Genomic DNA, 55,540 nt, shown 5'->3' on the forward strand with positions numbered 1-55,540 from the left:
GTTGTTGAGGCGATTGTGTGCGGATTACCCATTTGGGCACAGGTATTCCTGATGCCGGATAGATGTAAGCAACAACCTAAAACCTGATTCAGTGCTTGCAAAACGGAGGTAGTCCATAGATGTAAAACGTGGCATCGGAAATGGCGTGCTTGCGGCAGAGTTCACGGGCGGATACCCCGGCTTCAGCCTCGCGGAGAATACTGATGATCTGTTGGTCGGAAAAACGCTTCTTCATGGGGATGTCCTCATGTGGCTTATGAAGACATTACTAACATCGGGGTGTACTAATCAACTGGGAGCAGGTCACTCCAAACTGACCCCTTATTGTAGTGAAACGGCTGCGTTGAGGCGGCTCTTCCTTATTCTGCAACACAGCCATACCAGGTTGACTTTCTCTCTGGCCGAACTACTAGGGATCAGTTTGGGGAAAGTACAATAGTTTCCGATATCCAAGCTGACCCCTACACAATCGACCTGGCCATCCTTGCCCCGGATGGCCAGGCGCTCCCGTTCGCCCCACACATTGGTTGGTGTGTTGCTTCACTGACTTCTCTCATGTGCATTTTTGCACAAAAATCGGCATTAAATTGTGGTTTTCATTAGACCCAAAATACTCAATGGATGCTAATGTGATATTAAGAAAATAATAATTTTTGGTGAGGAAGTATCAATTTGGAAGAGTTTAAAGTGAATACGTTAGAAGAACTCGAAACACAAATTGCAAAATACGGAGACGATGTTCTCTTTCGTGGCCAGACTTCTTACTATGGCTTACCTGGTAAGCCATCAGTCATAACATCCTTTGAACGGAATGTTTGTATACCTAGCAAAATGCTCAAATGGAGTCAGTATGCAAAGAATGTCCTCGACGTCTTTGTGAATGGGCGAACCGATTCTTTCGAGTATCAACAGGCACTTTTACAACACTACGGTTGGAGATCATTCTTTGTTGATTGCTCCTCTAACGCTGCTGTAAGTGCATGGTTTGCTAGCCACAGCTTCTCACTTCTAGAACCTTATTTTGAAATAAGTGAAGACTACCAGGAAAGGTCGGTATTCCTCGTTAAACAAAAAGCCGAATACATTTTCAGCGAGGGTTTGGGGCATCTGTTTATTCTGGACAGAACGGCGTGTCGTAAAGTCGGGTTAGTTGACTTAGCAGACCTTTCAATAACCGGCTTTCGGCCCCGCACTATTGCTCAATCTGCATGGATGGTTGGACCTTTGCAAAGCGGCCCGCTTCCAGATGATTGTTTTGTAGCTCACATAACCGTGGATCGTTCTCTTTTGCGTGATTACGCGGCAAAAAATCAATTATCGAGCACTGAAGATTTGTTCCCTTCGGTTAAAGATGACCCAATACTAAAAGCATTATTGGGGTTGCCGTGGAGACAGATAAAATACCCGGATAATAAATGCGAATTTAAAGTATTTCGTCGGTCCTTAGATGTTCCGGAGTATCACGATAGTTTCGTTAAAATATTTTGGCCTCACACAGCATTTTACTGTGGGGATAAGATATCTGATAAATTTAGCGAAATTGCAGGGGACACAGTAGGAGGTACCATTATTTCCGCTCCGGACACAATTTTATTTGGAACTGCACCAAAAAGCATGCCTCTAAAATTTCCTCACATTGAAAATCTTGTTGATAAATATGGATCAGTGTTTTTTGAGATTGACGATTTGATTCAACATGCAAGTACTGGAAACCTTACTGTTTATCAAAAGGGAATTGGCATTATTCCAAGGGGAAAGGACTTATATGAACTCTGTGAGTTGGGGGTCGATCATCCTGGTCTTGATATGACGCGAGTTGGAGTAAGCAGCGGTTGGTACTATCGCAAAGGCTCGGATGGGCTTTGGGTTCGCGAGTACAATGAAAATGAATGTCCCTGTGAGTCAGAGTTTGTACATGAACGGCATATATCAGCTTTGCATATTGCTGAGGACTTTGTTAGTTCCCCCAAGAATCTACCAGAAAGCGTTGACCAGAATAACATTTAACGGGATTCTAGGCCAATCGTGCGAAAAACCACGTTAAGGGAATAACAGTTTGAAATATAAATACTTATTGGGCTTCTTATTTAGGCTAAAAATCGTTTATAAATATCGTTTATAAATATCGTTTTTTGTCGTTTGAATACTTGATCGTATCAAAATCGATCTCTGATACCCGTTAGCGTGTTTTTTACATCACTGGACTTCAAACCCCTTCTATGGCTCACCTGGTCAATACGGTGCAAGAACTGGCTGCTAATCAATTAATTCGTTTCGCCGGAGATTTCGGCGGTTCCTGCAAAGAGCCCCATAACCTTAGTCGATGAACGACATTCGTGAAGCCGCCTATCCTGGCGGCAATTTTGTCTCTACTGGTTTCGTGACGCTTTTTTTAATCTAAAAATGAAGATCTTTAGTCAGAGTGAATTTTTCTGTAGCTACATCGCCTTTAATATATCCATATTGTTCCAACCAGGAATGTAAAGTTCTAACATCCTCAACAAGGCTAATACATACATTTTCATCTTTAAATACAGGGGTGTATAAGTTATGCATGCCAATGAAAACCGGCTCATTTGCTTCCTTTATTTCTAAACGCCCATTAACGGCGCGACCATATGTACCGTCGGAGAATGAAAGATTGATAGCGTCTATTGCGCTGAATGCGACAGGGTAAGGGAAATTTTTACTATAAAAATTTTTAATAATTTCAAATATTTTATTGGTTGTGATTTCCAGTTTCTTTGTACTCTTCATTTTATTTCCTTATTTTACCGATGGTAATGATTTAAATAAATTATTGATATGAGTAAACATTTCATACGAACACTTCCGGTTCTCAAAGAACCTCAACAGTTCACTATCGACAATCTCTGGCTAGGCTTTATCTTTTTATGCGCGTAAGCGCATGAAGGTGACAGCAATTGTTACTTGTGACTCTTACGCCAAGGGTCGCCGGAGACGCGGCGCAGCCGCCCAGGTTTGGTAGATTTTACCGATGCTAATCCCTCGCCCTGCTAGACCATTCCCGCTCACAGCTTTGATACGCTAATGTACGCTGACGGAGTGGCCCTGGCGAAGCCAGGGCGTATCTCCGCGTTAGCGCCTTTGGCGCTTACGAGCGTGTACTTCAGAGCTAAAGCCACACCTCTCAAAGCGATACAGTTTTAATAGTTACAACATTCACTTTTAAAGCCACTCTGTTCCGGGCCTTTGGCCCGGGGCGGGGCGGCTTTTCAGGTGGGCGGAGGGGGTGCGTTTGCGCTCGGTGCTGGGGGTTGATGTGGTTATAGCTTAGTGAATGTTGTAACTAATATAATGGATGTTATGCCCCGGCTTGTCCGGGGAGCTACTTCTTCTTTTGCTCTGGCAAATGATGCCGTTGCTCAGGTGTGGTTGCCCTGAGCAAAGCGAAGGGAGCTACTCCAGATGCCATGCCGTAGGCTGGCTCAGGAGTACTCTTTCTTTAGAAAGCTTGTTTTGTTCAGAAGTAATGTTCGAAATTAATCACATCTGAAGAGGGGTTTTCGAAGTTAATGGGATGCCTCAACCGGGGGAATTATCTCTTCGAATTTAAACGATTATTTCTTAATCCGACGTTGGCCAGCGCCGTATCGTGAGCATGCCCCGACCGTCGCCGGTGCACATTTTGGCGGACAACAGACGTGGGGAAGCCTGCCAGGCATCCGCGAACGGAAAAAATGCCAGCATCTGGCCCGCGAAATCGCAGGAGGGGGAAAGGTTTAGAGAGGAATGTGGTTAAGACAGTGGAACGCCGGCGCGCTCCAGGAGCCGCTGATAAAACGTCTCAGCATCCGTGGACAGCAGCGTTGGGAACTCGGCTTTGAGGGCACTTTCCAGCGACATCTGCGCAACCGTGGTGAGCAGACCACTGGCCGTAAAACGCCGCCAGGCGTTCTCATGCGTGGCCGTGCTATTTTTGGGACGCAGCTGCCGCACTTTACGCGCCTGTTCGTCAAGAACGGCGCCAATATCTGCCTCAGTTCGCGCTTTTTCATCGCGCAGCTCCGGGCTGACAACCCAGCGTTTTATCTGTCTCAGCCGGTTTTTAAGAGAATGGCGGCGGTCAATACTGATGCCCAGACGTGCCATTTTCAGCAGGTGACGCTGGTATTTCTGCTGCATCGACTCCGCCAGTCCGCTGGCTACCGCCCACTGGCGATATTTATGCAACCACTCCCGGATGCTTTCTACGGCGATGCCGCGTGAAGTGAAGCATTTGTCGGTGAGAAAAATTCGCATGGGCTTGTTCTGGCCAGAATCGGCGTCGCGGTCGCGGTGTATCACCACGTAGTCCAGTTGCTCCATCACCCGTAGGGCATGGAGTAGAACGTCATAGGCTTTACGACCGTTCTCATAAACGTGCAGCGCATTCATACGGCGGGCAATCTCTTCCACCGGCAGCATCATTTCGAAAAGGTAATCGCTGTCCGGGCTGTAGTCACAATTTGCGGCCAGAACCAGAGACAGAGAAGTCAGCGCCTCACGGCTCTCAGAGCGTGGGGTAATCCGCATAGGTTTAGGGGTAAAGGAGGGGTCAGACGCACGGGAGTAAGGCGTGTAACCAGTACGGCGAAGCGCGATCAGATCGGCATTTCGCCGCCAGTCATGCTGACGGAAGCAGGCCACCACTTTTGCAGCCATGCCGCGCGGCGTTTTGCCCGTGTAGGCCGGCTGGTTGTTGCGGTGCGTCTTCGACTGGCCTTTGCGCAGGCGGTTAGCCTCACCACGTCGCGAAGGACGATAGACACTGGCAGAAACACTGTTTGCTACCGGTGAGAACGGAAACTGTTGTTCAGACACGGCTCCCAACGCTTATGTTGCGCCGGAGGAGTTGACCTTTAAAAGGCATAAATCTATACTCCCTGCATAGAGCAACAACTCTATACAGTGTTAGTGAGCCCCGATTATCTTCTCCTTAGTCGCCAAACCTAGGAAGATTATCGGGGTTTTTGCTTATATGGGCCTGTAAGTATCTCAATCAGCACCCATTCCCTACCACCTTATGGCGTGGCCAGCCAGAAATTCTCTACTCGATCAGTAATCTCGTACTCAATGTGCCAACCATCAAAAATGTGAAATCTTTACATCTAAAACACTACGTTCAAGCAATTCACGCTCGGGTAAACCTTCAATAAACTGCGCCTGTGTAAGCCCTTCTTCACTCGCAGATTTCAATTAGAGAGCTCCTTTCTTTATGCTTTATGCGTTTTTCACGCTTACGTACAATAGCGCCCAGCTGTCTTTGGCTGGCAGACATTGGTTTACCTTTTCGATATGCGCGTTTTAATCCAATGAGGAAGTTTTTGCATTGTCAGCTTGTGGCATCTCCACCTCCCCATGTTTTATAAGAGAATATGTAGAGAATACTAGAGCTTTTTAACTTTATGTCAGGCATGAGCAACGTTGGCGCGCTGCTCATATTGTTGAAGTGACGAGCTGAGTTTCGTTAATCGTTAATAAGCAGAGTGCCAGTCTTTCCCTAACGCCCAGCGAGACTGCCAGTGAGTTAGATAGGTTTGTGCCAGGTCAGGCACATCGTGCAGTACCAGGGCGTTCTCCGAATTCGACCGCGCGGCAGACAGGGTATAGTTATATGATCCGGTTTCGACCGTCTGTCCATCAACAATAATCACCTTGTCATGCATGATTTTAAACTGGCTGACGGTACGCACCGGGATCCCCGCATTCACCAATAAATTCATCGCGGCCACACTGGCTTTCCCGCGATTGCCGCCCTCATCCAGTACCACCTGGACGTCGACGCCTCGTTTCTTTGCTTCGACCAGCGCACCGGCAATGGCGGGCGAGGTAAACGAGTACCCCATCAGGCGAACGCTTTGCCGCGCATCGTCTAAGGTCTGCAGTACCAGCTGCTGCGCGCTGCCTTCCGGTGAGAATCCCACCTGTACCGACGGGGCCGCGCTGGCGGTGCAAACGCCCACATTCAATAACATGGCCAGTAAGGCCACCCGCAATCTGTTGTTCTTCATCAGTCTGTTTCCTCCTGGTAGGGCAAAGCATAAATCCCTGATGACACACTGGTGGTCAGCAGGCAAAAGGAACCTTCGCCACAGGACGCGTCCCAGGTCAGGTTTTCCGGCACGCACTTGGTCAGACAGGTAATGGCCACCTTCAGTGCCTCATGGTGCAATCCCGGATGCGTTCTGAAACACACCCGCTGATGCTCGATATCATCATCGCTGAACATAAAGCCATGCAGGTCAAAAAAGTGGATCGACAGTGCTTTTTCACCCTTCATCGTTTTTCTCCTGACACCGCGCAAATCCACCTCATACCCGGTGGCCTGCACGACCTCGCTTTATTTCATCGCATTATCGATGGCCTGCTGCATCACCTGAGCGGACACGACGCCCGGAATGACGGTCGTGTTGTCAGCGGTCGCGTTCTCTGCCGGCATCACGATGATCCCCGGCGTCCCGGTTAATCCCAATAGCTCTGCCAGCGCACTGTTACCCGCGATCAGGGCATCTGCCGCTGTGCGGTTCGCGACGTCTTCTTCTCCTGCGCCCACTGCCGTGGCCACTTTTTCAATATCGTCTGACGTCAGTTTCCCTTCGTTATGGCCGGTGCCGTAAATCCCGTTGTGGTAGGCCATATAGGCATCAGCCCCCTTCTGTTTCCAGATGGCCAGACCACGGCGTGACGCCTGCGTAGACTCGGGGTAATGCCCGGCAAAAATCGTCCAGTCACGAAAAGCAAACCGCACATCCGGTTTACTGACCATGACCTGCTCCATCACCGGAGCCATCATGCTGCAGGCGATACATTCGTAATCAAAAAACTCGGTCACAATCACTTTCGATTTTTGCGGGCCTTTCACCGGCACGCCGTCAAGCTGCATCAGCAGCCGGTGCCCCTTCAGCACCGACTGTGCCATCAGCTGTGCCTTGATGGCTGCCTGCTGTGCCTGCAGCTTTTTGCTCACCTCGATGAGCACCTGCGGATGGGCCACCAGGTAGTCGGCGGCAATCTCGCCGATGCGTGACTGCTGTGCCGGTGTGAACTCTTCCGGCTCTGCGGCGCCGGCGTGGATTGAACCGAAAATAAAACTCAGGGCGAGCGAAAGCGCCGCCGCGTTAAAACGGTTTGTCATGATGGTGTCTCTGAAGAGGAATACCGGAGTTGCCGGTAAAGGAATAGGTGTCCGTTGACGGTATGTAAACGGTGCGGATTAACGTTCTTTCTGAATATTCCGGACGGCTTCGTGGGTAATTTCTTCCCGCTCCGGCTCCCGGCCCCGGCTTTCGGGCGGTAACGTCAGTTGCCCCTGTTTTTCCAGTTCACGCGCCGCGCTGGCCAGCGCCCGCTCTGACAGGTCATTTTGCGGGTTTTTAGCGGAGCCGTGCGCTTTATCCTGCTCGGCCTGCACGTAGCGGAGTGCTTCTGCAGACACCAGGCTTGCCTGCGCGTTTTCAGCAGGCAATGCTGCACTGTCAAACTGACCCGCCCCGGCAAGGGTGGCCAGCACAGCCCGAATGGCGCCGTTGTTGTCCTGCAGGGCTTCGTTTTGGGCAAGCAGGCCAGAAGCCTGACGGATAAGCGCGGCGTAGTCCGGCAGCTTCTCACCCGGTAGCACCGGTATTTCCTGCCGCATGTTCTGAACTACACGCTCTACCAATTGTGCTGACAACGCTGGCACATCCTGCCCTTTAGTCTCTGGAAGCTGAATTTCAGACAGGGGATGCCGCGTCTCTTCAATAGCCCGGAGTGCCTGGCGAAGCAGGGCAGACTCATCCGCCGGCCTTTCTTCTGCCGGCAGATACCGCAGGATCTCCTGCAGCTCAGACTGAACCAGCCTGAGCAACGTGGCATCCGGCCTGACAGTCCGGTCAGTCACCCCGCCCGCCACTTTCAGCAGCTGCGCGGACGGCATCTGCCGGCCGGTGAGCAGCAATACGCCTGCCGCCGGGTTGCCTCGCGCCGCCGCCAGCGCCTGCGTCATATCGCTGACCACAATCGTGTCACCGTTGCGGCTTTTTTGCACCACCGCCGCCTGGGCACCCTCGGTCGTCAGTTGGCGTACCGGCCCGGTCTGTATCTGACCGGTGTCTGACTGAAGGGGAAACATCGTCAAACCCGCCGTTTTGCCGTTGCCGTCATAAACCGGTAACGCCAGATGCGGCATCGGATATTTTCTGGTTGGCGGAATAATCCGCGCCGTCACGGGGTTATCTTTTAAGCCCTGTTCCTGCAGGTAGGTTCGCCCGATGGCCGTTTTGCCCACCGGCTGCCCCATCGCCCAGATGCTCCGGGCCTGCGCCCGCTCTGATTCCGGCTTCAGGGCATCATGCGCAGTCGTCGGGCCGTTATCTTTTTGCCGCAGCGTATCCATCCAGTCACGAAGACCATCGGTATAAATCTGCACATGATCGCGCGCACGGGAGGCGTTAATGTAAAAGGCCCGCATACCGCTCATTCGCTTACGCGCACCCTCCGTCCCCTCCAGCGCAATCACATAGTCCGTACTGGCCCCCTGTGCGCCGTAGCCGGTCACCGCCCAGGCATAATCGATGTGCTGGTCTGCCCGCGTAATGCCCGGCGTAATGACCTTTTCGCCGCCGGCGTTTTTAAGCACCACCTCGCCGTTGTCACGTAGCGTTTCTACCCGGTACTGTTCATGGGCATCATGGCCCGCCTGCTTCTGTGTTTTGCTCATGCGTACGCTGTCACCTTCCCGCAGCTCAATCTCACGCCGTTCAAACACCTCAATTTCGGTGGCGTTTAGCTCTTTCGGGGAGTAATAGTGCATGCGGTCATTTTCATCGCGCAAAAAGACACGCTCCGTTCCCAAATCGATGCCGGTCACGCTCAGATATCGCTCGTTGGCCAGCACCACTTGCCCCGCCTTCCAGTCATTAATGCGGTTGAAATCGTGACGACCGCCGGTAATGCGATCCAGTATCGGGACGGTCACCGCCTTCTCCCCCAACGCCCCTTCTTTTAACATGGCCTGATGAATGTATTTATTGATCATCTGCCGGTCCTCATGCAGCTGCACCACAATCATGGTGCGCTCACGGGCATCCGGTGTCCGGCTCATGTAGTCCACGGTAATACGTGTCCACGGTGATTCGGTTTCGACCACCGAGTAGCCAGGGGCCTCCCAGGACCTCAGCCGGGGCACCGTCTTCGGTGAGACTCTCTCCATTTTCTCGAGGGCAGCACCGGCTTTGTTCTCAATGACGCTGTAAACGGCAGACTTCAGGTCATGATTACGCTGGCGAACGATTTCGTTCATCACGGCCACGTCGAGGGTACTGCGCTCCTGCATCAGCGTGAACGGTGCCCCGCTTTCCGGTGACTGCAGCTGACCGGTATCCCCCACCGCAACGGCCCGGCCCTCTCCGCGCGATATCGCCTGATAGGCGGCAGCGGTGTCCTGATTCCCCAACATCGAGGACTCATCAATCAGAAAAAGTGTCCTGGCATAACGCACGTCTTCGCCCGCCGCCGTGCGCTGTTGCCAGTCCACCACGAAGGATTTAAGGGTCTGCGCCTCGATGCCAACATCACGCATTTCCTTCACCGCGCGGTGCGTCGGGGCAAGCCCAATCACGAGCGGCCGTTCACTTTCCGGCAGGGTGTCAATCGCGGCTTTCACCGCCCGGAACTGGGTGGTTTTCCCCACGCCGGCATAGCCCTGTATGGCAGTAAAGCGATCGGGGCTTTGCAGGATAAGCGTCGTGGCGGCCTTCTGCCCGGCGGTCAGCCCATTAAGCAAGACCGGATCCATCGTGGCCATCAGCGGCGTCTGGGTATTTTTACCCGTATCAATTTCCCGGATGATGGCCTTTTCCATCTCCCAGGTCGCCCGCCCCACAAATCCCCCACCGCCGCCGACTTTCACCGGGATGAGGTCTCCCTCTTTCACCTGCCGGGCCACTTCGCCCCGTAACGCCCCCAGATTATTGAAGAACGTGCCCGCCTGCTCCAGCAGCTTCACCTCTGAGAAAGCGACGTCCTTCATCTGGGCAACCGCCCGCGACACGGCCTTTTGCGCATCCGTGAGTAATCCTGCGTTTAACGCGGCCAGCGCTTCCCCGGCGTCTTCCTTGCCACTGGCCTGGCGGACTAACGCCAGCGGTGAGCGGGTGGTGCGCATCCGGCCGAGTTTCTCTTCCGCCTTGTTTTGTGCTTCCCCGGTAAAGATTTCCGCCTCATGTCCCGACTGGGCCAGGGCGTTCATGATGTTGCCGGACAGGTCACGGGCGTTGAGGCTGGCCAGCACGATACCGTGCTCATTGTCCCGGCTCCCCGGTGCGCTGACGTAGCCGTGCGTCAGATACAGCGGCCGGTCGGTCGCGACCTGCAGCGGTTTTTTCTGGCCATCGCGCTGCACCGTTAATTTTCCCTCACTGACGGCAGTGACCGTCAGCCGGTCGCGGGCTTTCAGCCCATTGGCTTTGTCTGCGGCCAGGGCAAACAGCTGTTCCCCCTGAGCAACGTGCAGCTGTTCACGGGTAAACAGCCGCCAGTCACCGGTCAGGTCGCTCAGTTTTACGCGGCTCAGAACGCCGTCGCTGTCGATAAGTGACAACATGCGCGTCTCCTCATGCACCCGGTCAAGGGTGTAGTGGCGGGTCTCATTTTTGTCTGACCGGTCTTCCAGCACCATCCCCGCCCGGTAGGTGGCCGGGAGCAGGCGTTCTTTCACGCTGGCATAGACCGGCGTGCGGGCTTCGACGGTCACGCCGTCCCGTTCAAGCTTGCCGGCGTTTTGCAGGGCGTCACGGATAATGCCGGTCAGGTGCTGCTGCTCGCGGGCGCCGGAGACCACGGCGGTGACGGGGGTGTCCGGTGAACTCAGGTCAGCATAGCGTTCAGCCAGTGCCCGGTAACGGTCACGCTTATCGCCGATACTGATCACCCGTGCTTCCAGCCCCACCACCGGTTCGGTCAGACCGTGACGGGGCACGCCAGCGGATGACAACACCGACAGGGCGTTGGCGTTGGACTGCCGCCCGGCGCTGTCCAGGAAAATAAGCTGGGCGTCTTTCTCCTTCGCTTCGCCGCTCAGGACCAGCATCTCCTTGAGTCCGAGGCGCTCCGCACTTTCCACGATGAGCGTGCTGTGCGCAGAGAGACTGAACCCCTTATCCAAAATGCGGCTGCGATAAAGGATGTCGTCTTTGAGCAGCACAGATTTGCCAAAGCTCAGGCCCCGTTCGGCAGAACTGGCCAGTATTTTCACCTCGCGGCCATGCTCACGTGACATTGTCACCAGTTCTTCCGTCACCTCGCGCAGACGGCCGATTGACGCCGGTGCGTTCAGGATGGCCACCGGCGCAAATTCCACCGCTTTGAGCCGCTCAGGCGTGTCGATGTCGGTCTGCCGGAAACTGACCACTTTCCCTTCCTTCACGATATCGGCCGCCAGGGCCTGCACAGACAGTTCATCCAGCAGATGAATATGCGAGGTAAACACCCCTTTGTCCCCGTCCAGCGGGGCCAGCAGGTTTTCACCGATGGCCCGGTCGATCGCCTTGCGCAGATTAGGGATCGACTGTTGCCCTTCCCCCGCCTCATGCGCCGTCATCAGCAGGTCACCGTAGGTAAAGCGGGTGCGGGTGTCACTGAGCACCGAAATCGCAGTACGCACCGCCTGCATGACGCTCGGCGGCATCGGACGTTCTTCCGCCTGTTCAGGCTCCACGGCGCGAACCTGTGCCGCATCTATCACCTCACGGATATCAAAATTCAGGTCTGCCATCTGCTGATCCCACCGGGCCTGCAGCCGGTTGCGCCCGGCCTGCGTCTCTGGTTTGACGATGGGTGATTCCGCCGGTACGTCCTTTGCACCCGTACTTTTTTCCGGCGTTACCTGTCCGGGTTCAGGCAGACTGACCGCCTCAGCGGTCATGCGGACAGGGGCGTTCCCCTCTCCGCCCACCTCAATTGCAGGTTCTGACGGGAAATCCACGCGTTCACGGGACAGTGATGGCTCGGTGACGGCTTCAGCCGGATTGGCCATCTCATCAGGCGTGCGGGCAGAGGCTATACCCGATTTCCCCACCTCGTGTGACGGTTCTGACGGTAAATCCACGCGCGCAGGGGACGATGATGGCACGCTGGCAGTGTCAGCCGGCGTCAGTGACGGAGCAGCGGGCGAGCGTGTGCCCTGCGCATCGACTTCATCGAGTCCGTAACGGCTGATATCGACCTTTTTCTGCCGGGTGTCTAACGCCGCGACATCGCGGCTTTTCAGAGACGCTTCATCCCCGACCTGGGCGGCGATTTCACGGTGGCGGGACGAAAACTCTTCCAGCACCGCCTCCGGAAACCCTTTAATTTCCCAAAGTTCATGCTTGCCGCCGGTGAGTTCTGTCTCATACCCCATCGCCTCGGTTTTCGCCTTCAGGCTGTTGCGGTAGATTTTGCCGAAGCTGACCTGATGGCGGTACATCGTCTCAATAAACCCGGCACCGTAAATGGCATCGGTGGCCAGCGCCTTCCACTTCCCATCCAGCTCGGTCACGTTGGCAACTACCGCATGGGTATGAATGGCCGGATCGAGATTGCGTGACGTATCGTGGGTAAAGAGCGCCGCCACCATCTTGCCGGTGGGAACGACCGAGGTGATACCTTCCTTCGTATCACGGGCGGAAATCGTCTGCTCCATGATGGCCAGCGTTTCTTTGACCGCCTCAATATGGGCCTGCAATAGGCGCTTATCACCGCCGGCCAGGATAAGCATTGAGACACTTTTCGGTGCAGAAAAAGTGAAGTCGTGTCCGGGCCGGTGCACATGGTTACCTGACACCTCCTTCCCCAGCTCCACGCCATTCGGCAAACGCCCGTGCAGGACATTGGTGAACGCCTCAAGATCAACGTTCCCCTCCAGACCCAGCTCACGGGCGCCTTCCCCCAGCCACTGGCTTTGCAGGTCATCGAGAAAATAGTAGTTATCTTTGCTGCTGTAATAGCCCGCCGCGTCTGCAGCAGACGCAACGGAGGCAACGGTCATCATCGTTCAAAACCTCCGGGTTCGTGGTGTTCATCCATATGCTGGTACGCTTTATAATCATCGTGGTGTCGCAGAATGTTCTGTTCCTCCTCGGCCATCGCGCGGTTTGCCGCGCCGTACTCCGCCGCCTGGGCCTCATCCAGGCTTTCCGGTGACTCCTTCCGCGCACCCAACGTGCGCAGAACAAGCTCACCCTTTTCATCCACTTCCACGTCCATCTGCAGATCCGGTGCTTCCCCCTGTGCGTCGGCGGCGCCCTCGCTTTGTGCCCCGTCGGCCTGTGAAGCAGGCTTACGGCGTTTAAGCGCGAGCAACTCCAGGGCGCTGAGGCCGGCCAACGGTTTCATGTTGTTGGCAGCAACAGACAACACGGGTGGGTTTTTCAGCGCGGCAGAGTTGTGTGGTTGAGGGGGTATGGCGTGAGTCGTTATGGCGGGTTGCGGTACTACAGGTTCAGGTTTAGTTTGTTTGTTGGCCTCTATCTCGGGTGCTACGCCCTTTTTCACCGTTTCCGCCAGCGGAGGATCCTGTCGCATACGCGGGGTGAAAGGGCGAACATTCGCTGGCAGTATCGGCGCATCAGAGGATTCGGATGCTTCTGAACCCACGCCGTCAGGGGCGGTTTCGGGCTTTTCAGCGTCGTGTTGTTTTGATTTTTCCACGCCCCTGGCAACCGGGGGCGTGCTCTGACTGACGGCGGACACGAGCGGGATATCGGCCTGCTTTCCGGTCTGGACAGTTTTCTGCCGGTCGGCTTGCGGTGTCACCGCCGGGCTGGATGACTGACCGGCATTTTTCGGTTCCTCTGCGGCTTTCTGCCCTTCCAGAATTTCGTCGCCGGTCGGGAAGACAATGCCCGCCATGCGCGTCGCCTGTTCGTTCTGGCTAATGACCTGTTCCAGCTGGGGACTGAGCACATCCTTGAAATCGCGCGCTATCAGCGCCTTGTGATATTTCTTTTGTGCCCGGTATTTCAGATCCAGTTTTACCACCGGGTATTCCCCCGGCAGGCGGGCATAGAAACGCAGGTTCGGCATCGACATGATGTTGTCATAATCGACCACCGGCTCATTGACCTTGTCGCGGCTGATGGAGATACCGTCACGGATTTGGTCAAGACCGTAGCTGTTTTGCTCCCGCGCCTCACGACGGCGCTGATGCCCCAGCTCTTCCTCTACGATTTTCGCCACTTCAGCGCTTGGCGAACGGCCATAGAAACGGGTGTTCAGCAGGTCAAAAATAGACTTGGCCACCTCACGTCCGTACACGTTGATAAGCTGTGGCATGTTCTGAATGCCAATAACAAAACAACCGCCAAATTTGCGCCCTTCAGCCAATGTCTCGGCAAACTCGGGGATTTTTTGCAGGCTGGTCTTTTCATCGACGACAAACCACACACGGCGGTCGGGATCTTCCCCCATGCTTTGCAGATAAATCGTGGCCATCGACAGCCACATGGATATCAGCGGACGAACCGACTTGCGATGACGGGCCGTGGTGGAGATAAACAGCCAGCTTTTGTCGTACCGGGCGTCGGTCATCCACTCCCGGATGCTGAACTCGGGTTTCCCCTCCTGGTCAAGCCCCTGCAGGTATCGCAGCGCTTTGGCGTAGTTGGTGACCACCGAACGGATAGAGATGGCCGTTTTCTCAATTTTTTCCTCAACCAGGTTGGCAGAGGGGGTGTTTTTGAGAAATTCGCGCAGACTTTTCATGTCGATAGACAACAGGGCTGTCAGGAATTTCTCAATACTGCGATCGCTATGTGAGGCAAACTGCATTGCCGTATCGCTGAAAATGGTACGCGAAGAGGACACCCAGAACGGGTCGGACTCCCCCTCCACCGGAATAAGCGAGGCCGTCAGGTTCTCGTAGTCCACGACCTCCCGCGCTTCCCGCCACAACACCCAGTTCTCACAGCGCTTATCGTGCGGGTTGAGAATTTTGTCGATACGTTCGTCAAAGTGCGTTTCAATAAAAGTGCCGCCGGAGTCGTAGACAATCGCCCGGTCCCCCCGTTTACGAATAAAGTCGAGCAACCAGCGGATAAGCGTGGATTTACCGACTGCAATAGTGCCGTGTATCAGGTAGTTCATGATCTCGGCGTTCTTCACCATGTGTAGGCCACCGATCTGCAGGTCTGATTTCTGACCGGCCTTTTTCAACTGACGGTTTACGCTGTCCACGTCATCGGTCAGCGTCATGCCGGAGAGATAGGTGTCTTCACTCTCTTTTTTTCCAATGCGCCCCACGTACCAGGCAATCACGCTGAACAGCAGCAAACACACCGTGCCGCAGCCTGCGGCACTCAGCTTTAAGTTATTCACCAGCTGGCCGCCCATCGACTGCATCCAGGGGTCAGCCAGCAGCTGTCCCAGCGTCAGTTTGGTGGTGCACAACTGTACGCCGCTATTGCAGTGCCAGCTGATATCCCAGGTCGCCGGGCTTTTCGGGTTCATCAACGGCACAAAGCTGGATAACAGCCTGCCGGTCCAGTACCAGAAACCGTTATTCAGCACATCGGCGGAGGTGACCGCCCAAAATACGCCGCCGGTGGATAACAAAAACAACAGTAACAGCCAATTCAATATCCACTGGTTGACCTGGGCAAACATACGCAGGCGGTAGGCCGTCATCTGGCCCCCCTGCGTGAGGTATTTCGGTGTAAAACTCATGGTTCAGCTCCGGCAAACGCGCAGGCTTAAGCCGCCCGGACGGGCAGCTTAGGGATGGTTGGTAAACAAACGGGGGATGAAATTCAGTGATAAAACGAATAAGTCTTAGGAAACGACAACGGTTAATTCCGCCGCGCAGCGGTCAGGTTTGACTCATGCGATTAAGCGGGAACGCCGGGGAATTACTGACTCAGCAAGGCATCTGTAACTGTAAATCGAGAGAAAAAAAGCAGCTTACGAGAAACGCGAACAGGCCGCTTCCCTGAATCTGAATACTCCAGTCAAGACCGATACTCACGGCAGTAAATGCCGTCAGGATGGCCACCATCAGATGAGATAGCATCAAGTATTTGCCTGCAAAACGCATAAATGGCATTAGGCCAAGTGCTGCAACCCGCTTTCGCTCAGGGATCAGGGGCAATATCACCCCAACAAGCGCGATCACGCTGCAAAAATTTGCAGTATACGCAGCCGTGAGCTGCTGGGGGCCCCACTGGCTTCGTAGCGGCACGGCAAGAATAAGCCAGACGCCAGAAAACAGCATTAGCGCCCATACCCAGAACAGTACCCGTTTTGAAGTCTGAAAAAAAACATGTAGTTCTCTCCAAATAAATATCACCGCCTTCTGCGGCCTTCAGTGTGCAACGGTGGCGGATTACGATGCCCTAACGATGACTGAACTGCGCCTGGATAAGCGCTCCGGTCGTTCTGAACAGGAAAGCCACCGCGTTTATCATGGCAACCGTGACAGACGACAAAAATGCACCCACCGCCAACACCAACGTTATCAGCAGTACGACCGGCAACGCGTCAGGCAGCATATCGCTGCGAGTCTGGCGTAAGGCCAGCGAGAAGGCGTACAAATTACTGTCGTGCATGATGAACTGCTGCAGGGCGACGCCGTGATGCCAGAGAACAAACGCGCTCCAGATGAAAAACAGGGTAAACCAGGCCATCAGGCTACGGGCACTTTTGTATTGCATGAGCAATTCCTTCAGTTGGGCGTTTAGCAGCAACGCTCGTCACAGTCCGGACGCGGAGATTGGCGTCTGGACGAGGAAGCGGAATATCACAGGAGGAAAAGCAGGCACGGCCACCGGAGAATTAAAGGGTGGCGTGTGGGGTTGTTACGTTATGCATGGAGAAGACAGGGTATTCAGATATTAACCGGAAAAAACGTAATACAGGAAACTGGGGAAATTCATCCTATAAGAGATTTAGCCTTGGCACGTATTTCAGCCAATTCGTTTACAGCAACCGTTCCTTTTTTGGTTATCTTTCTGGCGCGCCAGTCAACACAGGTCACCTGATCGGCTAGGGCGACACCCTCACGGCTTCCTGATAATTCCACTTCGAACGGGTAGTTTTTGACTTGTGTCGTACAGGGAACACAGAGTAAAAGCCCCACTTTGTTGTTATAAGCAAAAGGACTGAGGACAACGGCAGGACGATGCCCTCCTTGCTCGTGTCCCGCAACAGGATCAAAATCAATCCAGATCAAATCCCCCGAGTCAGGTACAAAACGGGAAACCATCAGAGTAACTCCTTGCCTGTCGGAGCACCAAAATCGGCTTTATCATGGATATTATCAGCAGAGATCCCCGCCAGAAGAGCATCCAGCGAGTATTCTTTTACTCTCGTTGGAACGATGATGATGCGTCCTTCTTCCACGACAATTTCAACGGTATCATCAATGTTCAGAGAGGCTGCTTTCATGATTGCAACCGGTAGCCTGACTGACGGGCTATTGCCCCATTTTTTTACGATAACTTGTGCCATTTCTTCACCCTCGCGTATCAACAATGATGATACTGTATCATTACTACTTTTAGTGTCAACTTTGTTGATACGTATTGATTAACAAGAGGGCTGACCGGATGGCACAGGACCGTGTGCCATCCGGTAATGCATAAACGAGTGGGGAAAGGTTAGTTCATGATTCCGGCGACGGATTTGGCCAACTGAGCTTCCAGAACCGGTTTAGCTTCTTCGAACTTGAGGTTCACCTTGTTGGCGTTAGAAACCACGCGCGTCTGGTATTTCATGCGGTTGCCTTCTTCACTGCTGGTCTGCACCTTCACACCAGAGTTACCCTGGCGTAAGGCGGCGACGTTATCTGTTGTCACGGTCGCTTTGCTGCGTTCCGAAATCTGCAGATCGGTCACCATTGTGTAGTTGACGTCTTCGACCAGTGCGTCAGCTGCCATACCGGCAAGACCTGCGGCCAATCCTACCCCCAGAATTGCCCCACCGGATGTGCTGTTATATGCGGTGATCCCAGCGCCCAGTGCGGCACCTGCGGCAGCACCTTCATAGCCCGTTGAGAGCAGCCCCTGCGCCTGACGCAGGTCCATTTTCTCGGCTTTCAGGACGTTGGCCTGGATCCAGTAATAGGCAGAGTCCGGTGACGACGTGACGTTATAGCCTTTAGCACGCAAATCTTGTGCTAAGAGCGTTTGCAGGTCGCTCATGTCTTTGTCAGAGGTGTTTCGGATCTGGATATAGACCGTTTTTTCGCTGGATGGCTCCAGCCACACGGTCTGACTCATCTGTGTTTTCACATCGAGGTTACGTTTTTTGATGGCGGTGCCCATCGCGCTACAGCCGGAAAGTACCAGACATGAGACGACCACAGCCGCCACAAGAGAATTGCGGTTTTTCATTTACTGTTTCCTTGTCAAAAAAGCGGGGCAGACACGCCCCGAAATATTGGCTATTTGGATATAAATCTGGAGGGTGAAACCCTTCCGTTAGAATTACAGAAGGGTTATCGGCAGCAGGGGATGTAACTTAAATCTTTTTAGCCAGCGTAGTGAGTTTTTTCATCATTCCACCAATGCCATAACGCGTAACTTCAGCACTGATAACAACCTGCATCACAATAAAAGATAAAATAAGTACAAATGGAGCAGCACCTATTAATATTTCATTGTAAGTGCAAGCAGCGACTGCTACGGCCATATTGATAATTAATGATGCAACTGCTAATCGTTTTACCAATCTCTTGAGATTCAAAAGAATTATCGATTGGTTTCGCACAGATGCTGGGATTGACAAATAGACTAAAGATGGAACATATAGCCCAGTACTAATTGCAATGCCAAAGATAAATGAAAATGCAAAAAAACCAAGCTCGGTCCCCATATGGCTAAAAAATGTCAATGGGTTGCCGAAGGCATCTGACTCTGGAACATAATTTAACGCAAGCCATAGTACTGATGCAGAATAGGCAGCTATACACAGCACTGGCCAAGTTATAGAAAGCCTCATTGCAGCCAATGGAGAAACAATAGGCCGGTCCTCATCCTGAAGGCTTCCAATAAGCATGTTCATGTCTTGATTAATTTGATTACGCGTAATTGTTTCCACATCATCCCCCATTACTTATCCGAAACGTCTTTTCATTTCGTCTAACTTATTTTTTATAGATTTGTCATCCGCCTTATCAGGTATAAGATTCTGCTTACCCTTCTCGGTTTCAATACCGGCAGCAAACTGACCTTGGGCTTTATTATGCTCTCCTTTTAATATATCACTGGTTGTCTGAACAGGTGTTTTGTTTTGATCTATTTTTTCGCCATTTCCGCTAATGACTTCTGAATTCGCAGATCTTTGTGCTGCAACCTGCCCCGCCACGTTATTAGGAATACCTGCACTCTCCGCGTGCGCCCTCACTTTCTCCGCAGCCGAGTTATAATTTTCAGTCATTGACGCTGAAGGCGGACCACCTTGCACGTTAAGATTTCTCTCTCGATTATGCAGGTTTACATCATCCGCCTGAACAGATTGGGCACCCGCATTCCGGTCCCGTTGTATGCGGTGAGTTTCATCCTGTGCTGATTGGTGAATGTCAGACACCGGTGCTGACTGCTGGCCATTTTGAACATTGCGATCACCGTTGTGCAAATTGACTTCATCAGAACTCACAGACGCCGATCCTGTACCCCGGCCTTGAGAAATACTGTGGCCATCCGGCGCACTCACAAACGGTGCAGTCCTTTGCGGGGACGTTTCAATGACACCTGCAGATGTCGTCCCATTGGCGTTTTCTGGGTTTCCTTCTGCCGCACTGGCTCCATAAGGTATCGGGATTGGGTCGCCGGACGAGGTATGTTGTGCAGTGACCGCGCCGTATTCTAACGAGTTTGATGGTGTCAGGGGTTGCATGTTTGTCTGTTCCGTCCGCTCACCGTAGTTCTGCATGATTTCCGGCTCCAGACGTTCTTTCATAAACTCTGTTGCTGCTTCACGCGCGGAATTAACGTTGGTCAGAACACTCTGTGCATTATTGCCAAACTTGGCCGTCGTCCAGTCCACAAATTCCTGGTTGTAGTTTGCATCCAGGCTGGCACTTTCGTTCTGGGCCAGTGTCGCCATCCGGCTGAATTCCTGGCTTTTGGTACTACTGTCGGTGTACTGATGATACTGACTTTTCGCATCATTCAGCGTCGCGGCATATTGTTCAACCTGAGAGTTAGACTGGTTGTCCGTCTGGTTGCCAGATTCGCTAACGCGAGCTGACGTCACCATATCCATGCCCTGGCGGAAATCCTTAACCGTCTGACTATTTTTATCATGTCTGAAATCAGTTCCTGCCGAATTACTCTCTTGAGTTCCATGTTGACTGCCTGTTGTACCTTTAACCTCAATGCCTGCATGAGCATCGGCGCTCAGTCCAGTGGCAAGTTTGACCCCTCCTCCCCACACCGATGAACCAGTGTCAAATTTCGCACCTACGCCAGCGTTAGCAGAAGCATCTTGCGATTTTGTCATCAGTTGGTTGTAAGCTTCTTGTTGGCTGATGTTGTTCGCTTTTGCATAGTTCTCTGCTGCCGACATCATCATGCTCGCCCCCCGTGTTGCGTTGGTGGCCTGGGTGTTTTCGCTGCCCTGCGTCATGGAGGCGCTGTTACCGCTTTGGCTGGTCAGCTGGTTCAGTTGCTGGAAGCCGCTGGTGACACTGTGGTTATACCCATCGAGCGCCGTTTGTGCCTCCTGCTGCGCCTGCCGCGACTGCTCCTGGAAACCGCTGCTCGCCAGTGAACTGAGTCGCATGTTAACCGGCAGGTTAGAGATGGCCTGAGACGTGTCATAGACGTTATGACCGTCAGCCGTCAGGGTGCGCATCCCGCCATTTTCCATCTGGCGGCTTTGTTGACCCATACGTTGCGACAGGTTGGTGTCAAATTTGTTGGCGTTAACGTTATCCATCGACATGTTGTTAAACGACCAGTTGCCGTCAGCGGTCGTGGATGCCTGACCGCCCGCAGAGAACGCCGCTGAACTCATCACGCCGCCCACCACCTGCGACGCCACCGAAGCTGCGCCTTTCGTCAGGAAAAAGGACAGTACCGGGATCGACATACTGAGATAGCCTGCGATATTGGCCACGTCAGAATGTTGCAGGGCAATGCGATCCTGATTCGCCAGCACCAACGCCGTTGAACCGGTTTTTGACTGGAGGTAAAAGTTGGCCAGGGAATTCAAAATCGCAAACATCACCGGCCACATCTGGAAATACAAGAACCCGCCGGCGTACAGCTTGAGGGTATTCAGCCCGAAGATGGTGTGGTTGACCAGGGCCAGCGCAATCACCAGCGGGAAAAGGCCAATCAGAATCAGCATCATCAGGGACTGGAACATCGGTAACGTTTGTGAGGCAATTGCCCCGCCCGCCGCCCAGCTCAGACGCTGTTTGGTCAGGGTCGATTCGGTGGCCAGATTCACCAGGTTTGCCGTATCCGAGGAGCGGGCGGCAAACCCTTTCCAGCCGTCGCGGATGGCGGCATTGGTCACGTTGTTACGCATAATCTGTGAGGCACTCAGTCCGCCTGCATAGAAAAATCCGTAGCTGTCGTTCATGGCATTGCTCAGCAACGCATCCGCATTCACTTTACTGCCAAACACGCGGGTCGCCATATCGTGCCAGCTGACGCCGCCCACCGAAATATCACTCCCCATCAGCGTTCTGATGGTGCCGGCGGCCTGCTGGCAGGTCACAAACTGCCTCACCCCACTGACCGTCTGATAGATCCCCCGTAAAGGACTCGGGTTATTGGTGATCAGCGTCAGCGGGTCGGTGCTGTTGAGCAGCTGGTTGATGGTGTATTTGTTGTTAAGCAAAATGTCACCAATCACACAGTTTTCGACATAGTCTGTCAGCATCTGTGCCAGCTGCGGGTTTTGCGTCCGAAAATCGGAGGTTTGCGCCACGATTTGAGAACCAAACAGCATCCCGCTCTTGGTATAGGTCAGCGAGTCCGGGCGCGATAAAGTGTAATCGTACAACTGCGCCACCCCAAATCCCGCACTGGTGGTCAGCCCCGCGATCATGGCCAGCCCCAGCGGCACATTGTCCACCTCGTACACGGCGGCCGGGTCGGTGATGTCGAGGATTTGAACTGACCGTTTTGGCACCAGTAACACGGACGTAATAAACATGAATACGGCCAGCCAGTGCATAAACACGCGCGGGTCGCGTGTTTTAATGAAGGACACCATCACCCCCAGCACGCCAAATGTGCTGACAATGCGAAGCAAGGTATCAAACGTATCGGCACCCAGAATGGTCACGACGCCGTTTAACACCTGCCGCCACATGTCCCCGCCGTATATCGTATACATTTCAGTCATTGCTGGTCCCCCAACGGTAGTTACCCTGATATGACGTTGAAATAATGGTCGAGACCTGCTGCTGGAGGTACTGCATGTTGCGGTCAATACCGTCCAGCGCGTTCTGATCGGCCGCCGACTGCAGCTTCATGTTGGCCAGTAGCTGCTGTGCCTGGGCCACGTTCTGCCGCAGCTCCCCCGCCGCCTGTTCCGGGAAGTTTTTCCCGGCCAGAGACTGACTGGCCTGCTTCACCAGCTCCTGCAGATACTGGATCATTAAATCCTGCGCGATGTAATCCGCCACCTGGATGAGGTAGGTCGGGCTTTGTCCCATACTTTGCGAGTTGGTCAGGTATTTCAGGACGGGGACAGAGGTGGTGTTGAGAAACCCCTTTTCCTGGTCGGATAAGCCGGTGTCATCCGTCAGCTTCTGGTTCATGGACAGCATGATGTTTTGGACCAGCGTGACCAGCGCGTTGTTGCTGCTGATGGTGACGCTGGCCACCGTCGGCCCGAGGCAAAGGTCGGGTTCATCACAGCCGTAAATCTTGGCGGTGCCGCCACGCATCAGTACGGTGATCACATCCCGGTTATCCACCATCGGCGTCAGGATAGTCACCTGCCCGGCGCTGTTGAAAATGATGGACCCGACGATACTCATCACCAGCTCTTTCAGCTGGCGATTCCCGTCGAAAAGGTGGTTGCGCCCGAGCGCATCCCAGATGAGATTTTTGTTCTTCAGCACCTGGTCTTTTTCATTGGCGTTGGCCCGGCCCGTGACGCTGTCACCCTGCCCCCCGACCGTGCACCCCTGCCGGGATGAGGCCCAGTCAGAGAAAATATTGTCATCACCGGCAATGTCCTGGCAGATTTTCTGGTTGGAGAGCTGGGACACGGGCCAGAGGCCCCCGATGATCCCCTGCGCCGCCTGGCATGAACTCATGTTGGCGGAGTTCACGTCGGAGGCGATTTTTTGCAGAAAGTCTTTCGCCTGTTTCAGTTCAGGCACCATCGTCTGCAACGCCAGGTCGAACGCGTAGCCCGCCGCATTACTCATGATTTGCTTGGCAAAGCGCTGAATTTCCTCACCACTGATAAACGAGAAGGCGCCCAGATAGGCATCAATGCCCCCACAGCCGGAATTCAGGGAAGGCACCTGCATCGAGATAAGTTGTACCTGTTTTACCGGATTTCGCAGATACACCGAACCACCGGTGATGTAGCCTGCGGCCTGCCCCTGCCAGGCCTGCGCTTTGGAGACATTGCCGTCATAGCCCAGACTGCCGAAAAACCCGTTCAGGTCGCCCTGTACGTCGGCCAGCGCAGGGGTACTCATACCCATTACGGTTACAATTGACAGAAGTAGCTGCCGAAATTTCATCGTGATGCCTCCTGATGAAATGGATTGATGTCGGTTGGCTCATACCCTCTATTTTCTAAAGGGAAATCGTTCCTTTTCAGAACCATTTTTGTCTTCATGGCTTTACCCGTTCTTTATTGTTAAAAGCATTGAAAATCCGGCCGATAACGTGAAAGCACCCGCACCTTACCTGTGCATCATTTATCGGCTTGTGACGATGAGGGGATGGAAATTTGAGAAAACTGACAGCAGCCTGCATGATGGTCAGCTTGCTTATTGCTGCAACCGTTTATCCAATGGCACAAAACGCGTATGACTCAGCCAACGCAAATAAAAGCTACAAAAAATCCGCGCTTTCCCTGGGGGATGCAACTGGCACCTTTGATGCCAAATTTCTGTCCCACCGGTTGATTAAATTTGATGAAGAAAGCGGTCTGGCAACGGTAGAAAAGGCTAGCAAGGCTTATGGGAATACTGAGGCTTATTTTAATTCCACCAGAAGGGATTGCGCCTCAAACCTGAGTAACGTGCGTTTCCTTGCCTGCGCTAACAAGCTGCTCGGTAAATCCTTTTACTACACGCCTGTTGCAGCCGTCTCTAAAGGGTGGTCTGCCCGCTTTTCAGACTGTGATTTGAATGTCTATCTTCTGATGGATGCTATGCATATAGCAGGGAAAGAGGCCGAAATTGTTTATGCCCCACACCATGCGTTCGTGGCTTACCGTGATGAGCAAACCGGCCAAATCGCGTATTGGGAAACTACAGATAATCACAATTCAGGGAAACTTGCGGATCTACAAGAAAGCTTTTACCTGAAAACACCCAGTCATTTTTATTATCAGCCGCAACCTTTCTCTTATGCCGAAAAGCTTTACCCCGCTTTGGTTATTGATGAAATCAAATCTCTCCAACGTCGTGATGCTCTACGTCAGTTTCTCAACATGAATTTCGCTGATAACCCAATCGTGCAAGATAGCTGGTACGAAAATAAAAAACACATAACCCGTGAAGATGCTCAGACACTGCTTTTTCTGCTGAAAACCGATATTACGTCCGTATCGAAAAGGATCTTATTGGCAAAATACCTGAATACTCATAACCAGCAGGACAAAGCCCAGTTTTTTCTCTCGCAGATAACAGATGATAACTGTAATGATGCCTGCCTGACGCTTAAGAGCCAGTACTCTTTCAAATACAGCTTCGCTCACTGGTCTTTAAAATACGTCTCGCTCTCCCTGCCTGATTTCTTTAAAAGTATCAGGCAGTCGTTAAAATTTTACTTACTCATTTTCGTTTGCTCCGTTCTATACACAGTAAACCTAAAAGTAACCCTGCAAATATGTAAAAGAAAGGTTCATTCCCTGCCACTACATCCGGATAGGCGCGTTGAGTGAAAATATAAAACGCGGTTGCCAAACTGGCAGCGCAGTAAATTCCATAACGGCGCAGCCAACCGTTGAGAGTGGGTAGCCCTGAACTGATGACGTGATCCAGGTAAATGCACCACACCGGTAGTAGGGTAAACAACCACCCAGGCAGGCTGAAAAACATCCGGTCTGACAAGTAGCGCCATTCCGCAGCCGGTGGAAACGTAGGAACGGTGTCGGCTCGGGTGCAGAAGAAAAACCACCACGTTGTACCGCACCAGATAATGGCGCACAGCAGCACAAGCTTTTCAGCGGGTGTTCTCTTCGTCTTTACCGGCTGTGCGCACGGATCTGTTGTCTTCATCTTTTTTCTTCCTTTGGGATAACCACAACGTCACCGCTTAGCGGATGGCGTTCTCAGGCTCGATGTTCATCTACTGTCGGGGAACGGGCATGCGTTACTGCGGGGTGATGGCCTGACTGGAAGGCACCGGCCCCAGCGTATTGGAGGGCAGATTGTCAATATCTGCCTCAATCATCAGGGCCACACGCTGGCTCAGCGTGCCCATGTCGGTATCGCCCTGATAAAGCGGAAAGGCCGCAATGGTATTGTCCGGGCGCGGCGTGGCAACGTTAACCAGAAACGTGGTCGGCGTGGCGATGGGCAGACCGTTGCCAAAAAACGTCATGATTTCCCCCGCCAGCGGCTCATTGGCGCCGCGTTTTCGGGGAATAAGGGCCACCGGAAAGGACGTATCGCCATAGCCGTCAAGCGTATAGGGATAAACCTTGATGCCGACCTCATCTGACCACTGCTTTAACTTCGGGTCGAATTTCGCGCTGTACGGACACCCCCGTTGCATAAACACCACGATGGCATAATTGTTCAGGTTTACCTCACGCCCATCAGTGAGCGTCATTATGTGCGGCGCACGGTCTGAAGGAGTACGCGCCTGCGGTAATCCCAGGTCAGGCATCGCCGGTGACCAGTTGGTTTGTGTCTTGGACTTTTCCAGTGCCGCTATCTGGTCGGCCACGGTTGCCTGCGCGGCCAGCGGAGCCATGAGACAAAAGAAAGGCAATAGAAAGGTGAGTTTCACGATTTTGCCTCCCGGTTCTTCCTGCGCGCTTTACGGTGTGCGAGGTATTCAGACGCGATGAGCACGACCAGCGACAGGATAAGGCAGGTGAAGGTTGAAAAAACCAACACCTGTCGCGTCAGCGTCGCCGAGTAGGCCAACAACTCACTCAGGCAGTTAGCGATGATGCCAAGCAGAAATAACACGGCCACGACGGGCAAATTATTCATGTTTTTGCTCCTGTTTCCCGTCCTGAACCGCCATGCCAAAAGCCACAACGGGCTTCCGGCCTTTACGTCCCCCCATCAGCCAGCGTGCGGCCAAATAGACACACGCGTAAAGCGTGGTGAGAAGCCCGTAGAGATTAAGCAGGTTGTGATTAAACCCCGTGATATAGGTTTCACGGCGCACCTGTTCGGGGACACATTGGTAAGGTGACGGCGTGACCGGTTGTGGTAGCGCCCGTTCATTGACTGTCATGCCCGCCGGGAGAGCAGCACATCCCCATACGTTTCCCGGCGCGGCCCCCTCCACCAGCCCTTCGGCCTGCCGGATGACAAACGCCCCCGGCGAAGGCCAGGCATTAACCACTATAAAGAGAGAGAAAATAAACACCGGCCCGATGACCATGATATCGAGCACGAGCCTGACCGCAGCCCAGCCGGCTGCGGCGCCCGTTTTGAGCGCTGAAAGTTGCATGAGAAATCCTCGGTTCTGAAGAAGGGGTTAAACGGGGGGTTAGTCGGTGAGGTCTGCCGCGTAAGGCACGATACGTTCACCGACACTCAGGAAGGTGCAGAGCAAGATGAAATCGCCCGTCCCCTGCTGTGGGCAATAGTCAAAGTTCAGCATGTCGTCCATTAAGTGCGCCTGTATCGCACTTTCCAGCGCATGACAGTCCAGTCCGGGGCGCGTTGAAAATGTCACAACGTCATACTCAATGCCGGTGAACGTTTCACCTTCCCTGATGCTTTCAATATTAAGAACAATGCTTTGCATAATGACCCTCCTTTAGAAGTTAGGTTTGAAACCAGTTGCCACGTTCAGAAAACGCCTGGCCAGGTCATCCTGTGTCATAAAGCCATAGGCCAGCGGACGAAAGTCGCGGGAGGCTGGGTTAACCAGGAATAAGGCGGGGAAATGACTGATGCCCATCCGGGCACTTTGCCCTGCGTCCTGGCGGCTGTCCGGCACCTGCGGGGAGATTTGGCCGTCCACGCTCACCGGAATCAACGAGATATGCCGCGTGCGGGCAAAGTCAGCCACCACCCCGGCCATCTGCGCATCAATCGGGTCACTGCCGCGATAGAAGTAAAACATCCCGTACTGGGCAGACAGTTCGCTGATGGCCTGTGCCTGTTTGGCCTGGTCGCTGGCCTGCTGCAGCGGTGCCGTACTGTTGTAGTGCGGGTGTTGGAGGTTGTAATCCAGATCGGGATGATCCAGCTGAGCCACCGCAAACGACTGGCTGAACATCGATGCCCTGTCCGTCCAGAACTTCTGCCAGCGCAGGAAGGTGGCGGTATTTTCGCTCGACGGGTTAAGAATGGCCCGGTCCAGCGCCTCCTTCGTGTAACGTTTGAGCACTGCCGCCTGCTCTGACGGTGACAGCTTGCTAAAATCCGGCACTTGCGGAGACGGGGCCGGTTTGGGTGCCAGCGTGTCCGCCGGCTTCTTCGGTTCGTTGTACCAGTGCCAGCCGGTGAACGGATCCGCCGGTGTCACCACCGCATCGGCCGGTGTCTCTGTACCGTCCGCCCACGCCGGGAGCGCGAGATTGAGCAGGCAGGCAAACCACAGTGTTTTCATCATTTCCCTCCGCCCTGCGCGTTAACCTGCGCCGCAATCCGGTCTTTCACCTGCTGAACCATCACCGACGAGTTCGGGATTTTCTGGTTGGTCATCAGGTCGCTGTAGAAATCGGCAAAGTTAATCAGGTCGAAGTTGATGGCCTGCAGCTCAGGGACAGTGATCCCCCGGCAGTTCGGTGAATCACCGCTGCCAAAACTCACACCCAGCTGATCGCGCCGCCCCTGCTCCTGAATAATGCGGGCCAGCTTGCCCCCGAACACGCAGTACACCTGTTTTTTCTGAATACAGACGCCCAGCACGGCGCGGTTGCACGCCTCACCGACGCTGACCACCACCTTTTTCGCCTTGGCCTTGCCGATAGCCATTTCATCACTGTTGCAGTTCGCCAGCCCGGCGTTGTTCCCCCAGCCGGAGTCCACGCAGCAGTTGGAGAAACCGGCCATTGCCTTGCGACAGGACATCGCCTGACCGGTAAAGGCTTTGATGTTGATCTGGTCGTTGACTACGTCGTCACCGGCTGAAGCCAGTCCCGCGAGTTTGGCCACCGCCGTGTCAAAACCGCTGTCTCCGGCGCCGTTGGTATCGTCACAGTCCCCAGACATGCACAGATAATTGCCGCCGCAGAGTTTGCCGGTAGAGGTGTAGGTCTTCTGGCACTGATACGTGACCTGTTGGTGCGAGCATTGCCCTGCCGTTTGTTCAGTACAGTGACTTCCGACGACGGTACAGCTGGCATCAGACATTAAAGCGGCACAGTTACCGTTACTGGCCGGCGTCGTCAGATAGGTATCGGTGTACTGCCAGCAGTCGCTGTGAACGGTGTAGGTCTGTCCGTTCACGGTGGTTGTCCTGTCGCCGCCGCCCACCGTGCATTGCGTGCTGATTAACTGGCCGCCCACGCTCTGGTCATCACACGACTGCTGAACGCTGGTCTGGGGTTGATACGTTTGTACGGTAGTGACAGCTGTCATGCTGAGCGTCAGGGACGCAGATCCGTTACCAAAACCACTAATGATGCCGTCAAGGAAAGTCGTCTGGTGATTCACTGACCCAATCGTTAAAGACAGCGTGACCGTCTCTCCCTGATTCATGTGATAGCCCGAAACAGACAGATTCTTTTGCGTGGTTCCCGAAATCCTGTCCGGTACGACCATCGCGTCCCCTAACACGCTCCAGGTGACTGTCCGGGCCAGATACCCCGACATGTTGAAGTTCGCCAGCTGAAGGTCGCCGGTAAAGGGCGCGACAAAGGTGGCATAAACCGTCAGGTTGTTGCGGTAGTAGGTGAAGTCCCCGGTATTGATTACCGCTGTCTGATTGGTTTGCGTCGTCACATACGTCCCGCCTATCGTGACGGCACGGTTACAGCTTTGGGTCACCGCCACATCTTTGTCGCAGGTGTAATTCTGGAAGGTGCTTTTACTGACGACTTTGTCCGTACACTGATCGTAGGTGCCGTTGACGACCGTGCCGGCTGTGCTCTCAGCATCCTTGCCGTTGGTAATAAAAGGCGCATTCGGATCGATGGTCACCGCCGGATTGGTCGTGCCGGAACTGATAATCGCCTGTCCGGCATTGTTCTGGCCAAGTTCGGTCTGGCCTTTGTCACTGATACCGCCGTCCCCTCCCTGCACGCCCCCGTAATACCCGCTCTGTGACGGACTGGCGGTGTATCCCGGAATGACGCTCGAGGGTGAGGTATTTTTCATCCCCGAGGTTCCCTGACCGCTGTTAGATTTTCCGTAGCTGGAACCGGCATTAAAAGCATCGTTGATGGCATCGGCCTGTACTCCCTGGGCGCACAGCAGCAACAGTGACAAAAGCAGTCGCTTCATTATTTCCCCTCCCTCGTTTTCAGCAGCTGTGCCGCCGTGGTCGCACAGTCTCCCCGGCGCACGACTTCTTCGAGTGCCTGCTTAACCGGCAGGCTGCCGTAAAGCACGTCATAGTTGCCCTGACAGGTGACCACCAGAGCGGGCACAGCCTTGATGCCGTATTGCTGATACAGCGTCGGGTCAATCTGCACCCCCGCCTCTTTATCTTTCTTGGACAGCTCAAACATCACCGAGGCCGTTTTGCGAAAATCGTTATCCAGCAGGCCTCGCAGCGTCGCCGGTATACCAAAGCGGCGGGCATCAGCGAGCATGGGCAGTAACCCTTCTTCCGGAATGCCCAGACTCACAAAATAGAGCGCCTGCGGCGTGGGCCGGTCGGCGCTGTTCTGGTCAGCCTGGGACGCGGCGATTTCGTTTTGCAGCTGAGACACCTTATTTTGCTGTGCCGGTGGCAGGGTAATGTTCATGCCTTTCAGTTGCGCCTGGAACTGCTCAAGCTCGGTTTGCTTTTGTTTCATGTACGCCATATCACCGGCGGACACGGTGGGCTGCTCGGCTGCCTGCACGGATTGCGCGCAGAGCAGCGCGGCGCTTAGCGTCAGCGCCGTCATCAGGGGTCTGTTCATGGAAGGTCCTTACAGATAAGCGCAGTTACGCTTTCGCCACAGGAGGTAGCCGAAGTTCTTTTTGGATGTCGGGGCGTTATGTACCGAGCCCCACAGCTGCGTGGTCGTGCCAAAGGGGTGGCAGTCGCTGGCTTCGGGGTACATGTTGACCATCTGATATCGCCAGCGGGATTTCGGGATAATCGGGGACGGATACTCGTAGCACACCGCCACGTCCGCCCCGACCGTCTCCATCACGAGTCCCTCCCGGTGCAGTTTGAACGCCATCCGTTCGCTGACCAGAACTGACGCCTCAAGCGGCGAAAACTCGTTGCTGGTGTAGCCCGTGAAGGGGTACATCGACCCCTGCGCACCGGCACACCAGAACAGCGGGTCCAGCGGCACACCGGCTGTGGAGGCAATCGAGTCGGCGGCGCAGGCCCCCTGTGCCAGCAGGTTAGAGAACAGGCTCACTTCCGGGTTGATGATCATCGACAGCGTGCTGTCATTCCACAGCGGGTCAACCTCGGAAAGGTAAGCAATATCCATGTCGCCGGTCTGCATGCAGCCGGTGCTGGTGATGATATTCAGCCAGTAAATCAGCGGATATTTATACCAGTGCACATGGTAGAACGCGCCGGGTGAAGGCTTGTCACTCTGCCCGCCGGTGCCGGTGCCTGTCCGCCCCAGGTCAATTTTAAACCCACCCATATTGACCATCACGCCGGGTTCGCGCGTCACGTCCGTAAGGGCCACCGGTTCCCAAAAGCCGATGGCCAGCCCCAGGCGGTAAAAAATGCCGTAAGGGCAAAGCTGGATAGGCGATGCCGGATTGGGGGTGTCAGGGTGTGAACCGGAAGCCAGCTGAATGCTGCCGAGCGTCATGGGAAACAGGCATTTCCAGCAGACATCACTGATAGGGTTCACCCAGCGGCCGTCTCCGGCGTTCGTACTGGCTGCCTGTGCCGGCGTGTACAGGAAGCCCGTCCAGATTAAGGTAAGGCAGAGAATGAGCTTGCGCATTCGTCCTCCGGTTCCCTGACCACCGGCATAACCTTCCAGCCCAGCCGTTCACAGCTGACGATAAGCTGCATAAGAAACATCAGCGCCCGCCCGAACTGCATCTGATAGCCGATATCGGCTTCAACGTCTGTGCCTGCCAGAGTCATGTATTCCTGCCGAGCACGGTAGACGTCCCGTGCCAGCATGTCCAGCGTCACCTCTGTCAATAGATATAATGAAGGCGGCCCCATTTCCCTGTCTGATAATGTGAAGCCGGCTCGCTGCAAACTGCGCAAAAATGCGGAGAAGATGGCATCGAAATATTCCTCATTCATCTGTAAAAACAGGGCTTTTCCGGTAACGGGTGCCGTGTATCGGTGCCGCGTTGAACGGATCTCATCGTCCACCCGTGCGTCATGCAATGGTTCGCCACGTTGCGTATTCGCTTTATACTCAAGCCAGTTGACTCCCACGAACACTAAAATAACGAGGTATAACGCCAGGAAAAATAATCGGGGGTGCGCTTTGGCAATTTCAATAAAATTAAACCATTCCATGCTTATTCAACCTTCTGATAGGGGGCGAAAGAAGCCACGTATAATCCGCGCTGACGCAATCGCCTGAGCATCCGGTGCACCTTCTGTGCACTTTCACCGGCAGCGATCTCCATCCGGATTTGGGCAATTTTCTCTTCGGGTTTGATGTGGGCGGGCAGTGTGCCAATCCAGGTGTCAAGCAGCAGGTTAGCCAGCTGTGTGAGCACGATTTCAGGCACAGGGATTTCCAGCAGGGGATTGGTACTCAGAAAAAGCCCGTGGTCTTTAAGCAGGTGCTCCAAATCGAGGGCCGCCGCCAGGTAAAGCGCCTCTTCCTGCCCGCCGATATCCGCCACGCCTTCATGCCGACCGATAACGCACGTCAGCAACAGCTTTAGCCATAATTTAATCGGGTTCACAGTGTTGTGACTTTCCATTTACACACTCCTTTCTTTAGACAGCGGCCCGTGACGCTGGAGTACCGTGCAAATATCGTGCTCATTCAGTGACGCCAGGATGAGCGAGGTGCGAAGCTCGGCGCTCAGGGCCAGCAGCGTCTGCAACGCCGCCCGGATAACCACCGATTCGGTGTAAAGCGGGTGTTCTTCGGTCATGGCCCGCAGGCCGTTTTTATCGGTGTCGCCCAGCCGCACGGTGGTGGCAAAGCGTTTGATGTTATCCGCGTCGTGATTGTCTTTAACGCAGTGATTCATTTCAGTGCCACCTCCTCGACCTTGAGCGTCCTGTCGTCGCGGCTGATACGTACCGGCGTATGCTCGAAGCCAAATTTTGTTGTCAGGGTGCCGTACTGGTCGAAGTACACCGGTTCATCCAGCGCATTGCTGCTGTCCCGGATATTGCCGTTCACCAGAATGACTTTGAAATTAACCTGCCCGGCCAGCTGCTGTTTCACCCACTTCATCTGCGCGGGGTTGTCGCCGTCAATGAAGTACAGGGTTTCGCTAAACGGCACTTTATCCAGCGGATTGACCTGGTCACCGGCACGGGCGATCACGTTACCGCGCATATCGCGGATAGTTTCACGCACGGTAAACGTCGGGTCATAGTGCAGCGTGCGGTCAGCTTTCGCCGGGGTCAGGCCCGCCACCGGTTCGGGGCGAACGGCGTGGGCTTTCACCCTGGCTTCGGCTTCGCGCTGGATCCTGTCCATCTCACCGCTGTCTTTCATGCCCTGCAGGCGCTGACCGATAAAATCCAGCAGGTCAGGCTCGGCTATCGGAAACAAATGACCCATAGTGCCGAGATCCTTTGCCCCTGCTGACAGGCTCAGTAAGCCTGCCAGCAGGCAGATAACCCACCGTGATGTCATGGTGCCTCCTGCATGCGGTGGGCAATGTCCGCCTGGATCTGAGGCGTGATGTCCAGTACGGGCATCACCACCGCCGGCGGCACCAGGATCAGGTCACCGTGCGCCTGCTGCCAGTCATTCAGGCTGGCTTTAAGCGCCTGATCAAACCGGGTGGTCAATACCCGTGCGCTGTTCTCATCCAGCTGCTTTTTAGCCGACTGCTGCATAAACAGATCGATAGTGCCCTTCATGTCAAAGACCACCGTCCGGCGCTGAAATTGTTGAGCGACCAGTGCACTGATACCGGCACACACCGTGACCAGCAGCAGTGTCAGCAACAGAGCCACCGCCCCAGCCCGCACGAATTTCTTGTTGAAAAAACCGGCCTTACTGGCCGGTGTGATGCTGATGCCCTGCCTGACGTTTTGCGCGTCGATATCGGTTTCATTCACGGTTGATTTCCTCGGTTTCTTTCACACGCAACCCTGCCCAAATTTCCAGCTCGCGGATCTCGTCCTGATACATGTCGGGTTCACAGGCCAGCAGGTAGGCCGCCTCTTCACTGGTGGCCCCCGCATCCTGCGCCTCGCTCATGTACTGGAAATCCTGCCCGCGCGTACTGAACATCGCCCGCGTGACCGGATCGACGAAAACGCGATGGAAGGAACTGTTTTCCCCGGTCGAAATCATCACCGAACTGAAGCCCGTTTCTTTCGCCGGCTGGAAGCCGCGAATGACCTGCGTTTCCAGCTCGGTAAACTGGTCAGGGTTGGCATTGAGGTAGGTTTTAAAGGCTTTGGCATCCTGCAACAGCGTCACCTTCGTCCCGCTACAATCCCAGGCTGCGGCCGCCGCCGGCGGTGCGGCCTGATCTTTGCTACCGGTGAAGTCCTTAATCCCCTGTGTGATGGTGATGAAGGCCCCACGGTGACGACGCACTGTCCGGTAGCCGGTTTCGATAAAGCGTGCGGCATGGGGGTTAGAGCCGCTGAACAGACGCCAGGCTTCGTCGATAATGGCCACTTTTTTCAGGTCACGCGGCGAGTGGTACATTTTTTCCTGTATGGCCAGAATGAGCGAATACAGGATGGCGGACAGCAGGTGTGGCTGATTTTCCAGGCTCAGCAGCTCCAGCACGGCAAAGCGTGTTTCGCCATCGAGCGTCGGATTGTCGGAGTTGAAGTACTCTCCGTTCGCCCCCCAGGTACACCAGCGGTCGAGCAGCAGAACCAGCTCGTTAATACGGTCACGGATGGTCGGCTGGGATTCGTAAGTGGTCGTGACTTCTTGCGAAATCATGTAGTCCACCACGTCATCAATACGGGCTTTGTTGGCTTTCGCTTCCCAGGCCGCGACCACGCCTTTGAGCAGAATGGTTTCGCTGACCTTATCCAGCGGCTCGTTAGGGCTGGCCAGTACGGTCAGCAGGCCAGTGATGCCTTCTGCCGACTCTTTAATGTCCACCACGTTCGCAAAGGGATTAAAGCGCAGGGTGGCACCGTCGAGGTATTTCCCGCCGGCTTGTTTACAGAAGTTTTTGTAGCTCGCCCCCATGTCGATAACCCAGGCGAAGCCGTGGGAGTTCAGCACCTGTCGCAGGATTTCCTGAATAAAGAAGCTTTTGCCCGCGCCGGTGGTCCCCGTCACCGCAATGTTGTAGTTGGTGCTGCCACTGGTTTCGCTGAACATATCGAAAAATGCCAGTTGGTTGCGGTAGGTCGGCAACGGGCTGCCTATCGGTGACATTTGCCGCTCAGCCACCACCGGCATCAGGTTGACGGCGTTAAAGCTTTTACAACGCAGCGTCGAACCCATCACCACCATGTCTTCCCACAGCCCCTCCTGCATCATGAAGGGGAAGGAGCTGATCCAGTTTCGCAACTGCTGAAAGCGCGGGGCGGAGATTTCCAGGTCATTTTTGCGAAAGACGTTGATGGCCGCCAGTTCACACGACTGTTGTTCGCTGGCGTCATCCGGCGTGAACAGGGTCAGGTTCAGCGAGAAATTGCACATGGCAATTTCGTTACTGGCCAGCCCCTGCCGCAGGTCTCGCCATTCCTCATACGCCCGCTGGGTGCCAGGGAAAAGCTTGGCGTAGGACGTGCCGGCTTTCTTACCCAGGTCCTGCTCTTTACGAAACGCGTCGTTCTGGCTTTTTACCTGATCTTCCACGGATACCGTCCAGCTGAGGATGAACGGACAGGGAATACCCAGATCGGGAAAACGCATGTTCTGCAGATTGTCTGACGCCTGCCAGAGCGCAAACCTCGCCGGGGCTTTAGTCAGTTGCATATTCACAATACGGGTGCTGGCGACGGCGGTATCGCGGCTGTCTCCGAGGATTCGGTCCTCCGGCTGACGCGCGGTGGTAAGCCGCAGATAGCCTGGACGCACTTCCATTTCGGTACTGTGATCGACGCACTGGCGGTGCAGTTCCTGGTCGGTGTTCCAGTGATCGGGACTGCGGGTCACCTGTCCCGGCCGGTAGTTAAGCTGTTCCCGCATGATCGACAGAAATTCCGGGGCACCAACGCGGCGGGTTTCCATATGGGCCGCCATCAGTGAGACGCGCAGCGTCTCCCGCAGTTGCACAACGGCGTCCATCGCCCGGATACCGCCTCGCCCTGAGCGGGCATACACCAGAAACACGCGGTAGTTACGCAGATAAAGCGGGTATTCCCGGTCATTACTGAGTCCCTTCAGGGCCGCCCGCTCCCAGTAGGCTTTGGTGATGGCATTAAGCGGTTTCGCCATGCTGCCTTTCCACATGTCCTTACTGAGACCATTGTCGAGCATCTCACCCACGCACTTGCTGGCCACCATCAGCACGGTCACCGGCGTTTTGCGGGGCATTTTTTTGCGCAACAGGTCATCGAGCGCCTGCACCACCTGCTGATTGGCCCCGGCCAGCGGAGCCACTTCCATGATGAAACCGATGGAGCGGCTGTTGATAAACAGTTCGGTTTTTTCATCATACATTCGGTAGGGCAACAGGCTGGTGATGGACGGATAGCTCAGGCTTTGCTGCAACATGTCGGCCGCCGTCTTTGCCCCGCCTTCATCTTTACTGCTGGCAAAAATGTTAGCCAGCTGGTCTAACCAGGAATCGCTCATGACGCCCCCATTTTTTCAATGCGTTGTGGATAACAAAGAGGATGCGGGGATGACGCAGGCACGGGCTGCGCGATAAATTCGGGCGTTAAGGTCCGCTTCATTGGCCTCATTCCCCTTCACTGATCACGCGAAAATCGGCATCCCAGCGGGATTTGTTCTTCACGAACTCGACCACGGCGGGCTGATGGAAGCTGTCTTGCTCATCCACCCAGGGGGCGATCCACAGACGCTGCGTGGCATCGGGGATACGACGGGCGTCCACCTGCCCCGGACCGGCATAGTCAGTTGGCGTGATGGGGCGGATTGACGACAGCGCGCTTGAACTACTGCCGGTCACCGGGATCGTTGACGCCCGCAGCATGGCGTCGTTATTGGATACTGGCGTGCCGGCTATCGGCCGGGGGGCCAGACCGGCAACGCTGATGGGGCGGTCGGGCGACACGTTCGGTTTGATGTTTGTTGTGGGAGCCAGTGACTCAGCGGCAGGCTTTGGGGCGGTCTGCGCCTCCGCCGTCAGGTCGTCCAGGCTTTTGCCTTTGGCGGCCAGGTGACTGGCGTCTGACATGGACAGGCATTGATCAGTGGCTGTCTTGTTACAGTCGAAATCGGAATTCATACCGGCGCAGCCGGTCAACATGCCGCACAGCAGCACGGCAGGAAGGACTTTGAACATGGTGTTTACTCCGGATGCGGCGATGCCGCCTTTAGTGAAAGAAAAAGTAGTGGGGTATCAGGACGGTGGTGCGAGTGCGACAACGGGGTGTCTTGTTATCCGTGTATGGCAATGGCAACCTGCTGCCATATCACAAGCGTAAAACCTAATGAATAGACCGGCGTCAGGAGACGCACGGCGTACCGGAAACGGGGATAACGGCTGACAAACATCTCTTCAAACGGCAAAGAAATCACGATAGGGAAAAGACTGAGTATGACAGCCACAGTGATTTCCCTCGGCGCCCACTGACCGGCATCGAGCCGCACATATAAGAGAAAATCGGTCAGGCCGACCAGGATCACGCTGAATAAAGCGGGTCGCCAGTCGTGAAACAGGCAAAAAATGAAAACAGAAATACCGCCAACAACGGCACAGGCAATGAAACCAGGAAGCGGCGGTAACCGGTCGGAGAGCGTGGCACAGCCGTGGAGCGCAGCACAAAGCCATGTGCCACCGGAAAATGTTTGCATGAGAAGGTTGTCCGTGACCGGCCAGACCTACCGGCCTGATATTAAATGGGAAAAAGCGACAGAGTGCGGGATTAACGGGTAGTCAGGGGGGTTGCGGTATCGAGTTCACCAAATGTTTCCTGGTAACGACGCAGCTGGCAGCGCAGCGTATACATTTCCGTTTCTGCCCGTTTCGATGCTTCACGCAGGCCATTCACTTCGCTGGCCAGCCTGGACTTTTCCCTGACCGCTTTTCGGACGACCTTTTTAGCGCCTTCTGGATCAGCAAATTTCGCCAATGCATAACCCAGCATATCCAGTTCAAAACGCAGGTCTGCCGGATGTTGCCAGAACGGCGACAACTGGTGACCCAGATACCCGCATGCGAGACAGCCACAAATATGACCGGCCTTCACCCTGACATGTCCGCGCGCGTTCACCCACAGCAGCCCCCAACGGTCGGGAAGATCATCAAGGCCGATTAAACCTTCCGGACAAATGTAATACCGGTAAGTGCCCATGCCCGTTATCTCGCCACTGCGGTGGGGTTTTGCCCGGTCAGCCAGAAAATCAGAGCGGCTGACCTTGGACTCCACCACCACCGAACCGCCGTCAAACCCCCACCGGTACGCAAAGACATCTGCTCGCTCACCACCGTACAGTCCGCCTACTTCCGTTAATGCCACCTGACAGCCGGGGCCGTTACCGCTCGCCGGACGCTTACACCACTTCGCCGCAATCGCGTTCAGTTCGTCATGGTTCATACGCCATAAACCTCGTATAACTTTGCCGCCAGTCCCCCCGTTAACACGCAGCAGGCTTCTATCAAAAAGAGCGCATTGATATCGTCAGCGTTTAATATGGGGAGAAGCCAGGCCACGATGATCCAAAAGGTAAAACCCAACAGGCCCAACATCAGGGGGAACCCGAGTGCAGTCAGAATGATTTTTCCGTTGAAAGATTTTCGTCTGGCGGCGAAGAAAACACTGATAAGATAAATACCCCCCAAAAGCAGCGTGCACCGCCATATGCTCCATTCTGCCCGTATATGCGCGAACTGATTGATAGCGGCCCAGCCGCCAAAATAGGCGATAAACGCCAGGACAAGAATGGCAAAGGGCCACCGGTTGTTTTTGCTAATAAACGTCATTCATCCCACCTTACAGCAATCTGCGTCGCGTTCCCGGCGTCAGCATCAGACTGGCCGTGCTCAAGCTTTTCAATGTCATTGAGCAGTGCCGACAGCTCACAGGATGACGCCTTGCGCTTCCAGGCCTGGCGGTAACGCACTTTTAATACGCCGAGCCGGATACGTTGTTCCCGATTTTTCACCACGTTTGCCCCTTTTTATGCCGCGGCTCCCCGTCCCAACACCCGGACACGCAGCGCATCTGGTGCCCTTCGCCCCATAATTTCCAGCTTCATTTCGCGGTTCATCACCGTCAGCAGCAACATGGCGCGTTTCGTTCCGTTGGGTTCATGCCATACCCCTTCCAGACCTTCAAACACGCCATTTAGCACCTCAACCCGGTCGCCATGTGCAGGTCCCGCAGGGACAGGCGAAAGACAGTCATGATTTTTTAACTTCTCTATATCTTCGTCAGGGATGATGGAAGGCAGGCCACCAAAGCTTATTAACGACGCAATGCCGCGGGTGCTTTTTATGGTGGTGGTGTGGATCACCTCCGGGTCAAAGCGAACAAAGATATAACCGGGAAAAAGCGCCTGCGGCGCCGCAGCCCTGGTGTGGCTGGATTGAATAATTTGCTCGGTGTAAAGCGGCAGGAAACACGTCACGCCCTGATTGCCCAGATGCTGCTGGGCGCGTTTTTCCTGTGCATACTGCGTCTGCGCGACGAACCAGTGCTCCATATCCCTTCCCCTGTCAGTTAATAGTATCGCCCAGCTTCAGCTGGCTCGCCTGACGCAACACTTCATCAGGATTGAGGACGGCGGCGCGGGTGACGTTATTCACCTGCGCGGAGGCATTACCGGCCACCTGCTGCACGTTATTTTGCGCGTCCCCTTTTTTGTCTTTATCCGCTTCAATGTCTTCAATGGTTTCCAGACGGAAGCCCTGCTGGAAGACCACGGTCACGCTGTTGCCCGCGCCGATGTCAATCACCGGATGATACTGCTCAGCCCGTTTTATCCAGTACTGGCTGAGCGTGTCAGCCGCCTTGCTGGCACCGCCCCCAATCCCCTGCTTAAACACATCGCCGGCACCCACTGACGCTGCGGCCCCCAGTCCGACTGACGGCGTGGCGGCTGACTTGACGCCTTCCCCGAAGCCATCGGCCAGCCCTGCCAAACCGGCGTAGCCGATAATCTGACCGTTACGCATGACCGGCTTGCCGCGAATACCCTGCTTGCCCTGATAGGCCACGTGTCCGTCAAACGGCATGTCGATATGCTTGCCGTTTTTCAGGATGCAGCTGATGTTTTTGGTTCTGACCTCACCGCGTTCGCTGGAGATGTCCCCCCAGATTTCGCCGGTGACGCGGCACTGGTCCATGTTGTAGGTTTTACCGTTGGGCATAGAGACATCACCAATCAGGGTGATGACCACGGGAGAGGTGTTTTGCTGACCGGTCACGCTGGCGTTGGCATCCGCTCCTTCAATCATTACCGCTTCCGAGAAGGAGCCGGACGGTATCCACGGCAGTTTGGTTTTCCTGGCCTGCAGTGAGGTATAGCTGAAAGTTTTACTGGTCATGCCCCCCAGATGGCCCGAGCCGGTGCCGGGGTAAAAACCGGCACCCTGTCCCTGACCCTGCCCCGGATAAAACTGACTGCCCTGCCCGCCCCCCGGCCCACGGTTCGGGTCGGTGACGTTCCACTGCGCGGGGCTGGCCGGGCCGGTAGCAACCGGGCCGTTTGTGCCTGCACCGGGACCGTTGGCTGGCCCGGATGGCGGTGCGCCGGGCACGGGCGCAGAAGGCGGCTGACTTTGCAGCTTACTCATGGCGTCCATGATTTTAGAAAGCTGTTGCTTGAGGGCTTCGTTTTGCTGCTGCTGGTCGGTTTTGAGCTGGTTCACGCTGCTTTCCAGCGCCGAGGTTTTGTTTTGCTGCTGTGTCAGCGCCGCCGTGGCCAGGTTGTCAGTAAAGGAGCTGGTGACCACGCCGCCGGTCATATCGACAGCTTTGGGTTTGGCCGGGTTTTTCAGCCCTGTCTGATGGTGGGCATACGCCCATATCCCGCCCCCGACGCCGAGGGCCACCGCGACACACACGCCGGTCATGACCCACTGCTTGCGGCGGGTCGTGGTGTTGATGTTGCTCATACCCCGCCCTCCGTTGCCGTGGAGAAGATAACCCACACGTACCCTTCGCCGCTGGCGTAAAGGTTATGGGTGGACAACATCACCGCACGGACCCCCTTCTGCCAGAACTGCTGCTCTGAAAGCGATCGCGTGATGTAGCCGGTGTTTTTCATGCGATAGCGCATGACCAGCAGGTGCGAGCCGACCAGCTGGCGTTCCGGGGTCAGCAGGACGCCCGGCATCGGGTTGTAGGCAGGTCCGCGCGCCGCTTTAGCTTCGATATAGCTGTCAGGTACGCCGCCGTTCACCACCGTGCGGGCGAGGCTCACCAGCGTTTTCTCCCACGGCTGGCTTTCCTCCCAGGCTTTTGCATCCGGGTTGGCCTTCAGCGGTGCTGAGGCGGGGATAAGGTGCAGCGTATGTCCGCTGCCCGGCTTTGGCGTCACGTCCAGAGAGGCGCCGATGCCGCTGGCCGTTTCCAGAAAGAGCGTGAAGTTCTGACCGGTCAGCGGGGTGATAAGCAGCGCCCCGTCTTCGGTGTTTTCCTGGGTGAAGGCCCCGTCGGGGCCGGTGACGCGGGTGATAAGCTCACCCTCAATGACAATTTTGTTCGGGCTGGTATTGCTCAGCTGCGCTTTCAGGTGCGCATCGTTTTCAAATACGGTGCCCGCCGGGCCGCTGACGTCGGCCATCGCCGCCGGTGTGAGGCAGAGGCCGGCGACGAACGCGGCAAGAAGTCGTGCTTTCATGCGGTTATCCCTGATGCTGTTTTGACACGGGTTGAGAGGGCTGCACTTCGGGGAAGGCGGTCAGACGGATGATGCCGTCCACATATTTCACGTTGAGCCGGTAGGCTTTATGCACATCGGGGATGTCTAACTTCAGGCTGCCGTTAGAGGTGCTGGCAGAGAGCGTGCCGCTGACGATGACGTCACCGGTCGCGGGGTCGAACGCCTCATCCTCGATGCGAAACACCGTGGAAATGCCGTTCTTCTTGATGTAATCCGCCTCGACGGCCAGCGCTTTTTTCAGCTCAGAGCGGGCTTCGGGCGGCACCCAGCGCAGCAGCGCGGCGTGCTGACTGTCAACGGTGTCAGGCGTCACGCTCAGGCGTAAGTTAACAAACGAGCGCACCAGCATGTTGTTGAGGTTGGCATCCCCCTGCGACGCGTCGGAGGTGAATGACCGGTCAAATAACATCGGGGTGGTGATGGTTTTTTGCGTGGTCGCAAAATGCCAGGCCATTGCACCGGTGATGCAGGTGCCCACCAGGCTCAGAGCAAGGAGCGAACCGAGTGACGCCAGAGCCAGCATCGTCACCCGGTTTCGCGTTTCTTTCACTTGATACTTCATCGTTTCTTCCTTCGGGCAGGGAAAAGGCGCCACCCGAAAGTGGCGCACACGTTACTGCATCCAGTGACGGTTGCCTGAATCAGGCACCCGCCTGAACTGCACCCGGAAAAGCACCGTTGGCAGATACCAGTAAAGAAGGTTTAAGAGCCACCATGAGCCCTGGCCTTTTTTAAGGTGTCGGATAAGCAGCCACAGAACGGCACCCACGCACAGCATCACGATAAAAATGTCGCAGAAGAACCCCGTCACCCCACAGGCTAAAAGCACAAAGGCTTCCTCGGGTGGCAGTCCGGCAACGCGTTTTTGCTGATTGAGAGTTTCCGGGAATCGATATTTCAACGAGTCCTGGTCCATAGGAGGAATTAATTGATGAGGGCGAAGAAAGCGCGGGTGATAAGGATGAGCATAATAAGGCCGGCGAATACCATCGGGTTACGGGTTTTAATAAAACCGGTCACCGAGACAATAATTTCCGCCACGTATAACACCCACTCCACCGTCGAGCCGTGACCAAAAGTATCATTGGCATCCGCTTTTTGGGTGGCCATTAAATCCGTTGCGTGAACCAGGTGAGGGGAAATAACGACCGCAAGGGCCAGGGCAAAGAAAATAAGATTTCGCCGGGCGGCGGGAGACTGCGAAATAACGGGTTTAATACGGTGAGAATAAAAAGCACTAAAGAAAAATGGGAGGTTGCCGATAACCCCCTTCTGGAGATTATTTCCCCCTTCAGGCAAAGCTACCGCTACCCCCTCCGGCATGCCGGAATCGGTCATCACTGATTTCATTATAAAAAACCTCGATTTAAGTAATAAAAATGTCAGCGTGCGTAAACAGACGTAACGCCCGCCTATCTTACATTGAGTCAAAAAAAAAAAAACTGTGATGCATATCACAGTTTTTTCAATTTCTAAGATATTTCTTATCGTTCACCGGTAGTAGGCTCACACTCTCATTTCCTGTGTTATTTCAGTCAGGCACAAAAATATGAAAGTAAAAGAGAAGATATACGAACGGCGCGGCCGTCCGAGAAAATATACGATGGGCGAAGTGCGCTACCGCGTACTCTGGGCGCCTGAAAATCTGCTACTGGAGTTGCGCATTGCCGCCCGCGTTCGCGGGGTAAGCATGAACGATGAGGTGGTAGGCCGGCTGATTCAGTCGCTGGATTTCACCCCGAAAAAACCCATTATTAAAACCGAGGAGGGAGAGCGATTATTAGCCCTGGCCCGTTTGTTTGATGAGTTTATTCAGGCGCACCTGGATATGCTGCGGGAAAAATATGCCCAGGAAGCAACGGTGGTGGATGATAAGCGGCAGTTTGTGGCCGGTAAAATGCGCCGCTTCAGCAGCAGTTTTCCGGTGAATTTAAAAAAGGACATGGAAATCAGCGCGCGGTTTAATCAGCGCAGTATGAATCAGGAAATTGTTCAGCGCCTGTTAGGGTCACTCAATTATTTTACTGAGCAGCAGTTGCCCGAAAATGAGGAAATAAAACGACTGCGTGCGCTGGCGATGCTGTTCGATGAATTCATTGTGTCGAAGGTGGCGGTGGCGGAGAACCCGTTAACGAATAAGGAAAATAACGAAATGGGATCTTAGTTATCCTGACAAGCTATGCCGGGCAGCCAGCCCGGCATAAACTTCATTCTTCTGCGATAAAATGTTTTGATTCTGCCCGGTCTTCGGCGGCGCTCATACCGGAGAGGTTTCTGTCGAGCAGTTCCTCCAGTTTTTCATTCCCGCCCTCACCGCGAAGCTGCAAATACATTTCAGACATCATGGCCATCATAATGCTGATGCCTTCGCGGCTGCCGGAAACTTTACGCATTAAATCCCGGTTAAACCCTTCCTGGTCAAAGCTATTTCCTTCTCCCTGGTGTTTTTTCACCATCAGCCCGATGTTAACCAGTTCATTGACCACGGAGGAAAAGTTAACCTCGCCGTGCGTGGCACCGTTTTGCAGCTCAATTTGCACCAGCTCCAGCACTTCCCTTTCGGTTTTTTCTTTGAAATAAATATTGCGTCTGGCCATCTCTTTTTCCTGTGTGTCCGGCGGGGGTTTATTGCCGGTGATATTCGCGTTATTTCCCGAGGTATTAGGCAACCGCATGGGTGAGATAAAGCGAAAGGTGTTATTCTGTTGGTGGCGATTATTCTGCCGAAACTCAGTGTGTGTCAATACGGCACTGTAAATTAACCTCGTCCGGTTTGGTTTGAGTGTGTTAATCCGGCACCGTGGAAGAATTTCATGTGTGTCAATCAGGCACTGCGTGCCGCTTTGGGGTGTGTTAATCCAGCACTACGCCGTATTTCGATGTGTGTTAATCAGGCACTATGCCGAAAATAATGGTGTGTGGATTAAGCACCACACTCCATTTTGAACTATTTAATTTATTGATTTAAAACAAAACACATCATTACCACACCATACGGTGCTGGTTAGAGTGCCGAATTAACACACCATCAGGCACTGTAAGCACACACAATATGGCACTGCACTAACACACCATTCAGCACTGCAAAGTGTACTAATTAGCACACACTTTCCGGGATGCTTGTAAAATTACATTAAAAACCACGGTTAACATCATGAATTACAACAATAAAACCGCAAGATGGAATCTTGCGTGGGGTGTGATGTAAGTTGTAAGAAAAAGCGGCCTGGTGAAATATCCCTATTCTGTTGATTTATTTAATTCCGTGGTGACATCAGAAGGCGTTCGCAGAGCGCCATGTGCGCGTCTGTAACTAATTATCTTGCATCGGGAAAGGCGAAAGCGTATTTTCGCCAGAAATCACGCCGCGCTTATCCGGCGCATTCCTGGGGAATATAAAATAATGAAATGGTGTGCTCTGCTCACGTTGGCGGCGGTTTTTTCCGCCCAGGCCAGCCCGGAAATGTGTTTTAACAAGGCGGGACGCGATTATGGTATTGATCCGCTTTTACTGACCGCAATTTCAATAAAAGAGTCGCGGCTCAGAATGGACGCCATTAATGACCGTAACCGTAATAAAACAGAAGATGTCTGCGGCATGCAGGTTAACAGTTCACATTATGCGGCGCTGCGAAAATTTGATATTACCCGTGAACGGTTACTGAAAGAACCCTGTACCTGTATTTACACCGGCGCCTGGGTACTCGCGCACAATTTCCGGGCTTACGGTAAAAACTGGAACAGCGTCGGGATGTATAACACCGGTCCGTCACCGAAGCTCATCGTGCAGCGACGGGCATACGCAACCGCTATTAAAAATATATATCGCATCCTGCTGGCCACACAAATGATTCAAAATAAACAAATCATCCAGCGTGGCGAAAATCCGCTTCTGGCCAGGTCAACGGCATCAGCCAATACAGACACAAAAGCAAACAATTAATAATGTAACCACGAGGCGTGCGTATACGTTTTCTGATTTTATGGCACGGGAAGGGAAATTATTCGGGGGGAGTATAGGGTAATGATGGGAAATATCCGGCGCTTTTCGATTGCGCCGGACAGATAAACCGCTACCATTCAAAAACATCATACCCGCCAAGAGTATCAGCGTCCGGATCAAAACAGATCATCCCGATTTGATGTTGTTTGCGCATACAAAACACCAACTTCCTAACGGGCTTTGAAATCCCCATTTCTTTTAATTTCAATACCGGATACCGGTATTCACGCAGCATTAAAAGATAGCCATAGCCGGTGTCAAATACCCAGGGGAATTTTTCGTTGACGTACTGCGATAAAATTTCCCCATCGCCCGGCGTTATATGTGCCGTGCTGCATGTCATGCCATGAATCTTTTCCATACTGTTGACCTTATGCGCAGGGAGAGCGAATACTCTCCCTAATGTAAATGCAAAATGTTACGCCTTCATTTTTTTAAACTGCTCGGCAATCATCCACAGTGCCCGGTTTAATTTCACGTCGCCGTCAATACCGTTAATCGCGCGCGTCGTGGTGCGTTTTCCTTTTTCATTGCGGCCGATTAATCCCCCCCGGATCATATTTTCCTGCACCCGCTGAAAGGTCACCCACAAATCATTTTGGCGGTCTTCGGCGCGGCGCGGCATTAATACACTCGCCGGGGTAACGGGGATTTTTTTATCGTCTTCCCCGTAGCGATACATGAGCGCCGCCTGAGCAAACAGGTCTTGTTCATCCCGGTTGAGGGGGATGTCTTTCATGATGTTCATGTGCTCATCGACCTTGTCAAAAATGCCGAGCACCTCATACGCCCCCTCAATAACCTGCCCGGTCACATCGCCTTTGTGGGGGACACGCACCTCGCCAAAGTCCTCACCGCACACCATGCCGTTCGAACAAACAAAGCGGAAAATTCCCGGCAGCATCTGATAACTGCTGCTGCCGTCGTGTGAATTGAGCAGGATTATTTCCGGCACTTCGCTGCCGGTAATTTGGCGCTCGCGGCGCAGCCGCAGCATGTGTTTGGTATGGCCTTTCCGGGCTTCATCCCGCACGCGGGTTTGACAGGCAAAGAACGGCTGGAAGCCTTCTTTGCGCAGGCTGTCGAGCAGCTGAATGGTCGGAATATAGGTATAACGGTCACTGCGGGAGCCGTGTTTTTCTTCAGAAAACACGCTCGGGACGACGCTGGCCAGCTCGTCATTGGTCAGCGGACGGTCGCGGCGGATCTGATTTTTGGAACCAAAATGGGAAGCTAAACGCATAATGATATCCTCGATGTTTGTGATGATGCTAAGTCAGTGATGGCGTGATACAGGAAACACCGGGCGGTAAGTTTCGCCGCCCGATGACAATGGCTAGTCCTCTTCAAACAATTCATTTCGCAGGTCGCAGTAGGCGTTTGCACTGCGTACCAGCGCCGCGTCCGTCAGCGTCAGGCCCTGTTTTTCCGCCGCCTGTACAAAGGCCGGATGGTCTTTTTCCGGCAGGCGTTTGAGGTACGCCATTGCGCTGAAGATCAGGTTGTATTCATAGATTTCGGCGTGCAGGCCGCAGCCCTGATGGGCTTTTTCACTCAGGCGGGAAATGACCGCATCGGCGCGGATCACATCGAAGGGATGCGTTGACGAAATATCAGTGATAAAGCCGTCCATGCGCAGCGTCGTGGTTTTCGCCCCCCATCTTTCGGAAGATTCAGGAGCGGCGGTCTTGACGTTTTGTGTGTGCATTCTTCAGGTCCCCTTCAGGTTAAATGTCATCTCTCGGTGAGTTCTTTCGCGGCAAAGGGCGAAGTAGCGACGACGCACGGGGGAACGCAAGGGCGCCGCAGGCGTGCATTTCACCCTTGCGTTAACCTGGGCGGCGGTGCTACACCCAGCCCTCCGCGTAAGGGCTGACCGCGAGAGGGATAACCGCACCCGGCAGAATGCACACACCCGACGGCGAGGAACGAGGCGGCGACCTTAGCGGCCGGTTTACCGGCCAGTGTCCGTGCGGCGGCGCAGCCGCCTGCGGGGGTTGACCCTTGCCGTTGCCATCGGACCGTAGCCGACAGGCCGGAAACCCGCAGGGGTTCCGCGAAGCTTACCGGCCAAGCCGGTTAGCGAAGTCGGGCAGACGACTGACCAGCCTGCTGGTCATGAGCCGAAGGGGGCCATGTTCTGGCCGTGGTAGTTTGTTGTGAAAAAGAAAGACCGGCCATCGATGACCAGGAAGAGAAAGAGGAGTGAAAGCCTGGAGAGGAAGAGACGGAAAGGAATGAGAGAGACAAGCCCCCGACACATACCGGAGAAGAGGGGCGGCGCAGCCGCCCCGTCACTCTGCATTGGGCGGGCGACGCCCGCCGGGGCATTTGACAGGGCGGAACAAAAATCCAGGGGCAGAGCGTGATCCGCCCCACCCCTCTCATCAGCACACCCTGATTTCGGGGTTATAGATGACTTTGTAATCGGTGTGTCTGTCGCCTTTATGGAAGACGTCCAGCCGGACAACATTGTTCGCCTCGTGGTTCATGACCATCACCTGTTCAACGGCAACATGCAGCACCTGCCCCTCAGTCAGCGGAAACCAAAGATTGGCATCAGCACCCGACAGCGTCGGATGTGAGACAAAATGAAAGCCGGTGCCGGTGTCAAGCTCGGCTACGATCAGCATAACGTGGGGACGCACGGACGTCCTACACTCGATATCGCAGAAGCTGTCAGTCATGGTGTGCCCCTTCATGGCTTGATGCGTGTCGCCATACTCGCGCGCACAAACAGTATGTTTACTCATGATGTTTTACCCGTTTCACACACCGCCGCCATCAGGGAAAATTCACCGCCATCAATGCTCACCGCCAGATCGGCGACACGGGTAGTCAGCAGTTCCAGCATCTCAGGTTCAACGTTCAGAACTTCCAACATTGCCCCCTCAATGCCTGTCGCTTCATCCATTGCGACAAACAGCTCCCCGATGTCATCCCAATGCTCGAGATCAAACCCTTCGGCATAGGCAATAGTGCGTTTTGTCCCCACGTAAGACGGTTTTTCAGCGGTCAGAAAAATGCCTTCCTCGCCGACCAACAACAACGCGCCGCCGTTCGTTTTCAGATCCATCATGACCGGCTTGAGCGTTTCCGCTCTGAACATCAGTTGCTTACTCATCCTATCCCCCAAAAAACCATTGAATTGCCGCCCCGCAGGGCGGCAAGGTCATCAGGCATAAGCCCGTTTCAGTTCCAGTGTGCGCAGTACTTGCCCGAGTTCACTGGCTCGCATTGCGGGCACCCTGACGGACTGGCGTTTGCGCTGACATTTGGCGATGTGACGCCCCAGCGCCTTAAACGGCACGGTGATGTCCTGACTTTTCAGCGGTTCGCGCACAAGGCGCGGATGCTTTTTTGCCGTCTCAGACTTTACAAACGGCATGGGGGATGCAATTATCTGTGCTTCAGTATTCATGGCATGAACTCCAATCGAGTATTGATAGCCGGTCTGGCTTTTGCGGGACAAACCGGCATGACAAGGCAGACGAAAGTCTGCTTTTTTCATTCCTACACTACGGTTTCTTTGCTTAACACCTCCTTAATACGTCGCACTATTTCGGCATGGCTCAGGGTGCATTCATCGCATAGCTGGAAATACCGGCCTTCGACTTTCGCGTAAATGTCCGTCACGCTGCCGCACATCATTTCGGCAAACTTGAATGATTCGCTGTCCCGATCACCCTGCCAGTCCAGCGGCGGTAACGTCCCCAGCACGTCCATATATCTGTGCAGGTCGATTTCCACCGGCGCGGTCACATACGATCTTGCCCGTGCCTCCCAGTAAGCGGCCTCCGCGCCTGCGCTCCATTCGAACCGGTTTTTACCCGCTTCGCAGGTGATGATGTCAGGTGTGTACATGGTTTTTCGCCTCGATGTTGAAGGCGGGACAATCCCGCCGTCGGCTGTTATTCCTGCTCTGCCGCAATCTCTGCCATTAATTCGCAATAGGCGTTTTGAGCCTTTTCCTCTGCCGCCCACGTCAGCACGATCCCTCTGCGGTCTGCCGTGCCGATAAAGACCGGACGGTCTTTCATCGGCAGACGGGAAAGATGATCTAACGCACTGCCGATCAGGCGGGATTCGTAAATCTCGTAATGCAACCCGCACCCTGCATGAGCCTGCTTTTCCAGACGGGAAATCACGACGTCCGCGCGGATCACGTCAAACGGATGGGACGACGAAATATCAGTAATGAAGCCGTCCATGCGCAGCGTCGTGGTTTTCGCCCCCCATCTTTCGGAAGATTCAGGAGCGGCGGTCTTGACGTTTTGTGTGTGCATTCTTCAGGTCCCCTTCAGGTTAAATGTCATCTCTCGGTGAGTTCTTTCGCGGCAAAGGGCGAAGTAGCGACGACGCACGGGGGAACGCAAGGGCGCCGCAGGCGTGCATTTCACCCTTGCGTTAACCTGGGCGGCGGTGCTACACCCAGCCCTCCGCGTAAGGGCTGACCGCGAGAGGGATAACCGCACCCGGCAGAATGCACACACCCGACGGCGAGGAACGAGGCGGCGACCTTAGCGGCCGGTTTACCGGCCAGTGTCCGTGCGGCGGCGCAGCCGCCTGCGGGGGTTGACGTGGCCGTTGCCATCGGACCGTAGCCGACAGGCCGGAAACCCGCAGGGGTTCCGCGAAGCTTACCGGCCAAGCCGGTTAGCGAAGTCGGGCAGACGACTGACCAGCCTGCTGGTCATGAGCCGAAGGGGGCCATGCTGTGGCCGTGGTGGTTTGTGGGAATGAGAAATCACCGGCCATCAATGACCAGGAGGAGGAAGAGGAGTGAAAGCCTGGAGAGGAAGAGACGGAAAGGAATGAGAGAGACAAGCCCCCGACACATACCGGAGAAGAGGGGCGGCGCAGCCGCCCCCTGTCTCAGGGACTGGCGGGCATAGCCCGCTGGGGGATTTAGGGCGCGATGCTAAAAAACCGTATGCTGCAAACCAGCAGGATACGGGGATTTCTTTAAAGGGCTGCGAGCGTGCCCAGAGTTTGGGGGTCTTTCTCAACCATGCGGATCAGGAGCAAAGCTTGTTTGTTTGGCTTCGCCCTGCCCTGCTCCCAGTTCTGATAAGTCGTGATGCCGGTATGCAGGTAATCTGCAAAAACGGCCTGAGAGAGGCGCAATTTTTCGCGGACTGCCTTCAACTCTTCCGGCGACATCGAGATATTTTTTTTCTGCGAAACAGTATGCGTCTTCAGCGTGATCTTGCCCGCGTTAAAGTCGCTCCAGTCCTGCATGCCTTGCTTTAATTCTTCAAACAGGCTGCGGTCACTCATAACGTGCCTCCTTGTTTCAGTCGTTCCAACATCTTACGCAAGATGTCCTGTTCATCACGGCTTAAGTCGTCTTTCTGGTCTTTATCATAGACTGCGAAGAGCAGAAAATGAGACCTTTCAAGCCACCAGTAATAAATAACCCTTAAGCCCCCACGTTTTCCCTTACCCCTTCGGGCGTCTGCAAACCTGATTTTTCTCAGGCCACCGGTGTGAGGGATGACGTCGCCGCAGGTTGGGTTCTTAAGCAACATCTGCTGAAATTCTTTAAATTGATCATCAGATAAGTAATCAGCGCGTTTTGCTTCGAAAACGCTTAATTCAACAAAAACACCATCCATCGCTTTCGTCTCCCTTCAACTTGGGGATATTTTACCCCCAAGTTGGGCATAATTCCATCCCGATTTTATAATTAATCCGCTAATGCTCTTCCGGCTTTCAGATGGTTGATCTTTCGCAATGCCAGTAACGTCATCAGTTCGCACTCAGCAAGCGTCTCAGCGTCATGTAAAGCCTGCGTGCCCGCAAAATCTGCCGAATCAGCAATGCGGGAATACAGCGAAAATGCATGCACACGGTCAGGTTCTGATACGCTGTCTTCAAACGTGAATGTTTCAACATACTCGCCATCATCATAAATAGGCGCGATCTCCAGCTCGATGGCGTGAATATGGTCACTCCCTAACACCCCGCCTGTCTGGCAGTTCCAGCCAACAGCAGGATCGGCGGCCAAATCATCGATAACCTCCTGTAAAAATGGCAATTTCTCAACGGTTTTAAGCAGGTTTTGCAGGTACTGTGCCGCATGGTTGCTGTAATACGCCACGTCCACGACGCCAATAGGTTCAACATTCATCGCGTTCACTGTCCGGCCTCCGGTAACAACATGCGGTCGAGGACATAGGTAAAATGGTCAAAATAATCACAGGCTATCACCGGTCGTCCGTTAACAAACCAGACCAGAATCCACGAAAGAGTTTCTTCGCACCTGTACATCTCGGCCTGTGCGCCCGCCGGTAAAAGTCTCGGCTCGAATTTTTGTAAGAATGCCCCGTAGCAGAGGATGTGATTCACCAGATCGCCAAGCTGCGCGGGAGTAAAGGTTGCGGCCCCCGCAGCGGGGGCCTTAGCGCTGATATTTTGGTCAGAATTTACCGGTGTATTCATGATTAATTCCCCGCCGTCTGCTTTTTCACGCCGTAGTTTTTGATATAACGGTTAAGCCAAAATCCTGCACCGGCCTCGAAATTCCACCCACGCCACACCATCTCACCCTCCTTACGCACGACGAGACGAAATTCCTTCCCGGTATCGTCTTCAATCGCCACGTTGCTGTACTGAGACGCGACGGCGGTTGCCTGTTCGCGGGTAAACTCACCCTCCTCCGGTAATACACATTCCTGATCGCACATAAGCCTTTCCTTTTTGTTTGGGTTACACACATCACCCGTTGAGTTTCTCTTGTCGCGGTTTTGACGTTTGCGGGAACCGGCTGTTTGGTCCCTTCTGGTATGCCATCACCCGTTTGAGACCCCTCGCCGCAAGGGCGTAAACGACACCGGCTGACGAAGATGACCAAGGCGAGCGGATAATTTTTAGAGGACTAACGTAGTGGCCGAGAAAAATTCTCAGTGAGTGTATTTACCCTGGACAGCGAGGAGGACTGTGTCGGTATCAGCCCAGGCGAAGGGACTTAAACGGAAAGAGGGTGCCGGAGTCCCAATGAGCGGGGATCCGCCGCAACGCCGGAGCGCGACAGCGAAACGGGGGGGCGCCGAAAAGTGCCGGCGGAACTCTCGCCGGTACGGTTAGCGCGCTGGCGTGAGCCAGCTGCAGGTGTTGACGTGCTCCATCAGACACTAGCCGTCAGGCCCGAAACCGCCCAGCGGGTTCGCGGAGACGGGCCGGTGCGCAGCAGCTGCCGGGCGGAGTGTGGCTCGACGATTGACCAGCCCGCTGGTCATGAGCCGAAGGTGGCCGGGGTAGGATTTTGGATCATGTCTTTCATCCGCATCGAGAAAATCGGAAAACGAAAAACAGGCACCGAAACCGCATGCAAAATACTGGCGATCACCGAATGATATGACCAGCCGACGGCAGGACTTTGTTTTTCTGCCAATCGATTATAGCGATAGCGGAGACGCGCGACGCCGAAGGCGCAGAGCGGTCTGCTATCGCCAGGCGAAGCCTGAAAGGGGTTTTCGCGCGATAACAGGCGGCTCCCCGCCCGTTTCTTACCGCTTACTTATTGAGTTTTTTGATCCCAGCCTGCTGAATAAAGGCACCGCCGAGATAGACCGCGTTCTGACATTTCAGATAAAAACAAATATCGTCCAGAATCTGTGTCGTATTGCGCGAAGACAATCCGGCTTCGCGGCGGCTCGCGTTAATCAACAATTTATAGTGCTGCAGCGTTTCGCGGGTATCAGGTGTCAGTTTCATTTTATATCCTTACGGCAGGGGGAACCCTGCCGGTGAGTGTGTCATTCAGAAAATACGTAGCCGTTCACTAAAACCAGCCCGTTCATGAACATGTCGCGCCCATACGCTTCATAATCGAAATAACTCTGCAATGAGTCCGGCATATCACTGAGTAAGCCGGTTTCATCGACAAAATTGCGCGCGTAGTCTTCCTCACTTTCTGCCTCCCCCTGATACGCTTCCTGAAACGCGTCATAATCACAGGCGTTAAAATATTCCGCCCATTCCACAAATGCCTCCCCCTGCCCCTCCTCTTTCGCCTGCCGGTAGGCATCTATAAACGCCCAGTTCACATGACTTTCGGACGCCAGTCCGGACGGGATCCCTTCCCAGTCCTGAAACATCAGCTCCGGGTCTTCTTCATCGGCGTGCAGCTCGCTGCATGCCGCCAAAAAGTCTTGCTCGTCATCAAACTCGGTCAGATCGAACCATTTGCCGGCGATGCTTCCGCAGTTGTATTTGTGGTACGTACCGACGTACACGGCTGGGGTGGTAGTGCTCATATGCATTTCTCCGCTGGTTGAGGGATCACAGTTCCGGCTAACGCCGTGCCGACACGACAGACGGGCGGAAAGCGGAGGATGCAGGGGCGCTACCGGAGGCCGCAGCGCAAACGAAGGAAGGAGGCTGGCTGGCTGGACGGCGGGCGAGTGAATATTGAACGAGCACGCGACGGGAAGACCGCCGAGTGTATGAGTGCGAACGGGTGAGGAAGCGGCGAAGCGAACCCTTGCAGCCGCAGCGGCCCGTCTACAGTGAAGGCACGGCGTTAGCCGTCGCAGCACGGGGCTGCCAGATACCGTTTTTTAGTGGGTTACAGACCTGCAAGGGCTGTAACCCTGAAAAAGCGGAGTTACACGACATCCTTATCTGTAACCCCAAAACTCCCCCGCCGTCGCCGGTGGGGAAGCGCTTTATTCTTTGGCCAGCTCGGCGGCGTAACGGAGAGAGTCCCAGTTGTAGCCAATATTGGCATCGTGATGTTCGGTGGCAATCTCCATTGCCCGGCGAATTTCCCCGGGCGTTAGCGTTTCATCCACCTCAAGAAAGTCTTCATCAAGCCAGAATGTCCCGCAACACAGTGTGTCCGCAGGATATGCCGACAGCCTGGACATAAAGGCTTCGACCGTTACCTCCCGATGACTGTAGTTGTTCACCGCCGGCGTGAAAATTTCGCCCGCCACGGCATACCAGCTCCAATCCTGCTGATCTGGACAGGGACAGGTGACATCCTGGACGCTGATGCCCGGCACCTTTTGCAATGCCGTCGCGATCTCATCCAGGGTAATGTGATCACCGCTATCATCTTCACTGCCCAGATAGTAGCCATCCAGGTACAACGCCATCTCGCCGTTATCGAGAACCACTTTTGTGAGTTTGTGCATCAGAATGTCTCCGCTTCAACGGCACCATTGCCGTGCCGCCACTAAAGACCGGCGAAGAGTGGAAGATGCAGGGGCGGAACGCAGGCCACAGCGCAGACGTTAACGGGCTGAATGCACCGTTAACGTTGAGAATGGGCGAGTATCCGGCAACGCGCACCCTTGCAGCTGGAGCGGCCGGTCTACCGTGAAGGCACGGCTTTGGTGCTTTCACATTTTAGCTACCTGACCTTGCCCGTCTCCTTTGCGGCCCCGGCTTGGCCGGGAAATGCCACGTGGCGTTTCCGGGAAACGTTCGGGGGTTTAACGCCCCGGACGTCTCCACGCCTGGAAACAACAAGGCTCTTGCAGCCTTGTTATCCCAGTTCTAATCCCGAAATGCGTGGTCCAGTTCGTTTACCTGCTGGTATATATCGAGGAATCTTGTGTTCACCTGGCTGATAATCTGTCCGGCCAGACGTTGTGATAATTCCTCACTGTTCCAAAACCAGGTTGATTCCAGCGCACGCAGCCGCTCACGAAGCTCAAACATGGTGTTCGCCAACTGCGCAACGTCGGCCCGCAGCGCTTCATTACCCTGATAGTTCATCTTGTATTTCCTTTTGTCGTATTTAATGTCACGCCGCGCGCGCATTGCGCAGCTCTGTCAGGCGGCGTAATCCGGTCGCGTGGTATTGTTCCATCAGCTCAATGCCAATCCAGCGACGCCCTGCCTGCTCCGCCGCAACGCAGGTGGATCCGCTGCCGGCGAAAGGGTCCAAAACAATTGAACCAGGCTATGTAAATGGCTCGATCAACGGCCGCAGCACGGACACCGGTTTTCCGTTGGGTGGTGGCGGTTGCCGGTGTACTGCCAGGGCAT

63 protein-coding genes and 3 pseudogenes (1 of these 66 cut by a window edge) are annotated in these 55,540 nt (G+C 54.4%); 5 read left to right on the forward strand and 61 right to left on the reverse strand.

Translation table 11 applies throughout. The features are described 5' to 3' along the window. Positions 1-115: 115 nt before the first annotated feature. Positions 116-235, reverse strand: a pseudogene (locus LC431_RS19675) (transposase); the annotation flags it as partial. A 437-nt stretch (positions 236-672) separates the two neighbouring features. On the opposite strand from LC431_RS19675, the gene LC431_RS19680 reads away from it, so the two are divergent. Next, positions 673-2,007, forward strand: a complete 1,335-nt coding sequence (locus LC431_RS19680) for a hypothetical protein (protein WP_223510198.1) — start codon at positions 673-675, stop codon at positions 2,005-2,007. A 390-nt stretch (positions 2,008-2,397) separates the two neighbouring features. Here LC431_RS19680 and LC431_RS19685 read toward each other — a convergent pair whose 3' ends face one another. From LC431_RS19685 to traH, 16 genes and pseudogenes are all read right to left on the reverse strand, one after another. After that, positions 2,398-2,757, reverse strand: a complete 360-nt coding sequence (locus LC431_RS19685) for a hypothetical protein (protein WP_223510199.1) — start codon at positions 2,755-2,757, stop codon at positions 2,398-2,400. 1,002 nt (positions 2,758-3,759) lie between these two features. Continuing rightward, positions 3,760-4,824 (reverse strand): Replication protein, encoded by a 1,065-nt coding sequence (locus LC431_RS19690; protein ID WP_223510200.1) that lies wholly within the window; start codon positions 4,822-4,824, stop codon positions 3,760-3,762. 264 nt (positions 4,825-5,088) lie between these two features. Next, positions 5,089-5,349, reverse strand: a pseudogene (locus LC431_RS19695) (RepB family protein). Positions 5,350-5,477: 128 nt separating this feature from the next. After that, positions 5,478-6,014: a phospholipase D family protein gene (locus LC431_RS19700; protein ID WP_370633907.1), complete on the reverse strand. Its 537-nt coding sequence runs from the start codon at positions 6,012-6,014 to the stop codon at positions 5,478-5,480. Next, entirely contained in the window at positions 6,014-6,283 is a 270-nt protein-coding gene (locus LC431_RS19705) for a hypothetical protein (protein WP_223510201.1), read from the reverse strand. Before LC431_RS19705 ends, LC431_RS19700 begins: the two co-directional genes overlap by 1 nt. A gap of 60 nt (positions 6,284-6,343) precedes the next feature. Then, a complete protein-coding gene (locus LC431_RS19710; RefSeq protein WP_223510202.1) occupies positions 6,344-7,138 on the reverse strand; it encodes a DsbA family protein in 795 nt (264 codons plus the stop codon). A gap of 78 nt (positions 7,139-7,216) precedes the next feature. Then, complete coding sequence (gene traI, locus LC431_RS19715; RefSeq protein ID WP_223510203.1) at positions 7,217-13,012, reverse strand: conjugative transfer relaxase/helicase TraI; 5,796 nt, start codon at positions 13,010-13,012, stop codon at positions 7,217-7,219. Then, positions 13,009-15,684, reverse strand: coding sequence for a type IV conjugative transfer system coupling protein TraD (gene traD, locus LC431_RS19720; protein WP_223510204.1), 2,676 nt, complete (start codon positions 15,682-15,684; stop codon positions 13,009-13,011). The genes traI and traD overlap by 4 nt, the downstream gene beginning before the upstream one ends. A 190-nt stretch (positions 15,685-15,874) precedes the next feature. Continuing rightward, positions 15,875-16,228 carry a hypothetical protein gene (locus LC431_RS19725; RefSeq protein WP_223510205.1) on the reverse strand — a complete coding sequence of 118 codons (354 nt, stop codon included), beginning with the start codon at positions 16,226-16,228 and terminating at the stop codon, positions 15,875-15,877. A gap of 121 nt (positions 16,229-16,349) precedes the next feature. Next, positions 16,350-16,667 (reverse strand): hypothetical protein, encoded by a 318-nt coding sequence (locus LC431_RS19730; protein ID WP_223510206.1) that lies wholly within the window; start codon positions 16,665-16,667, stop codon positions 16,350-16,352. A gap of 218 nt (positions 16,668-16,885) precedes the next feature. Continuing rightward, a complete protein-coding gene (gene mazF / locus LC431_RS19735) occupies positions 16,886-17,218 on the reverse strand; it encodes an endoribonuclease MazF (RefSeq protein ID WP_037035625.1) in 333 nt (110 codons plus the stop codon). After that, positions 17,218-17,463 carry an AbrB/MazE/SpoVT family DNA-binding domain-containing protein gene (locus LC431_RS19740; protein WP_037035624.1) on the reverse strand — a complete coding sequence of 82 codons (246 nt, stop codon included), beginning with the start codon at positions 17,461-17,463 and terminating at the stop codon, positions 17,218-17,220. The genes mazF and LC431_RS19740 overlap by 1 nt, the downstream gene beginning before the upstream one ends. Before the next feature lie 149 nt (positions 17,464-17,612). Next, the gene (gene traT, locus LC431_RS19745; protein WP_223510207.1) at positions 17,613-18,347 is read right to left on the reverse strand and encodes a complement resistance protein TraT; all 735 of its coding nucleotides are present in this window, start codon (positions 18,345-18,347) and stop codon (positions 17,613-17,615) included. A 127-nt stretch (positions 18,348-18,474) separates the two neighbouring features. Further along, entirely contained in the window at positions 18,475-19,053 is a 579-nt protein-coding gene (locus tag LC431_RS19750) for a hypothetical protein (protein WP_223510208.1), read from the reverse strand. A gap of 15 nt (positions 19,054-19,068) precedes the next feature. Next, positions 19,069-22,317 carry a conjugal transfer mating-pair stabilization protein TraG gene (gene traG, locus LC431_RS19755; RefSeq protein WP_223510209.1) on the reverse strand — a complete coding sequence of 1,083 codons (3,249 nt, stop codon included), beginning with the start codon at positions 22,315-22,317 and terminating at the stop codon, positions 19,069-19,071. Next, entirely contained in the window at positions 22,310-23,677 is a 1,368-nt protein-coding gene (gene traH / locus LC431_RS19760; RefSeq protein ID WP_223510210.1) for a conjugal transfer pilus assembly protein TraH, read from the reverse strand. The genes traG and traH overlap by 8 nt, the downstream gene beginning before the upstream one ends. A 212-nt stretch (positions 23,678-23,889) precedes the next feature. Between traH and LC431_RS19765 the strand changes: the two genes are divergently transcribed. After that, a complete protein-coding gene (locus tag LC431_RS19765; protein WP_223510211.1) occupies positions 23,890-25,050 on the forward strand; it encodes a hypothetical protein in 1,161 nt (386 codons plus the stop codon). Positions 25,051-25,481: 431 nt separating this feature from the next. Here LC431_RS19765 and trbB read toward each other — a convergent pair whose 3' ends face one another. From trbB to LC431_RS19890, 25 genes are all read right to left on the reverse strand, one after another. Next, positions 25,482-26,123, reverse strand: a complete 642-nt coding sequence (trbB, locus tag LC431_RS19770; protein ID WP_223510212.1) for an F-type conjugal transfer protein TrbB — start codon at positions 26,121-26,123, stop codon at positions 25,482-25,484. Then, a complete protein-coding gene (locus tag LC431_RS19775) occupies positions 26,120-26,332 on the reverse strand; it encodes a hypothetical protein (protein WP_223510213.1) in 213 nt (70 codons plus the stop codon). Before LC431_RS19775 ends, trbB begins: the two co-directional genes overlap by 4 nt. Beyond that, a complete protein-coding gene (locus tag LC431_RS19780) occupies positions 26,325-26,801 on the reverse strand; it encodes a hypothetical protein (RefSeq protein ID WP_223510214.1) in 477 nt (158 codons plus the stop codon). Before LC431_RS19780 ends, LC431_RS19775 begins: the two co-directional genes overlap by 8 nt. Positions 26,802-26,840: 39 nt before the next feature. Next, positions 26,841-27,101 carry a hypothetical protein gene (locus LC431_RS19785; RefSeq protein ID WP_223510215.1) on the reverse strand — a complete coding sequence of 87 codons (261 nt, stop codon included), beginning with the start codon at positions 27,099-27,101 and terminating at the stop codon, positions 26,841-26,843. A gap of 12 nt (positions 27,102-27,113) precedes the next feature. Further along, positions 27,114-27,911 carry a type-F conjugative transfer system pilin assembly protein TraF gene (gene traF / locus LC431_RS19790; RefSeq protein WP_223510281.1) on the reverse strand — a complete coding sequence of 266 codons (798 nt, stop codon included), beginning with the start codon at positions 27,909-27,911 and terminating at the stop codon, positions 27,114-27,116. Beyond that, positions 27,911-29,749 carry a type-F conjugative transfer system mating-pair stabilization protein TraN gene (traN, locus tag LC431_RS19795; protein WP_223510216.1) on the reverse strand — a complete coding sequence of 613 codons (1,839 nt, stop codon included), beginning with the start codon at positions 29,747-29,749 and terminating at the stop codon, positions 27,911-27,913. Before traN ends, traF begins: the two co-directional genes overlap by 1 nt. Beyond that, the gene (gene trbC, locus LC431_RS19800) at positions 29,749-30,375 is read right to left on the reverse strand and encodes a type-F conjugative transfer system pilin assembly protein TrbC (RefSeq protein ID WP_223510217.1); all 627 of its coding nucleotides are present in this window, start codon (positions 30,373-30,375) and stop codon (positions 29,749-29,751) included. Before trbC ends, traN begins: the two co-directional genes overlap by 1 nt. A gap of 9 nt (positions 30,376-30,384) precedes the next feature. Then, positions 30,385-31,377, reverse strand: a complete 993-nt coding sequence (gene traU / locus LC431_RS19805; RefSeq protein ID WP_121019099.1) for a conjugal transfer pilus assembly protein TraU — start codon at positions 31,375-31,377, stop codon at positions 30,385-30,387. Continuing rightward, the gene (locus LC431_RS19810) at positions 31,347-31,913 is read right to left on the reverse strand and encodes a hypothetical protein (protein WP_223510218.1); all 567 of its coding nucleotides are present in this window, start codon (positions 31,911-31,913) and stop codon (positions 31,347-31,349) included. Before LC431_RS19810 ends, traU begins: the two co-directional genes overlap by 31 nt. Before the next feature lie 2 nt (positions 31,914-31,915). After that, positions 31,916-32,329: a hypothetical protein gene (locus LC431_RS19815; protein ID WP_223510219.1), complete on the reverse strand. Its 414-nt coding sequence runs from the start codon at positions 32,327-32,329 to the stop codon at positions 31,916-31,918. Then, entirely contained in the window at positions 32,330-32,605 is a 276-nt protein-coding gene (locus LC431_RS19820; protein WP_223510220.1) for a hypothetical protein, read from the reverse strand. Then, positions 32,602-33,222, reverse strand: coding sequence for a type-F conjugative transfer system protein TraW (gene traW / locus LC431_RS19825; protein WP_223510221.1), 621 nt, complete (start codon positions 33,220-33,222; stop codon positions 32,602-32,604). The genes LC431_RS19820 and traW overlap by 4 nt, the downstream gene beginning before the upstream one ends. Further along, positions 33,219-33,653: a type-F conjugative transfer system protein TrbI gene (gene trbI, locus LC431_RS19830; protein ID WP_213053024.1), complete on the reverse strand. Its 435-nt coding sequence runs from the start codon at positions 33,651-33,653 to the stop codon at positions 33,219-33,221. Before trbI ends, traW begins: the two co-directional genes overlap by 4 nt. Beyond that, positions 33,646-36,315, reverse strand: coding sequence for a type IV secretion system protein TraC (traC, locus tag LC431_RS19835; protein WP_223510222.1), 2,670 nt, complete (start codon positions 36,313-36,315; stop codon positions 33,646-33,648). The genes trbI and traC overlap by 8 nt, the downstream gene beginning before the upstream one ends. 106 nt (positions 36,316-36,421) lie before the next feature. Continuing rightward, a complete protein-coding gene (gene traV / locus LC431_RS19840; protein ID WP_223510223.1) occupies positions 36,422-36,988 on the reverse strand; it encodes a type IV conjugative transfer system lipoprotein TraV in 567 nt (188 codons plus the stop codon). 95 nt (positions 36,989-37,083) lie between these two features. After that, complete coding sequence (locus tag LC431_RS19845) at positions 37,084-37,500, reverse strand: hypothetical protein (RefSeq protein WP_223510224.1); 417 nt, start codon at positions 37,498-37,500, stop codon at positions 37,084-37,086. A gap of 71 nt (positions 37,501-37,571) precedes the next feature. Beyond that, the gene (locus LC431_RS19850) at positions 37,572-38,243 is read right to left on the reverse strand and encodes an adenylosuccinate synthase (protein WP_223510225.1); all 672 of its coding nucleotides are present in this window, start codon (positions 38,241-38,243) and stop codon (positions 37,572-37,574) included. Continuing rightward, positions 38,240-38,629: a hypothetical protein gene (locus LC431_RS19855; RefSeq protein WP_223510226.1), complete on the reverse strand. Its 390-nt coding sequence runs from the start codon at positions 38,627-38,629 to the stop codon at positions 38,240-38,242. Before LC431_RS19855 ends, LC431_RS19850 begins: the two co-directional genes overlap by 4 nt. After that, positions 38,626-38,814, reverse strand: a complete 189-nt coding sequence (locus LC431_RS19860) for a hypothetical protein (RefSeq protein WP_014695876.1) — start codon at positions 38,812-38,814, stop codon at positions 38,626-38,628. Before LC431_RS19860 ends, LC431_RS19855 begins: the two co-directional genes overlap by 4 nt. Positions 38,815-38,826: 12 nt before the next feature. After that, the gene (rfaH, locus tag LC431_RS19865; RefSeq protein WP_014695875.1) at positions 38,827-39,351 is read right to left on the reverse strand and encodes a transcription/translation regulatory transformer protein RfaH; all 525 of its coding nucleotides are present in this window, start codon (positions 39,349-39,351) and stop codon (positions 38,827-38,829) included. A gap of 13 nt (positions 39,352-39,364) precedes the next feature. Continuing rightward, a complete protein-coding gene (gene traB, locus LC431_RS19870) occupies positions 39,365-40,765 on the reverse strand; it encodes an F-type conjugal transfer pilus assembly protein TraB (RefSeq protein WP_223510227.1) in 1,401 nt (466 codons plus the stop codon). After that, positions 40,762-41,493: an F-type conjugal transfer protein TraK gene (gene traK, locus LC431_RS19875; RefSeq protein ID WP_223510228.1), complete on the reverse strand. Its 732-nt coding sequence runs from the start codon at positions 41,491-41,493 to the stop codon at positions 40,762-40,764. The genes traB and traK overlap by 4 nt, the downstream gene beginning before the upstream one ends. A 4-nt stretch (positions 41,494-41,497) precedes the next feature. Next, positions 41,498-42,097: a type IV conjugative transfer system protein TraE gene (locus LC431_RS19880; RefSeq protein ID WP_223510229.1), complete on the reverse strand. Its 600-nt coding sequence runs from the start codon at positions 42,095-42,097 to the stop codon at positions 41,498-41,500. Positions 42,098-42,148: 51 nt separating this feature from the next. Next, positions 42,149-42,451, reverse strand: a complete 303-nt coding sequence (traL, locus tag LC431_RS19885) for a type IV conjugative transfer system protein TraL (RefSeq protein ID WP_037035618.1) — start codon at positions 42,449-42,451, stop codon at positions 42,149-42,151. 8 nt (positions 42,452-42,459) lie between these two features. Beyond that, positions 42,460-42,885 carry a type IV conjugative transfer system pilin TraA gene (locus tag LC431_RS19890; protein ID WP_223510230.1) on the reverse strand — a complete coding sequence of 142 codons (426 nt, stop codon included), beginning with the start codon at positions 42,883-42,885 and terminating at the stop codon, positions 42,460-42,462. A 199-nt stretch (positions 42,886-43,084) separates the two neighbouring features. Between LC431_RS19890 and LC431_RS19895 the strand changes: the two genes are divergently transcribed. Next, a complete protein-coding gene (locus LC431_RS19895) occupies positions 43,085-43,699 on the forward strand; it encodes an Arc family DNA-binding protein (protein ID WP_223510231.1) in 615 nt (204 codons plus the stop codon). A 43-nt stretch (positions 43,700-43,742) separates the two neighbouring features. Here LC431_RS19895 and LC431_RS19900 read toward each other — a convergent pair whose 3' ends face one another. Continuing rightward, positions 43,743-44,132 (reverse strand): relaxosome protein TraM, encoded by a 390-nt coding sequence (locus LC431_RS19900; protein ID WP_223510232.1) that lies wholly within the window; start codon positions 44,130-44,132, stop codon positions 43,743-43,745. A gap of 806 nt (positions 44,133-44,938) precedes the next feature. Between LC431_RS19900 and LC431_RS19905 the strand changes: the two genes are divergently transcribed. Then, on the forward strand, positions 44,939-45,478 hold the full coding sequence (locus LC431_RS19905; protein WP_223510233.1) for a lytic transglycosylase domain-containing protein: 540 nt from the start codon (positions 44,939-44,941) through the stop codon (positions 45,476-45,478). A gap of 130 nt (positions 45,479-45,608) precedes the next feature. On the opposite strand, the gene LC431_RS19910 is transcribed toward LC431_RS19905, so the two are convergent. The 13 genes from LC431_RS19910 to LC431_RS19970 form a co-directional block, all read right to left on the reverse strand. Then, on the reverse strand, positions 45,609-45,899 hold the full coding sequence (locus LC431_RS19910) for a DUF5983 family protein (protein WP_223510234.1): 291 nt from the start codon (positions 45,897-45,899) through the stop codon (positions 45,609-45,611). A gap of 57 nt (positions 45,900-45,956) precedes the next feature. After that, a complete protein-coding gene (locus LC431_RS19915) occupies positions 45,957-46,781 on the reverse strand; it encodes a DUF932 domain-containing protein (RefSeq protein ID WP_223510235.1) in 825 nt (274 codons plus the stop codon). Between the two features lie 93 nt (positions 46,782-46,874). Next, a complete protein-coding gene (locus tag LC431_RS19920) occupies positions 46,875-47,246 on the reverse strand; it encodes a hypothetical protein (RefSeq protein ID WP_223510236.1) in 372 nt (123 codons plus the stop codon). Between the two features lie 679 nt (positions 47,247-47,925). Beyond that, on the reverse strand, positions 47,926-48,291 hold the full coding sequence (locus LC431_RS19925; protein ID WP_223510237.1) for a hypothetical protein: 366 nt from the start codon (positions 48,289-48,291) through the stop codon (positions 47,926-47,928). Continuing rightward, complete coding sequence (locus tag LC431_RS19930) at positions 48,288-48,662, reverse strand: hypothetical protein (RefSeq protein ID WP_223510238.1); 375 nt, start codon at positions 48,660-48,662, stop codon at positions 48,288-48,290. Before LC431_RS19930 ends, LC431_RS19925 begins: the two co-directional genes overlap by 4 nt. Positions 48,663-48,713: 51 nt before the next feature. Continuing rightward, positions 48,714-49,049, reverse strand: a complete 336-nt coding sequence (locus LC431_RS19935) for a hypothetical protein (protein WP_223510239.1) — start codon at positions 49,047-49,049, stop codon at positions 48,714-48,716. A 2-nt stretch (positions 49,050-49,051) separates the two neighbouring features. Beyond that, positions 49,052-49,402 carry a hypothetical protein gene (locus LC431_RS19940; protein WP_223510240.1) on the reverse strand — a complete coding sequence of 117 codons (351 nt, stop codon included), beginning with the start codon at positions 49,400-49,402 and terminating at the stop codon, positions 49,052-49,054. A 47-nt stretch (positions 49,403-49,449) separates the two neighbouring features. Next, the gene (locus LC431_RS19945; RefSeq protein ID WP_223510241.1) at positions 49,450-49,824 is read right to left on the reverse strand and encodes a hypothetical protein; all 375 of its coding nucleotides are present in this window, start codon (positions 49,822-49,824) and stop codon (positions 49,450-49,452) included. Between the two features lie 679 nt (positions 49,825-50,503). Further along, positions 50,504-50,818: a DNA-binding transcriptional regulator gene (locus tag LC431_RS19950; RefSeq protein WP_217147317.1), complete on the reverse strand. Its 315-nt coding sequence runs from the start codon at positions 50,816-50,818 to the stop codon at positions 50,504-50,506. Then, the gene (locus tag LC431_RS19955; protein WP_217147316.1) at positions 50,815-51,156 is read right to left on the reverse strand and encodes a type II toxin-antitoxin system RelE/ParE family toxin; all 342 of its coding nucleotides are present in this window, start codon (positions 51,154-51,156) and stop codon (positions 50,815-50,817) included. Before LC431_RS19955 ends, LC431_RS19950 begins: the two co-directional genes overlap by 4 nt. A gap of 71 nt (positions 51,157-51,227) precedes the next feature. After that, the gene (locus tag LC431_RS19960; protein WP_223510282.1) at positions 51,228-51,671 is read right to left on the reverse strand and encodes a hypothetical protein; all 444 of its coding nucleotides are present in this window, start codon (positions 51,669-51,671) and stop codon (positions 51,228-51,230) included. 5 nt (positions 51,672-51,676) lie between these two features. After that, positions 51,677-51,982 carry a hypothetical protein gene (locus tag LC431_RS19965; RefSeq protein WP_223510242.1) on the reverse strand — a complete coding sequence of 102 codons (306 nt, stop codon included), beginning with the start codon at positions 51,980-51,982 and terminating at the stop codon, positions 51,677-51,679. 2 nt (positions 51,983-51,984) lie between these two features. After that, entirely contained in the window at positions 51,985-52,227 is a 243-nt protein-coding gene (locus LC431_RS19970) for a DUF905 domain-containing protein (RefSeq protein WP_223510243.1), read from the reverse strand. Between the two features lie 432 nt (positions 52,228-52,659). On the opposite strand from LC431_RS19970, the gene LC431_RS19975 reads away from it, so the two are divergent. Then, positions 52,660-52,896: a hypothetical protein gene (locus tag LC431_RS19975; RefSeq protein WP_223510244.1), complete on the forward strand. Its 237-nt coding sequence runs from the start codon at positions 52,660-52,662 to the stop codon at positions 52,894-52,896. Positions 52,897-53,056: 160 nt separating this feature from the next. On the opposite strand, the gene LC431_RS19980 is transcribed toward LC431_RS19975, so the two are convergent. The 5 genes and pseudogenes from LC431_RS19980 to LC431_RS20000 form a co-directional block, all read right to left on the reverse strand. Then, positions 53,057-53,257, reverse strand: a complete 201-nt coding sequence (locus LC431_RS19980; RefSeq protein WP_223510245.1) for a hypothetical protein — start codon at positions 53,255-53,257, stop codon at positions 53,057-53,059. Between the two features lie 41 nt (positions 53,258-53,298). Beyond that, positions 53,299-53,805 carry an antirestriction protein ArdA gene (locus tag LC431_RS19985; RefSeq protein WP_041689224.1) on the reverse strand — a complete coding sequence of 169 codons (507 nt, stop codon included), beginning with the start codon at positions 53,803-53,805 and terminating at the stop codon, positions 53,299-53,301. A gap of 405 nt (positions 53,806-54,210) precedes the next feature. Beyond that, the gene (locus LC431_RS19990) at positions 54,211-54,681 is read right to left on the reverse strand and encodes a hypothetical protein (protein ID WP_223510246.1); all 471 of its coding nucleotides are present in this window, start codon (positions 54,679-54,681) and stop codon (positions 54,211-54,213) included. A 364-nt stretch (positions 54,682-55,045) separates the two neighbouring features. Continuing rightward, positions 55,046-55,267, reverse strand: coding sequence for a hypothetical protein (locus LC431_RS19995; RefSeq protein ID WP_223510247.1), 222 nt, complete (start codon positions 55,265-55,267; stop codon positions 55,046-55,048). A gap of 28 nt (positions 55,268-55,295) precedes the next feature. Further along, positions 55,296-55,540 (reverse strand): annotated as a pseudogene (locus tag LC431_RS20000) (DNA methyltransferase) (it continues 399 nt past the right edge of the window).

This window comes from Rahnella sp. GSA61A, from assembly GCF_019969905.1.
Classification (GTDB): domain Bacteria; phylum Pseudomonadota; class Gammaproteobacteria; order Enterobacterales; family Enterobacteriaceae; genus Rahnella; species Rahnella aceris.

What these genes read in the sequence shown, in the direction of transcription:
- LC431_RS19685 (WP_223510199.1), bottom strand. Translation starts at nt 2,757, where the DNA reads ATGAAGAGTACAAAGAAACTGGAAATCACAACCAATAAAATATTTGAA.
- LC431_RS19700 (WP_370633907.1), bottom strand. Translation starts at nt 6,014, where the DNA reads ATGAAGAACAACAGATTGCGGGTGGCCTTACTGGCCATGTTATTGAAT.
- LC431_RS19705 (WP_223510201.1), bottom strand. Translation starts at nt 6,283, where the DNA reads ATGAAGGGTGAAAAAGCACTGTCGATCCACTTTTTTGACCTGCATGGC.
- LC431_RS19710 (WP_223510202.1), bottom strand. Translation starts at nt 7,138, where the DNA reads ATGACAAACCGTTTTAACGCGGCGGCGCTTTCGCTCGCCCTGAGTTTT.
- traI (WP_223510203.1), bottom strand. Translation starts at nt 13,012, where the DNA reads ATGATGACCGTTGCCTCCGTTGCGTCTGCTGCAGACGCGGCGGGCTAT.
- traD (WP_223510204.1), bottom strand. Translation starts at nt 15,684, where the DNA reads ATGAGTTTTACACCGAAATACCTCACGCAGGGGGGCCAGATGACGGCC.
- LC431_RS19725 (WP_223510205.1), bottom strand. Translation starts at nt 16,228, where the DNA reads ATGCTGTTTTCTGGCGTCTGGCTTATTCTTGCCGTGCCGCTACGAAGC.
- LC431_RS19730 (WP_223510206.1), bottom strand. Translation starts at nt 16,667, where the DNA reads ATGCAATACAAAAGTGCCCGTAGCCTGATGGCCTGGTTTACCCTGTTT.
- mazF (WP_037035625.1), bottom strand. Translation starts at nt 17,218, where the DNA reads ATGGTTTCCCGTTTTGTACCTGACTCGGGGGATTTGATCTGGATTGAT.
- LC431_RS19740 (WP_037035624.1), bottom strand. Translation starts at nt 17,463, where the DNA reads ATGGCACAAGTTATCGTAAAAAAATGGGGCAATAGCCCGTCAGTCAGG.
- traT (WP_223510207.1), bottom strand. Translation starts at nt 18,347, where the DNA reads ATGAAAAACCGCAATTCTCTTGTGGCGGCTGTGGTCGTCTCATGTCTG.
- traG (WP_223510209.1), bottom strand. Translation starts at nt 22,317, where the DNA reads ATGACTGAAATGTATACGATATACGGCGGGGACATGTGGCGGCAGGTG.
- traH (WP_223510210.1), bottom strand. Translation starts at nt 23,677, where the DNA reads ATGAAATTTCGGCAGCTACTTCTGTCAATTGTAACCGTAATGGGTATG.
- LC431_RS19775 (WP_223510213.1), bottom strand. Translation starts at nt 26,332, where the DNA reads ATGAATAATTTGCCCGTCGTGGCCGTGTTATTTCTGCTTGGCATCATC.
- LC431_RS19780 (WP_223510214.1), bottom strand. Translation starts at nt 26,801, where the DNA reads ATGCAACTTTCAGCGCTCAAAACGGGCGCCGCAGCCGGCTGGGCTGCG.
- LC431_RS19785 (WP_223510215.1), bottom strand. Translation starts at nt 27,101, where the DNA reads ATGCAAAGCATTGTTCTTAATATTGAAAGCATCAGGGAAGGTGAAACG.
- traF (WP_223510281.1), bottom strand. Translation starts at nt 27,911, where the DNA reads ATGAAAACACTGTGGTTTGCCTGCCTGCTCAATCTCGCGCTCCCGGCG.
- traN (WP_223510216.1), bottom strand. Translation starts at nt 29,749, where the DNA reads ATGAAGCGACTGCTTTTGTCACTGTTGCTGCTGTGCGCCCAGGGAGTA.
- trbC (WP_223510217.1), bottom strand. Translation starts at nt 30,375, where the DNA reads ATGAACAGACCCCTGATGACGGCGCTGACGCTAAGCGCCGCGCTGCTC.
- traU (WP_121019099.1), bottom strand. Translation starts at nt 31,377, where the DNA reads ATGCGCAAGCTCATTCTCTGCCTTACCTTAATCTGGACGGGCTTCCTG.
- LC431_RS19810 (WP_223510218.1), bottom strand. Translation starts at nt 31,913, where the DNA reads ATGGAATGGTTTAATTTTATTGAAATTGCCAAAGCGCACCCCCGATTA.
- LC431_RS19815 (WP_223510219.1), bottom strand. Translation starts at nt 32,329, where the DNA reads ATGGAAAGTCACAACACTGTGAACCCGATTAAATTATGGCTAAAGCTG.
- LC431_RS19820 (WP_223510220.1), bottom strand. Translation starts at nt 32,605, where the DNA reads ATGAATCACTGCGTTAAAGACAATCACGACGCGGATAACATCAAACGC.
- traW (WP_223510221.1), bottom strand. Translation starts at nt 33,222, where the DNA reads ATGACATCACGGTGGGTTATCTGCCTGCTGGCAGGCTTACTGAGCCTG.
- traC (WP_223510222.1), bottom strand. Translation starts at nt 36,315, where the DNA reads ATGAGCGATTCCTGGTTAGACCAGCTGGCTAACATTTTTGCCAGCAGT.
- traV (WP_223510223.1), bottom strand. Translation starts at nt 36,988, where the DNA reads ATGTTCAAAGTCCTTCCTGCCGTGCTGCTGTGCGGCATGTTGACCGGC.
- LC431_RS19845 (WP_223510224.1), bottom strand. Translation starts at nt 37,500, where the DNA reads ATGCAAACATTTTCCGGTGGCACATGGCTTTGTGCTGCGCTCCACGGC.
- LC431_RS19850 (WP_223510225.1), bottom strand. Translation starts at nt 38,243, where the DNA reads ATGAACCATGACGAACTGAACGCGATTGCGGCGAAGTGGTGTAAGCGT.
- LC431_RS19855 (WP_223510226.1), bottom strand. Translation starts at nt 38,629, where the DNA reads ATGACGTTTATTAGCAAAAACAACCGGTGGCCCTTTGCCATTCTTGTC.
- rfaH (WP_014695875.1), bottom strand. Translation starts at nt 39,351, where the DNA reads ATGGAGCACTGGTTCGTCGCGCAGACGCAGTATGCACAGGAAAAACGC.
- traB (WP_223510227.1), bottom strand. Translation starts at nt 40,765, where the DNA reads ATGAGCAACATCAACACCACGACCCGCCGCAAGCAGTGGGTCATGACC.
- traK (WP_223510228.1), bottom strand. Translation starts at nt 41,493, where the DNA reads ATGAAAGCACGACTTCTTGCCGCGTTCGTCGCCGGCCTCTGCCTCACA.
- LC431_RS19880 (WP_223510229.1), bottom strand. Translation starts at nt 42,097, where the DNA reads ATGAAGTATCAAGTGAAAGAAACGCGAAACCGGGTGACGATGCTGGCT.
- traL (WP_037035618.1), bottom strand. Translation starts at nt 42,451, where the DNA reads ATGGACCAGGACTCGTTGAAATATCGATTCCCGGAAACTCTCAATCAG.
- LC431_RS19890 (WP_223510230.1), bottom strand. Translation starts at nt 42,885, where the DNA reads ATGAAATCAGTGATGACCGATTCCGGCATGCCGGAGGGGGTAGCGGTA.
- LC431_RS19895 (WP_223510231.1), top strand. Translation starts at nt 43,085, where the DNA reads ATGAAAGTAAAAGAGAAGATATACGAACGGCGCGGCCGTCCGAGAAAA.
- LC431_RS19900 (WP_223510232.1), bottom strand. Translation starts at nt 44,132, where the DNA reads ATGGCCAGACGCAATATTTATTTCAAAGAAAAAACCGAAAGGGAAGTG.
- LC431_RS19905 (WP_223510233.1), top strand. Translation starts at nt 44,939, where the DNA reads ATGAAATGGTGTGCTCTGCTCACGTTGGCGGCGGTTTTTTCCGCCCAG.
- LC431_RS19910 (WP_223510234.1), bottom strand. Translation starts at nt 45,899, where the DNA reads ATGGAAAAGATTCATGGCATGACATGCAGCACGGCACATATAACGCCG.
- LC431_RS19915 (WP_223510235.1), bottom strand. Translation starts at nt 46,781, where the DNA reads ATGCGTTTAGCTTCCCATTTTGGTTCCAAAAATCAGATCCGCCGCGAC.
- LC431_RS19920 (WP_223510236.1), bottom strand. Translation starts at nt 47,246, where the DNA reads ATGCACACACAAAACGTCAAGACCGCCGCTCCTGAATCTTCCGAAAGA.
- LC431_RS19925 (WP_223510237.1), bottom strand. Translation starts at nt 48,291, where the DNA reads ATGAGTAAACATACTGTTTGTGCGCGCGAGTATGGCGACACGCATCAA.
- LC431_RS19930 (WP_223510238.1), bottom strand. Translation starts at nt 48,662, where the DNA reads ATGAGTAAGCAACTGATGTTCAGAGCGGAAACGCTCAAGCCGGTCATG.
- LC431_RS19935 (WP_223510239.1), bottom strand. Translation starts at nt 49,049, where the DNA reads ATGAAAAAAGCAGACTTTCGTCTGCCTTGTCATGCCGGTTTGTCCCGC.
- LC431_RS19940 (WP_223510240.1), bottom strand. Translation starts at nt 49,402, where the DNA reads ATGTACACACCTGACATCATCACCTGCGAAGCGGGTAAAAACCGGTTC.
- LC431_RS19945 (WP_223510241.1), bottom strand. Translation starts at nt 49,824, where the DNA reads ATGCACACACAAAACGTCAAGACCGCCGCTCCTGAATCTTCCGAAAGA.
- LC431_RS19950 (WP_217147317.1), bottom strand. Translation starts at nt 50,818, where the DNA reads ATGAGTGACCGCAGCCTGTTTGAAGAATTAAAGCAAGGCATGCAGGAC.
- LC431_RS19955 (WP_217147316.1), bottom strand. Translation starts at nt 51,156, where the DNA reads ATGGATGGTGTTTTTGTTGAATTAAGCGTTTTCGAAGCAAAACGCGCT.
- LC431_RS19960 (WP_223510282.1), bottom strand. Translation starts at nt 51,671, where the DNA reads ATGAATGTTGAACCTATTGGCGTCGTGGACGTGGCGTATTACAGCAAC.
- LC431_RS19965 (WP_223510242.1), bottom strand. Translation starts at nt 51,982, where the DNA reads ATGAATACACCGGTAAATTCTGACCAAAATATCAGCGCTAAGGCCCCC.
- LC431_RS19970 (WP_223510243.1), bottom strand. Translation starts at nt 52,227, where the DNA reads ATGTGCGATCAGGAATGTGTATTACCGGAGGAGGGTGAGTTTACCCGC.
- LC431_RS19980 (WP_223510245.1), bottom strand. Translation starts at nt 53,257, where the DNA reads ATGAAACTGACACCTGATACCCGCGAAACGCTGCAGCACTATAAATTG.
- LC431_RS19985 (WP_041689224.1), bottom strand. Translation starts at nt 53,805, where the DNA reads ATGCATATGAGCACTACCACCCCAGCCGTGTACGTCGGTACGTACCAC.
- LC431_RS19990 (WP_223510246.1), bottom strand. Translation starts at nt 54,681, where the DNA reads ATGCACAAACTCACAAAAGTGGTTCTCGATAACGGCGAGATGGCGTTG.
- LC431_RS19995 (WP_223510247.1), bottom strand. Translation starts at nt 55,267, where the DNA reads ATGAACTATCAGGGTAATGAAGCGCTGCGGGCCGACGTTGCGCAGTTG.